Annotated in this window: 51 protein-coding genes (1 of these 51 running past the window's edge); 19 read left to right on the top strand and 32 right to left on the bottom strand. The window is 64.4% G+C overall.

What is annotated here, in order from left to right:
- The 6 genes from dld to AC0CMF_RS16815 all read right to left on the bottom strand — a co-directional run.
- Positions 1–1541, bottom strand: the 5' portion of a protein-coding gene (gene dld, locus AC0CMF_RS16840) for a D-lactate dehydrogenase (protein ID WP_374630358.1). Its footprint begins 145 nt before the window's first position; 1541 of the gene's 1686 nt are visible here — the first part of the coding sequence; its start codon is at positions 1539–1541; its stop codon lies off the left edge, out of view.
- Between the two features lie 70 nt (positions 1542–1611).
- A complete protein-coding gene (locus AC0CMF_RS16835) occupies positions 1612–2889 on the bottom strand; it encodes a TRAP transporter large permease (RefSeq protein WP_374630357.1) in 1278 nt (425 codons plus the stop codon).
- A complete protein-coding gene (locus AC0CMF_RS16830) occupies positions 2886–3377 on the bottom strand; it encodes a TRAP transporter small permease (protein WP_374630356.1) in 492 nt (163 codons plus the stop codon). The genes AC0CMF_RS16835 and AC0CMF_RS16830 overlap by 4 nt, the downstream gene beginning before the upstream one ends.
- The gene (gene dctP / locus AC0CMF_RS16825) at positions 3374–4354 is read right to left on the bottom strand and encodes a TRAP transporter substrate-binding protein DctP (RefSeq protein ID WP_374630355.1); all 981 of its coding nucleotides are present in this window, start codon (positions 4352–4354) and stop codon (positions 3374–3376) included. Before dctP ends, AC0CMF_RS16830 begins: the two co-directional genes overlap by 4 nt.
- A 56-nt stretch (positions 4355–4410) precedes the next feature.
- Complete coding sequence (locus tag AC0CMF_RS16820) at positions 4411–5925, bottom strand: aldehyde dehydrogenase (NADP(+)) (RefSeq protein WP_374630354.1); 1515 nt, start codon at positions 5923–5925, stop codon at positions 4411–4413.
- A gap of 27 nt (positions 5926–5952) precedes the next feature.
- A complete protein-coding gene (locus AC0CMF_RS16815) occupies positions 5953–7089 on the bottom strand; it encodes an iron-containing alcohol dehydrogenase (protein WP_123194980.1) in 1137 nt (378 codons plus the stop codon).
- Between the two features lie 142 nt (positions 7090–7231).
- On the opposite strand from AC0CMF_RS16815, the gene AC0CMF_RS16810 reads away from it, so the two are divergent.
- Positions 7232–8191, top strand: a complete 960-nt coding sequence (locus AC0CMF_RS16810; RefSeq protein WP_244284689.1) for a LysR family transcriptional regulator — start codon at positions 7232–7234, stop codon at positions 8189–8191.
- A gap of 12 nt (positions 8192–8203) precedes the next feature.
- On the opposite strand, the gene AC0CMF_RS16805 is transcribed toward AC0CMF_RS16810, so the two are convergent.
- Complete coding sequence (locus AC0CMF_RS16805) at positions 8204–9160, bottom strand: LysR family transcriptional regulator (RefSeq protein WP_374630353.1); 957 nt, start codon at positions 9158–9160, stop codon at positions 8204–8206.
- 152 nt (positions 9161–9312) lie between these two features.
- Here AC0CMF_RS16805 and AC0CMF_RS16800 point away from each other — a divergent pair, with 152 nt between their 5' ends.
- The 3 genes from AC0CMF_RS16800 to AC0CMF_RS16790 are packed head-to-tail and all read left to right on the top strand — an operon-like array spanning position 9313 to position 11728.
- Positions 9313–10563, top strand: coding sequence for a flavin-containing monooxygenase (locus AC0CMF_RS16800; RefSeq protein WP_058899038.1), 1251 nt, complete (start codon positions 9313–9315; stop codon positions 10561–10563).
- Between the two features lie 38 nt (positions 10564–10601).
- Positions 10602–11015: a RidA family protein gene (locus AC0CMF_RS16795; RefSeq protein WP_050473077.1), complete on the top strand. Its 414-nt coding sequence runs from the start codon at positions 10602–10604 to the stop codon at positions 11013–11015.
- A gap of 35 nt (positions 11016–11050) precedes the next feature.
- The gene (locus AC0CMF_RS16790) at positions 11051–11728 is read left to right on the top strand and encodes a DUF1028 domain-containing protein (protein ID WP_374630352.1); all 678 of its coding nucleotides are present in this window, start codon (positions 11051–11053) and stop codon (positions 11726–11728) included.
- Positions 11729–11819: 91 nt separating this feature from the next.
- On the opposite strand, the gene AC0CMF_RS16785 is transcribed toward AC0CMF_RS16790, so the two are convergent.
- The 9 genes from AC0CMF_RS16785 to mbhE are packed head-to-tail and all read right to left on the bottom strand — an operon-like array spanning position 11820 to position 21211.
- Positions 11820–13175, bottom strand: coding sequence for a sigma-54-dependent transcriptional regulator (locus AC0CMF_RS16785; RefSeq protein WP_374630351.1), 1356 nt, complete (start codon positions 13173–13175; stop codon positions 11820–11822).
- Positions 13172–14620 carry a sensor histidine kinase gene (locus AC0CMF_RS16780; protein WP_374630350.1) on the bottom strand — a complete coding sequence of 483 codons (1449 nt, stop codon included), beginning with the start codon at positions 14618–14620 and terminating at the stop codon, positions 13172–13174. Before AC0CMF_RS16780 ends, AC0CMF_RS16785 begins: the two co-directional genes overlap by 4 nt.
- A 43-nt stretch (positions 14621–14663) precedes the next feature.
- The gene (gene mnhG, locus AC0CMF_RS16775) at positions 14664–15938 is read right to left on the bottom strand and encodes a monovalent cation/H(+) antiporter subunit G (protein ID WP_374630349.1); all 1275 of its coding nucleotides are present in this window, start codon (positions 15936–15938) and stop codon (positions 14664–14666) included.
- Positions 15938–16228, bottom strand: coding sequence for an MrpF/PhaF family protein (locus AC0CMF_RS16770; RefSeq protein ID WP_050473094.1), 291 nt, complete (start codon positions 16226–16228; stop codon positions 15938–15940). Before AC0CMF_RS16770 ends, mnhG begins: the two co-directional genes overlap by 1 nt.
- Entirely contained in the window at positions 16225–16560 is a 336-nt protein-coding gene (locus AC0CMF_RS16765; protein ID WP_058899050.1) for a Na+/H+ antiporter subunit E, read from the bottom strand. The genes AC0CMF_RS16770 and AC0CMF_RS16765 overlap by 4 nt, the downstream gene beginning before the upstream one ends.
- The gene (locus AC0CMF_RS16760; protein ID WP_058899051.1) at positions 16557–18062 is read right to left on the bottom strand and encodes a Na+/H+ antiporter subunit D; all 1506 of its coding nucleotides are present in this window, start codon (positions 18060–18062) and stop codon (positions 16557–16559) included. The genes AC0CMF_RS16765 and AC0CMF_RS16760 overlap by 4 nt, the downstream gene beginning before the upstream one ends.
- The gene (locus tag AC0CMF_RS16755) at positions 18055–18441 is read right to left on the bottom strand and encodes an NADH-quinone oxidoreductase subunit K (protein ID WP_050473097.1); all 387 of its coding nucleotides are present in this window, start codon (positions 18439–18441) and stop codon (positions 18055–18057) included. Before AC0CMF_RS16755 ends, AC0CMF_RS16760 begins: the two co-directional genes overlap by 8 nt.
- A complete protein-coding gene (locus AC0CMF_RS16750) occupies positions 18438–18842 on the bottom strand; it encodes an MnhB domain-containing protein (protein WP_050473098.1) in 405 nt (134 codons plus the stop codon). Before AC0CMF_RS16750 ends, AC0CMF_RS16755 begins: the two co-directional genes overlap by 4 nt.
- 5 nt (positions 18843–18847) lie before the next feature.
- Complete coding sequence (mbhE, locus tag AC0CMF_RS16745; RefSeq protein ID WP_058899053.1) at positions 18848–21211, bottom strand: hydrogen gas-evolving membrane-bound hydrogenase subunit E; 2364 nt, start codon at positions 21209–21211, stop codon at positions 18848–18850.
- Between the two features lie 249 nt (positions 21212–21460).
- Between mbhE and AC0CMF_RS16740 the strand changes: the two genes are divergently transcribed.
- The 10 genes from AC0CMF_RS16740 (at position 21461) to AC0CMF_RS16695 (ending at position 35059) form a co-directional block, all read left to right on the top strand.
- Positions 21461–22045, top strand: coding sequence for an ANTAR domain-containing response regulator (locus AC0CMF_RS16740; protein ID WP_050473100.1), 585 nt, complete (start codon positions 21461–21463; stop codon positions 22043–22045).
- Positions 22046–22089: 44 nt separating this feature from the next.
- Complete coding sequence (locus tag AC0CMF_RS16735) at positions 22090–23352, top strand: CmpA/NrtA family ABC transporter substrate-binding protein (RefSeq protein WP_374630348.1); 1263 nt, start codon at positions 22090–22092, stop codon at positions 23350–23352.
- 351 nt (positions 23353–23703) lie between these two features.
- A complete protein-coding gene (locus AC0CMF_RS16730; RefSeq protein WP_058899055.1) occupies positions 23704–24993 on the top strand; it encodes a CmpA/NrtA family ABC transporter substrate-binding protein in 1290 nt (429 codons plus the stop codon).
- A 70-nt stretch (positions 24994–25063) separates the two neighbouring features.
- Complete coding sequence (gene ntrB / locus AC0CMF_RS16725; protein ID WP_374630347.1) at positions 25064–25960, top strand: nitrate ABC transporter permease; 897 nt, start codon at positions 25064–25066, stop codon at positions 25958–25960.
- 14 nt (positions 25961–25974) lie between these two features.
- The gene (locus AC0CMF_RS16720) at positions 25975–26775 is read left to right on the top strand and encodes an ABC transporter ATP-binding protein (RefSeq protein ID WP_019966568.1); all 801 of its coding nucleotides are present in this window, start codon (positions 25975–25977) and stop codon (positions 26773–26775) included.
- Between the two features lie 5 nt (positions 26776–26780).
- Positions 26781–29246 (top strand): nitrite reductase large subunit NirB, encoded by a 2466-nt coding sequence (gene nirB, locus AC0CMF_RS16715; protein WP_374630346.1) that lies wholly within the window; start codon positions 26781–26783, stop codon positions 29244–29246.
- A 5-nt stretch (positions 29247–29251) separates the two neighbouring features.
- Entirely contained in the window at positions 29252–29614 is a 363-nt protein-coding gene (gene nirD / locus AC0CMF_RS16710) for a nitrite reductase small subunit NirD (protein WP_050473144.1), read from the top strand.
- Complete coding sequence (locus AC0CMF_RS16705; RefSeq protein ID WP_472482225.1) at positions 29607–32315, top strand: nitrate reductase; 2709 nt, start codon at positions 29607–29609, stop codon at positions 32313–32315. Before nirD ends, AC0CMF_RS16705 begins: the two co-directional genes overlap by 8 nt.
- Positions 32290–33807, top strand: coding sequence for a siroheme synthase CysG (gene cysG / locus AC0CMF_RS16700; protein ID WP_374631168.1), 1518 nt, complete (start codon positions 32290–32292; stop codon positions 33805–33807). The genes AC0CMF_RS16705 and cysG overlap by 26 nt, the downstream gene beginning before the upstream one ends.
- Positions 33808–34057: 250 nt before the next feature.
- Positions 34058–35059 carry a hypothetical protein gene (locus AC0CMF_RS16695; RefSeq protein ID WP_374631166.1) on the top strand — a complete coding sequence of 334 codons (1002 nt, stop codon included), beginning with the start codon at positions 34058–34060 and terminating at the stop codon, positions 35057–35059.
- A gap of 10 nt (positions 35060–35069) precedes the next feature.
- On the opposite strand, the gene ubiV is transcribed toward AC0CMF_RS16695, so the two are convergent.
- The 8 genes from ubiV to AC0CMF_RS16655 form a co-directional block, all read right to left on the bottom strand.
- Positions 35070–35978: a ubiquinone anaerobic biosynthesis protein UbiV gene (gene ubiV, locus AC0CMF_RS16690; RefSeq protein ID WP_374631164.1), complete on the bottom strand. Its 909-nt coding sequence runs from the start codon at positions 35976–35978 to the stop codon at positions 35070–35072.
- A gap of 4 nt (positions 35979–35982) precedes the next feature.
- Positions 35983–36960, bottom strand: a complete 978-nt coding sequence (gene ubiU, locus AC0CMF_RS16685; RefSeq protein WP_374631162.1) for a ubiquinone anaerobic biosynthesis protein UbiU — start codon at positions 36958–36960, stop codon at positions 35983–35985.
- Positions 36960–37547, bottom strand: a complete 588-nt coding sequence (ubiT, locus tag AC0CMF_RS16680) for a ubiquinone anaerobic biosynthesis accessory factor UbiT (RefSeq protein WP_374631160.1) — start codon at positions 37545–37547, stop codon at positions 36960–36962. Before ubiT ends, ubiU begins: the two co-directional genes overlap by 1 nt.
- A 122-nt stretch (positions 37548–37669) precedes the next feature.
- On the bottom strand, positions 37670–38320 hold the full coding sequence (locus tag AC0CMF_RS16675; RefSeq protein ID WP_374631158.1) for a LysE family translocator: 651 nt from the start codon (positions 38318–38320) through the stop codon (positions 37670–37672).
- Between the two features lie 194 nt (positions 38321–38514).
- Complete coding sequence (locus AC0CMF_RS16670) at positions 38515–39024, bottom strand: hypothetical protein (protein ID WP_374631156.1); 510 nt, start codon at positions 39022–39024, stop codon at positions 38515–38517.
- A 478-nt stretch (positions 39025–39502) separates the two neighbouring features.
- Complete coding sequence (gene pcaF, locus AC0CMF_RS16665) at positions 39503–40705, bottom strand: 3-oxoadipyl-CoA thiolase (RefSeq protein ID WP_374631172.1); 1203 nt, start codon at positions 40703–40705, stop codon at positions 39503–39505.
- A gap of 2 nt (positions 40706–40707) precedes the next feature.
- Entirely contained in the window at positions 40708–41379 is a 672-nt protein-coding gene (locus AC0CMF_RS16660; RefSeq protein ID WP_094463299.1) for a 3-oxoacid CoA-transferase subunit B, read from the bottom strand.
- Positions 41376–42098, bottom strand: a complete 723-nt coding sequence (locus tag AC0CMF_RS16655; protein ID WP_050475412.1) for a 3-oxoacid CoA-transferase subunit A — start codon at positions 42096–42098, stop codon at positions 41376–41378. Before AC0CMF_RS16655 ends, AC0CMF_RS16660 begins: the two co-directional genes overlap by 4 nt.
- 112 nt (positions 42099–42210) lie before the next feature.
- On the opposite strand from AC0CMF_RS16655, the gene AC0CMF_RS16650 reads away from it, so the two are divergent.
- A complete protein-coding gene (locus tag AC0CMF_RS16650; RefSeq protein WP_058900685.1) occupies positions 42211–42969 on the top strand; it encodes an IclR family transcriptional regulator domain-containing protein in 759 nt (252 codons plus the stop codon).
- 106 nt (positions 42970–43075) lie between these two features.
- On the opposite strand, the gene AC0CMF_RS16645 is transcribed toward AC0CMF_RS16650, so the two are convergent.
- Together AC0CMF_RS16645 and AC0CMF_RS16640 are read right to left on the bottom strand one after the other, a co-directional pair.
- A complete protein-coding gene (locus AC0CMF_RS16645) occupies positions 43076–43915 on the bottom strand; it encodes an alpha/beta fold hydrolase (RefSeq protein WP_374631153.1) in 840 nt (279 codons plus the stop codon).
- Positions 43912–44292 (bottom strand): hypothetical protein, encoded by a 381-nt coding sequence (locus AC0CMF_RS16640; RefSeq protein WP_374631151.1) that lies wholly within the window; start codon positions 44290–44292, stop codon positions 43912–43914. The genes AC0CMF_RS16645 and AC0CMF_RS16640 overlap by 4 nt, the downstream gene beginning before the upstream one ends.
- A 254-nt stretch (positions 44293–44546) precedes the next feature.
- Between AC0CMF_RS16640 and AC0CMF_RS16635 the strand changes: the two genes are divergently transcribed.
- Together AC0CMF_RS16635 and AC0CMF_RS16630 are read left to right on the top strand one after the other, a co-directional pair.
- On the top strand, positions 44547–45422 hold the full coding sequence (locus tag AC0CMF_RS16635) for a dioxygenase family protein (RefSeq protein ID WP_122520756.1): 876 nt from the start codon (positions 44547–44549) through the stop codon (positions 45420–45422).
- A 430-nt stretch (positions 45423–45852) separates the two neighbouring features.
- On the top strand, positions 45853–46740 hold the full coding sequence (locus tag AC0CMF_RS16630; RefSeq protein ID WP_019965627.1) for a LysR substrate-binding domain-containing protein: 888 nt from the start codon (positions 45853–45855) through the stop codon (positions 46738–46740).
- 106 nt (positions 46741–46846) lie between these two features.
- On the opposite strand, the gene AC0CMF_RS16625 is transcribed toward AC0CMF_RS16630, so the two are convergent.
- Positions 46847–48022 (bottom strand): muconate/chloromuconate family cycloisomerase, encoded by a 1176-nt coding sequence (locus AC0CMF_RS16625; RefSeq protein WP_374631149.1) that lies wholly within the window; start codon positions 48020–48022, stop codon positions 46847–46849.
- A 550-nt stretch (positions 48023–48572) separates the two neighbouring features.
- Here AC0CMF_RS16625 and AC0CMF_RS16620 point away from each other — a divergent pair.
- A complete protein-coding gene (locus AC0CMF_RS16620) occupies positions 48573–50147 on the top strand; it encodes a Re/Si-specific NAD(P)(+) transhydrogenase subunit alpha (RefSeq protein ID WP_122520755.1) in 1575 nt (524 codons plus the stop codon).
- An 18-nt stretch (positions 50148–50165) separates the two neighbouring features.
- A complete protein-coding gene (locus tag AC0CMF_RS16615; RefSeq protein ID WP_374631146.1) occupies positions 50166–51599 on the top strand; it encodes an NAD(P)(+) transhydrogenase (Re/Si-specific) subunit beta in 1434 nt (477 codons plus the stop codon).
- A gap of 566 nt (positions 51600–52165) precedes the next feature.
- Here the strand turns inward: AC0CMF_RS16615 and AC0CMF_RS16610 are convergent.
- The 5 genes from AC0CMF_RS16610 to AC0CMF_RS16590 all read right to left on the bottom strand — a co-directional run bounded on the left by AC0CMF_RS16610 (position 52166) and on the right by AC0CMF_RS16590 (position 55511).
- Positions 52166–52471, bottom strand: a complete 306-nt coding sequence (locus AC0CMF_RS16610) for a hypothetical protein (RefSeq protein WP_122520753.1) — start codon at positions 52469–52471, stop codon at positions 52166–52168.
- Positions 52472–53643: 1172 nt separating this feature from the next.
- Positions 53644–54063 carry a hypothetical protein gene (locus AC0CMF_RS16605; RefSeq protein ID WP_374631144.1) on the bottom strand — a complete coding sequence of 140 codons (420 nt, stop codon included), beginning with the start codon at positions 54061–54063 and terminating at the stop codon, positions 53644–53646.
- 165 nt (positions 54064–54228) lie between these two features.
- Positions 54229–54612 carry a DUF2750 domain-containing protein gene (locus AC0CMF_RS16600; RefSeq protein ID WP_050475418.1) on the bottom strand — a complete coding sequence of 128 codons (384 nt, stop codon included), beginning with the start codon at positions 54610–54612 and terminating at the stop codon, positions 54229–54231.
- 330 nt (positions 54613–54942) lie between these two features.
- The gene (locus AC0CMF_RS16595) at positions 54943–55143 is read right to left on the bottom strand and encodes a CPCC family cysteine-rich protein (RefSeq protein ID WP_082206181.1); all 201 of its coding nucleotides are present in this window, start codon (positions 55141–55143) and stop codon (positions 54943–54945) included.
- Between the two features lie 8 nt (positions 55144–55151).
- On the bottom strand, positions 55152–55511 hold the full coding sequence (locus tag AC0CMF_RS16590) for a hypothetical protein (protein ID WP_374631141.1): 360 nt from the start codon (positions 55509–55511) through the stop codon (positions 55152–55154).
- Positions 55512–55637: the final 126 nt, after the last annotated feature.

Below are 55637 nucleotides of genomic sequence, written 5' to 3'. Positions count from 1 at the left end.
CGTGCGTCCAGCAGGGCGCAGATCTCGTGCTCCAGCGCCTCGCAGTCCACGCCCTTCTTCACCAGATACTCCTGATGCATGACGTGGCAGAGGAAGTGCCCGACATAGATCTTCAGTGCCATCTTGTCGGAAATCCCGTCCGGCAGGGTCTCGAACCAGTCGATCGTGTCGCGCGGCAAGGCAACGTCGAGGGCGACGATATCCTCAACCGTGCGGCCATGCACCGCCCGGTAGCGCACCACGGCGCTGCCCACGGTGAAGCGGTTGAGGAAGGCGGCCTTGCCTTCGGCTTCCGTGCATTCGATGAAGTTGCCGGCCGTGCTCGGGAAGATGGAGGCGAGATAGTCCCGCGTTTCGGCGATGCAGGCGTCACCGGCCCGGATCATCAGATGATGCGGATAGGTGTCGCGGCAGTCGATCAGCCGCTTTGGCATCTGCTCGGGCAGGAAGCGGCTGGCGAATTGCAGCAGGTGATCGGACACGGCCTTGCCGAGGCCGAAGCGCTCCGTCAGGCCGTCGAACCAGCTCTTGGCCGCAAAGGCGCGGGGAACATTGACGGTGCCGAAGGTGCGGATGAAGAGGTAGAGATCCTTGCCCCAGACCTGCGCTGCGCGAAAGGCGTCCGCATGCATGTATTCCCCGGCAATGGGCAGGTTCTTGAAGTTTGCCAGAATATGCCGCCGGATGGCCTGCAGCTCGGCCGGGTCGCGGGTGCCGATGTAGAAGACCTTTTCCTCTTCAGCCACCGCGAAGGTATCAAGCCGCACGGCAAAGACGCCGATCTTGCCGGCCGAGCCTGATGCCTCATAGTGGCGGCGCGGGTCGGCGTTGAAGCGGGCCGGGCTGCGGGCCGCAATGTCGCGCACATGGTCCTTGTACTCGATGTCGGACGCCTGCGCTCCTTGCGGGAAGTCCACGTCCGCCTCGGTGAAACTGCCCGCATCCAGCCGGGAGAGGATGTCCAGCGGCTGGCCGCCAAGGCGGATGCCGAGGTGATTGACGAGATGCAGGCGGCCCTCCGCATCCACCTGCGCAAACAGAGCCAGCTGGGTGTAGGCCGGGCCGCGCTGCACCAGAGAGCCGCCGGAATTGTTGCAGATGCCGCCCGTCACCGATGCGCCGATGCAGCTGGAGCCGATGACGGAATGGGGCTCGCGGCCCAGCGGCTTCAGCTGCCGTTCCAGCTGGTCGAGGGTGGCGCCGGGCATGCACAGCACCTGCCGCCCGTGGTCGAGAAGGTCAATACGCCTGTTGCGCAGGGTGGAGACGATGACGATGGGGCGGTCATAGCCATCCCCGAAAGGCGTGGAGCCGCCGGTCAGCCCCGTGTTTGCTGCCTGGAAGATGATGGCAACGTCTGCCGCGACACAGGCTTCCAGCACGCGCCACTGTTCCACCAGCGTGCCGGGCTCGACCGCGGCCAGAACCTCGCCGTCACCATAGCGGTAGCCCCGGCGGAAGCGCCGGGTGCCCTGGGCACCGGTGTGAACATAGCGGCGGCCAACGATATCCTGCAGCTGTTGGATTAGGGAGCCGGTCATGTGGGCAAACTCTTCCAGATGTGAGCAATCCTGCCTGCCCCGTGAGCGGGGCAGGCGTGTTTGGGGGTGTTCAGCGCCCGATCAGGGACGGCAGCGTCATGCTGACCGCAGGGACGAAGGAGATCACCAGCAGGCAGAGCACGACGACACCGACGAACACCATCAGCGGCTTCAGCATCTGCGTCACCGAACATCCGGCGATCTGCGCGGCGGCGAAGAGATTGACCCCGAGCGGCGGCGTGATCATGCCGAGGGCAAGGTTCACCACCATCACGGTGCCGAAGTGGACCGGTGCAATGCCGACACGGGCGGCGGCATCCTGCAGGATGGGGGCGAGAACGATGATGCTTGCGCCCGTCTCGATGAACATGCCGATGACAAAGAGCATCGCGTTGATCGCCAGCATCAGCGACACCGGGCCGTCAAAGGTGTTCGTCAGCCACAGCGCCGCAGCATCGGGCACGCCCTGCCGGTTGAGCAGGTAGCCCATCAGGCTGGCGGTGCCGATGATGAACATGATGACGGCAGAGGTGACGACCGACTTGCGGAAGGCGTTGATCAGGTCCGTCCACGTCATTTCCCGGTGCAGGAACAGGCCCACCACCATGGCATAGATGACGGCGATGACACTGGCCTCGGTCGGCGTGGTGACGCCGCCATAGATGCCGCCCATGATCAGCACGGGCATCAGCAGGGCCCAGATGGCGCGGCGGATTGCGGTGAGGCGCGGCAGGCTGCCTTCGCCGTCGCGCTTGCCCCAGCCCCTGATCCGGCACCAGACGAGCGCCGTCAGCAGCAGGGCACCCGCGATCATCAGGCCGGGCAGGATGCCTGCGAGGAACAGCTGCGGGATCGAGGTCTGGGTGGCAACGCCGTAAAGGATCATCGGGATCGACGGCGGGATGATGACGCCCAGCTCGGCAGAGGTGGCCATGAGGGCCGCGACGAAGCCGACCGGATAGCCATACTGGCGCATGGCCGGAATGAGCACGACACCGACGGCAAATGTGGTGGCGACGCTGGAGCCGGAAATGGCGGAGAACAGCATGCAGGTCAGCACGCAAGTGGCAGCAAGCCCGCCCTGGATCTGGCCGACGAAGGCGCGGGCAAATTCCACAAGACGTCGCGACAGGCCGCCGACTTCCATCAGGTTGCCGGCGAGGATGAAGAAGGGGATTGCGGCCAGCGGAAACTTGTCGAGGGCGATGTAGATCTGCTGCGGCACGACGATGGCAGGCAGCGTGGTGAAGCCGAAGAGCCCGATCATCGAGGCGAGGCCGATGGAGATGGCGATGGGCACCGAAATGGCGAAGAACACCAGCATCGCGGAGACGATTGCACCGGTCATTGCGCGGTCTCCTTGCCGGACTGGAGGAAATGCACGATGGCGCCAAGGGCGGCGAAGAGCGATCCAACCGGAATGGCGGCATAGCCCCAGGCCATGGAAATTTCCAGACCGGCCATTTCCTGCATCTGCACGCGTTGGGCGGTGGCGATGCCGAACCAGAAGAGGGTGGCGAACATGATCAGGCAGGAGACGAGGGTGATAGCCTCGATGCTGCGGCGCAGCCCGCCCGTAGTGGCCTCCCGCGCCAGATCGATGGCAACCAGTGCGCCCTTGCGCAGGGCAACGGAAATGCCGAGCAGCACCATCCACACGAGAGCAAGCCGTGTGAGTGCTTCCGACCAGCTGGCAGGTGTGTGGAACAGGAAACGTCCCATCACCTGCCAGAAGCTGGAGGCCACGGCGATGGCCAGTGCAAGGGAGGCGGCAGCCGCCACCCCCCCTGCAACAAGTCCGTCAGCGCGACGGATCAGTGCCGCCACTGAGCTCATTGAGCTTTCCAGTCCCGGATGCGCTTGAGGAGGTCAGCACCGAACTGGGTCTCAAACCCGGCATTGGCGGAAGCCATGGCCTGACGGTAGGCGTCGCGGTCAGCGACTTCGACGACTTCGATGCCGCGCGTGCGCAGGGTCTCGATACCGGCGGTCTCGTCCTGCTCCACCCTTGCGCGGTTGGCAGCCGATGCAGCCTTGCCACCCTCTTCCACGGCTGCCTTCTGCTCTTCCGTCAGACCGGCGATGAAGTCCGGATTGCAGACGAAGATGCCCGGCGAATAAACGTGGCGGGTCAGGTAGAGGTGCTTCTGCATCATGTCGAGGTTGTTCGACAGGATCACCGGAATCGGATTCTCCTGGCCATCAACCGTACCCTGCTGCAGGGCCGAAGGCAGTTCGGAGAAGGCCATCGGCGTCGGCAGAACACCGGCTGCCTGCCAGGCCTGCATGTGCACCTGGTTTTCCATGGTGCGGATCTTCATGCCGCGCAGATCTTCCGGCGAGTTGACGGCCTTGCTGCCGGTGGTCAGGTTGCGGAAGCCGTTTTCCATCCAGGCAACGCCATAAAGGCCGCGTGCGGGGAACAGCGCCAGAAGCTCCTGTCCGACATCCGAGTCCAGAACGCCGCGGGCATGGTCATAGCTGTCGAACAGGAACGGCACGTCCAGGACGCGCGTCTCGGGCACGAAGTTGCCCAGCGGGCCGGCCGAGCCCATGGCGCATTCCTGCGAGCCGAACTGCACGCTTTCCAGCGCCTCGCGCTCGTTGTCCATGCGCTGGATCACGACATTCAGCGTGCCGCCAGACTTCTCTTCCGCCACCTTCTTGAAGGCGGCAGCGGCGAGGCCGAAATGGCTGTCTGCCGGCGATGAATGGGTGACGGTCAGGGTGGTCTGGGCCGAAGCGGTCAGGATGCCACCGGCCAGAACTATGCCGGCGAGAACGGCTGTTTTCGTGGTATGTGCGAGTTTCATGTGTTTCCTCCTCCAGGTAGAAGGCATGCCCCGGCGGGGCATGCCGTGTTCGGGTGCTAGAGCACGCCTTCCGGCAGCAGGCCTGCCGGGAAATTCTGATAGCTGACCGGGCGCAGGAAGCGCCGGATCGCCATGGTGCCGACGCTGGTGGCGCCGAAGTTGGTCGAGGCCGGGTAGGGGCCGCCATGCACCATGGCATCGACCACCTCCACGCCGGTCGGGAAGCCATTGACGAGCACGCGTCCGGCCTTGCGCTCCAGCACGGGCAGCAGCGTCTTTGCCAGCGGCAGGTCGCCGTCATCCATGTGCAGGGTGGCCGTCAGCTGGCCCTGGAAGCTCAGGGCAATGCGGCGCATCTCTTTCGGCGTTTCCACCCGGACGACGAGGCCAAGCGGGCCGAACACTTCCTCCGACAGCGCATGGTCCGCGAGGAACTGGCTCGCCGTCGTCTCATAGAGGTTCGGGTTGGCGCTGCGCCCTTCCGATGCGGTTTCATGCACCGGCTGCACCGTCTCGCGGTTCTGCAGGCGGGCCTGACCGGACTGATAGGCGCGGGCAATGCCTGCGGTCAGCATCACCTGCGGACCGGTCTTGGCCAGGGCTTCCTTGGCGGCGGCCACGAAGCTGTCCGCATCGTTACCTGCCACCACAATGGCAATGCCCGGATTGGTGCAGAACTGGCCTGCGCCCATCGTCAGCGAGGCGGCCCAGCCTGCGCCAAGGGCGGCGGCGCGGGCCTTCACGGCTTCCGGCAGAACGAACATCGGGTTGACGCTGCCCAGTTCCCCGAAGAAGGGGATGGGTTCCGGGCGGCTGGCGCACAGGTCAAACAGCGCCCGCCCGCCCGCCAGCGAACCGGTGAAGCCGACGGCCTTGATCAGCGGGTGGGTGACGAGGGCGCTGCCCACGTCCCGGTTGCCGCCCTGCACCAGGCTGAAGACGCCCGGATCAATCCCGAGCTTGCTGATGGCGGCATGGATGGCTTCTGCAACAATCTCACTCGTGCCGGGATGGGCGGAGTGGCCCTTCACCACCACCGGGCAACCGGCGGCAAGGGCTGCGGCCGTATCACCGCCCGCTGTGGAGAAGGCGAGGGGGAAGTTGGAGGCGCCGAACACGGCGACCGGTCCCACCGGGCGCTGCATCAGGCGGATTTCCGGGCGCGGTGCGGGCTGGCGGTCCGGCAGGGCCGGGTCGAAGCGGCGGTCGAGATAGTCGCCCTTCTCGATGTGGCTGGCGAAAAGCCGCAGCTGGCCGGTGGTGCGGCCCCGCTCGCCTTCAAGCCGTGCAGCCGGAAGGCCGGTTTCCAGGCAGCCAACCTCGGTGATGGCGGCCCCGCGTGCCTCGATCTCATCGGCAATGGCGCGCAGCAGGGCGGCGCGCTCTGCGGCAGACGAATAGCCGTAGGACCAGAAGGCGTTTTCGGCGGCTTCGGCAGCGCGGTTCACCAGATCCACGGTGCCCACCGAGAAGGCGGCGGGCTCACCGGAAACGGGCTCGTTGTAAAAGCGATCGGGCGTCGCCACCCATTCGCCGGCAATCAGATGATTACCGTGCGGCGTATAAGTCATCTTGTCACTCCCCGGGGAGGCTTGCGCTCAGAGCGCAGCCTGCAGCATGGCGTGGTAGTCTTCGGCGGTGGCGTCACGCGGGTTGGTACGGTGGCTGTGGTCGGCCAGCGCGCCCTTCACCACCTTGTCGAACAGGTCTGCGGTTACGCCCAGTTCCGAAAGGCGGGTGGGCAGGCCGATGGCGCGGGTCATGTCTTCGATGGCAGCGCCAATGTCCGCGTCAGCGGCAAGGCCCATGGCATCGGCAAGGCGGGCGTATTTGTTCTCCTCCACCGAGGTCTTGGCGTCGCGGTTGAAGGCCAGCACCGGCGGCATGAAGATGGCATTCAGCGTGCCGTGATGCAGCTTCGGATTGATGCCGCCCAGCGAGTGGCTGAGGCTGTGCACGCAGCCGAGGCCCTTCTGGAACGCCATGGCGCCCATGGTCGCCACGATGGCCATGTTGGCGCGGGCATCGCGGTTGTTCGGCTCTTCCACGGCAAGGCGGATGTTGGCCCAGCCCCGGCGCAGGCCTTCCAGCGCGATGCCATCGGCCGGCGGGTTGAAGGACGGGGCGAGATAGGTTTCGATGCAGTGGGAGATGGCGTCCATGCCCGTGGCGGCGGTGAGCATGGGCGGCAGGCTGAGCGTCAGCTCCGGATCGACGATGGCGGCTTTCGGGATGAGATAGGGCGACAACAGCCCGACCTTGCGGCCATCTTCCAGAATGATGATGGCGGCGCGGCCGACTTCGCTGCCCGTTCCGGCGGTGGTGGGCACGGCGATGGTCGGGAAGGTGCGGGAGGTGATTTTTTCCAGCCCGCCTTCAACGACGGCATAGGTCTTCAGCGGGCCTTCATGCGCGGCCATGATGGCTACGGCCTTGGCCAGATCCAGCGCCGAGCCGCCACCGATGGCGATGATGCCGTCGCCGCCTGCCTCACGGAAAACGGCGGTGGCCTTGACGGCGGCAGCTTCCGTGGGGTTGCCGGGGGTCTCGTCAAAGACGGCTGCGGGGGTGACGCCGGTTGCCGCTTCGATGCGCTCCAGCATGCCCAGTGCACGCACGCCCTTGTCGGTGACGATGACCGGACGGGTGATCCCGGCCAGCGCCAGCTCCGCCTTCAGCGTTGCGATTTCGCCGTATCCGAACTGGACCCGCGTTACGTAATTGATCAGGCTCATACGTCCCCCTGCTTGGCTATTCCCATTTGGTAACCCAAGGGTGTGGAACATCGTCCCTCCCCCGGGCATTCCTGTTGGGCTGGCAGGATAAAGGCAGCGCCGGAGCTGTAAATACGCTATTCTCGGATACTGATATAACGAAATGGAAACTCAAAAGCCGATGCCGCGCACCCATTCCATGCCGCTGATCCGCCTTTCCATGCGGCAGATGCTGCTGATTTCCGCCATCGATGACAACGGCTCCCTGAAACGGGCGTCCGAACTGATCGGCATGAGCCAGCCGCGCGCCACCAAGGCGCTGCAGGAGGCGGAGGATCTGACGGGGACGAAGCTGTTCAACCGCACCAACCGGGGGCTCATCGCAACGCCCGCCGGGGAATGCATGATCCGCCATGCCAAGACCATGCTGTCGCAGTTGTCGGCCATGGCACAGGAAATCCACAGTGCGTCTGACGGGGAGTGGGGCCGCTTGCGCATCGGCACCATCATGGGCGCCGTGCCCTATGTGACGGAAACCATCAGCGCCTTCCTGCGGCGCTTTCCCCGCACCTCGGTGGAAATTCTGGAAGACACCAGCGTGGAACTGCTGCGCCAGCTGGACCGGGGGCTGCTGGACCTCGTCATCGGCCGCAGTTCCATGAGCACCACGCCGCAGCTGTACAATGTCACGGCCTTCCATGATGAGCTGCTGGCCGTTGTGGCCAACCCGGCTCATCCGCTGATCGGCCGCAAGAAGGTGGGGCTGAAGGATCTCGTGGATGCGCGCTGGATCGTCTACACGGCGTCCATGCCCATGCGGCTGTCGCTGGAGCAGGAGTTCCGGCAGGCGGGGCTGGAAATGCCGCGTGCCTTGCTGGAAACCCGCTCGGCGCTGACCACCATGTCGCTGATGCAGGCGGAGCCGAACACGGTGGCGCTGCTCTCCAGCGATGTTGCGGCGTTTTTCGTGAATTTCGGCATGGCCAGCGTCCTGCCCATGCATCTGCGCTCCAAGAGCGAGCCTTACGAGGTGATCACCCGCAAGTCGGCCGATCTCAACCCTCAGACTCTCCAGTTCATCGAGGATCTGGTCGCCGGCGTGCCCAGTGCTGCAAGGCTGTGAGCGCGGCCATGCTCAGTTCGTCACGCCCGTCCGCCTTGGCATGAGCACCGGGGCATCCATGCCGGGCACGTAGCTGCTGGAAATCAGCTGGCGGCAATGGGCCTCGAAGGCCTGCACCAGCCGGGTGGGCACACGCTGGCCCGCGCTCAGAAGGCCGAGCCGCATCGGTCTGTGATCTCCGGCAAGGCGCAGGCTGACAAGGCGGCGCCCGTCGAGTGCGGCCTTGTTGCGCGGGCGCACATTGGCTAGCGTATAGCCATAGCGGCTGGCGACCATGGTGCGGATGACGTCGAGATGCTGGATCTGCGCAATGATGTTCGGGGTGACACCGGCGGCTGCAAAAAGGGCGAGGAAATAGTCCCGCGACAGGGGCAGATCGAGCAGGATGAACGGCTGGTCCGCCAGTTCCGCCAGCGAGATGGCCGTGAGCTGCGCCAGCGGATCGGTTTCGGCCACCTGCACATGCGGCGGCAGTCCGGCGAGCGGGGTGAACTCAAACCCCTCCGGCACCAGCAGGTCATAGGACAGGGCAATGTCCAGCTCCGCCCGCTCCAGCCGTGCCAGCAGCGTCTGATGATCGCTGACCGTGGGGCGGATGGTGACACCCGGATAGGCGGCCTGAAAGCTCTGGCTGACTTCCGGCAGCACCATCGGCGCGAAGGTGAGCAGGCAGCCGAGCGACAGCGCGCCGCTGACCTGGCCTGTGGCTTCCGAGGCGGCGGTGTAGAGGGTCTGCGCCTGCCCGATCACGGCCTTGGCCTCGACCAGCAGCTTCTGCCCCGCCGGTGTCAGGGATAGCCCTTGCGCATGGCGGCGCAGGAACAGCTGGGCGCCAAGTTCGGTTTCCAGCTGCGAGATGGCGGTGGAGATCGAAGGTGGCGAGACGCGGATACGGGCAGATGCCAGCGCGATGCTGCCAGCCTCCGCCGCCGCGATGAAATACTCAAGCTGGCGCAGCGTGATCCGCATTCCTGTCTCCCCGTCCGCGCTCTGACTGCTTGCTTCGGCTTTTCCTAATCAATGCTGCAAGATTTCATATTTTTCCAGATGTAATCGACCCGCTAGACCTGAGGTGACCGGCGCAGAAGGTCAGCCGGGACAAGCTGCAGAGGGGCGGGCGCATGGCAGTCGAAACGATCCACACGCTGGTGGTTGGGGCAGGGCAGGCAGGTGTGGCCATGAGCGAGCACCTCAGCCGCAACGGCATTGCTCATGTCGTGCTGGAGCGCGGCCGCATTGCCGAACGGTGGCGGTCGGTGCGCTGGGATTCCCTCGTTGCCAATGGCCCTGCCTGGCACGACCGCTTTCCGGGGCTGGAGTTTTCCGGCAGCCCGGATGCCTTCGTGGGCAAGGAAGGTGTGGCGGATTACTTTGTGGCCTATGCAGATATGGTGAAGGCACCCATCCGCTGCGGTGTCGAGGTCAGCCGGGTCGCGCGGCTGGAGGGGCGCCCCGGTTTCCGGGTGGAAACATCCGATGGCGTCATCGAGGCGCTGAATGTGGTGGCCGCCACCGGGCCGTTCCAGAAGCCCAGCATTCCGCCGATCGTGCCCGCAGACGCAGCTGTGGCGCAGATCCATTCCAGCGAATACCGCAATCCCGGCCAACTAGCGGAGGGCGCCGTGCTTGTGGTCGGCTCCGGCTCTTCCGGCGTGCAGATCGCCGAGGAGCTGATGCTGTCGGGCCGCAAGGTCTATCTTTCCGTCGGTCCGCATGACCGTCCACCCCGCTCCTATAGAGGGCGTGATTTCGTCTGGTGGCTGGGGGTGCTGGGCAAATGGGATGCGCAGGCGCAGGCCCCCGGCGCGGAGCATGTGACCATTGCCGTGAGTGGCGCTCATGGCGGCAAGACCATCGATTTCCGCCGTCTCGCCGCTCAGGGCATGGTGCTGACCGGCATGACCGGCACTTACCGCGATGGCACCCTGACCTTCGCCGATGACCTTGCCCGCAACATCGAGCGGGGCGACCGGAACTATCTGGCCGTGCTGGACGAGGCAGATGCCTTCGTGGCCCGCAACGGCCTTGACCTGCCGGAAGAGCCAGAGGCGCGCATTCTGGGGCCGCAGGTGGACTGCGTCAGCACTCCCCTGCGGGAGCTGGATCTGGAGGCAGCGGGCGTCTCCACCATCATCTGGGCCACGGGCTTTGTGTCAGACTACAGCTGGCTTGAGGTTGATGCCTTTGACGAGGCTGGCCGGCCGAAGCATCAGCGCGGCGTCTCGGCGGAAAAGGGCATCTATTTTCTCGGGCTGCCCTGGCTGAGCGGGCGCGGCTCCAGCTTCATCTGGGGCGTCTGGCATGACGCGGGCTATGTGGCGGACCATATCCGCATTCAGGACAACTACCTTGCCTACAGGCCGCAGCCCTGAGCGGGTTTGCGGCATCTGACACACGAGGGGAAACGGCAATGGCACATACGCGCATCCGCAAGTTCAACACGCGGGACACCTATCCGGAGCAGAAGCTCGACAATGACCTCTGTCAGGCGGTGGTGGCACGGGGCACGATGATCTTCCTGCGCGGCCAGTGCCCGCAGGATCTCGACACGGCGAAGAATATCGGCAGCCACGACCCGGTGGAGCAGACCCACAAGGTGATGCAGAACATCCGCCAGCTGGTCGAGGAAGCGGGCGGGCGCATGGAGCATGTCACCAAGCTGGTGGTTTATCTCACCGACGTGCGCCACCGCGAGGCGGTCTACCGGACGATGGGGGAATATATCAAGGGCGTGTTCCCTGTTTGCACCGGCCTTGTCGTCGTGGCGCTGGCCCGGCCCGAGTGGCTGGTCGAGATCGACGCCACCGCCGTCATTCCAGATTGAGCCAGAACGCCTGAAACCTCCGGAAAGGAACATCCATGACCTTCTCCATCGTCGCCCGCTGCGAAAAGACCGGCCAGTTCGGCGTTGCCATCTCGTCCTCCTCGCCCGCCGTTGCCGCCCGCTGCGCCTGGGCGCAGGCCGGAACCGGTGCGGTGGCGACGCAGAATGTCACCAACCCGGCTCTGGGTGCGAAGATGCTGGAGGAACTGGCGAAAGGCGCCAGCGCGGCGGAAGCGGCGGCGGCGGCACGGGACAGCGACGGCTTCCCGGACTACCGCCAGCTTCTGGCGGTGGATGGGGAAGGGCGGACGGCCATCCATTCCGGTCCGAAGGCGCTGGGCATCTGGACTTCGGCCGAAGGGCGCCAATGTGTGGCGGCGGGCAATCTTCTGGCCCATGACGGTGTGCCGGCAGCGATGGTGGCGGCATTCGAGGCCGCATCTGGGGAACTCGGTGACAGGCTGATCGCGGCTTTGAGCGCTGCTGTTGCGGCGGGCGGCGAGGCTGGCCCTGTGCATTCGGCGGGGCTGCTGATTGTGGACAAACAGTCCTGGCCCTTTGCGGAACTGCGGATCGACTGGCTGGACGAAGGCTGCCCGGTGGCCGCCGTTGCACGGGCCTGGGACATCTACAAGCCGCAGGCGGCCGACTACGTCACGCGGGCGCTCAATCCCGTCGCGGCCCCGTCTTATGGTGTGCCGGGCGACGAATAGGCCGGGGCCGTTCAGGCGGTGTGGTCGGGCCGGATGGTGAAGTGCAGGCGGGCTGCATCCGTGCGGGCACGTGTCTTCAGAGAGTAAAGGCTTACCCGCCCTCTTCATCCCGGCTGATGCCGAGGCGGCGCATTTTTTCCCACAAGGTGCTGCGGGAGATGCCGAGGCTGGCGGCGGCGGCGCTGGTGGAGCCCTGAAACCGGGTGAGCGCGGCGGTGATATGGGCCTTTTCAGCCGCATCACGCACATCGGCCAGCGGCGTCCCCGGTTCGGCCGCTGAGACTTGAGGTGCCGCTGTCTCTTCCGCCCTGCTGACGCCTTCGGGAAAGAGATCGGCCTCCGTCAATGCGCTGCCGCTGCCAAGCGCGACGGCCCGTTCCACGCGGTTGATCAGTTCACGGAAGTTGCCCGGCCAGCCATGCAGCCGCGCCGCCTCTTTTGCGGCTTCGCTCAGCGGCGGCGCGCCAAGGCCCATGCGGGCGGCCGCTTCCGCCGCAAGCCGTTCCAGCAGGGCCGGGATCTCGTCCTGCCGCTCGCGCAGGGGCGGCAGCTTGCAGGTGATGACATTGATGCGGAACCACAGGTCTTCGCGGAAGGCGCCGCTCGTGGCCATCGCTTCCAGATCCTTGTTGGTGGCGCAGACGACCCGCGCCTCGAAACGCCGGCTCTGGCTGGCGCCGAGGCGCCGGAATTCGCGCGTTTCCAGCACGCGCAGCAGCTTCACCTGCAAGGCAGGCGGCAGATCGCCGATTTCGTCGAGAAACAGCGTGCCGTCTTCTGCTTCCTCGAAGAAGCCGCGATGGGCTGCGCCTGCGCCGGTGAAAGCCCCGCGCTCGTGGCCGAAGAGCAGGGAATCGGCGAGGTCCGCCGGCAGCGCGCCGCAGTTGACCGGCACGAAGGGCCTGCCCTTGCGTGGTCCGGCCTCATGCACATAGCGGGCGGCCACTTCCTTGCCCGTGCCGGTTTCCCCAAGCAGCAGCACGGGCAGATCGATGGCCGCCGCGCGGCGCAAGGTGCTGCCGGTCTTTTCCATGGCAGGGCTGTCTGAGAAGGGATCTGCGGTGCTGCCTGCCGGACTGCGGCGGCGGCTGGCGATCACCTGCAGCGTGTCGACAAGGGCATCGAGATCGAAGGGCTTGCTGACGTAGTCAAGCGCCCCGTCGCGCACCAGCCGCACGGCCTGGTCGATGTCGCCATAGGCGGTCATGAAGATCACGGGCACCATGCCGGACCGCGCGAAATGCTGCCGCATGACGCTTTCGCCATCCCCGTCCGGCAGTCGGATGTCGGAGAGGATGATGTCCGGCGCATCCCCGTCCAGCGCGGCGCGGGCCTCGCTGGCCGAGCGGGCCCAGCGGACCTTGAAGCCTTCCAGCTCCAGCCGCTGGCGCAGGGAGGCGCCGAGGGTCGCGTCGTCCTCGACCACGAGGATGCGGCTTGCCGTCATTTGGCTGCGCTCCCGTTTTCAGGTTCACTGGTGAGGGTCAGCTGCACGGTGGTGCCTGCGCCTTCCTTGCTGCGGATCGACAGGTCCGCGCCGATCCGCGCCACCAGATTGGACACCACCCAGATGCCGATGCTGCGTTCCACCGGCACATCATCGACCTGGCCGGAGATGATGGCTGCCACCAGTTCCGGCGGCATGCCGGGGCCTTCGTCGCTGACCCTCAGCACAACCGTATGCGCGGCTTCATCCTGCGACAGGCCGACGGTAACGGTGCCGCCGGGCGGGGAGGCGCGCACGGCGTTGAGCATCAGGTTGATGAGGATCTGGCGCAGGGCGTCCGCATCGGTCATCACCTCAGCCGTTTCATCCAGCTCCCAGGCGAGGATGGCTCCGGCGCGCCGGGCCTCCGGTGCAATCAGCAGTTCAAGATCCTGAATGTCGCGGGCGCTGAGGAGCTTTGCGCCCGAGCGCCGGCGGTAAGTGGACAGGGTGACATCGACGACGCGGCCGATGCTGTCGAGGCCGTTCTCCAGAAAGTCGAGGGTCTCCTTGCGCACCTCTTCGCGCTCGCCAAACCGGCGCAGGGTGGAAATGCCGTTCTTCAGCCCGGCGAGGGGGTTGCGCACCTCATGGGCGATGCTGGCGGCCATGCGCGCCAGCAGCCCGTCCCGCTCCTGCTGGGCCATCTGCTCCAGCATGCTCACCCGCTGGGCCTCGGACTGTTCCCGCAGGGCGAGGGCGGCTTCCAACTGGCGCAGTTCATCGCCGCGCCGCCATCTGGCAGCCCCGGCAGCGTCGGTTTCCTGATCGGCAAGGCGTTCGATGAACCGGTCGAGCGGCATGAGGGCCCGGTGCGTCACCGCATAGGTGGCAAGCGCTGCGATGATGGCGACAAGGATGTCGATCCCCAGCGCCACGCTTGTGACCATGCTGGCTGCGTCTTCAAGGGGCGTGGTGTCAAAGGTGGCGGCAAGATAAAGGCGCCGGTCCTCGAGGGGGTAGCTGCGGGCAATCAGCAGCACCGGCCGGTCCGGCACGCTGGTGAGGCTGACACCTTCCGGCCCGAGCGTTTGCGCCTCGCTGAGCGCCTGGTTCAGGAGCTCTGCGTCTGTTTCCGTCAACACCGCCGTGCGGATGGTGCCGGTCCTGTCGGTCCACCGGGCTGCCATGCCCTGTTCAAGCAGTGCGGTGCGGAAGGTGAGGGACGCCGCCAGCTGGGCGCCGACAGTTTCCTCCGCATCCTTTTCCTTGATTTCAGCGGCGATATGTCCGGCCACCGCATCCAGAAACACAAGGGCCTGATCCCTGAGGCCGGTTTCATTGCTGGAGCGCAGCACCATGACGCCAATCTGGGTCGTGCCCACCGCCACGACGAACATGGCGATGGCCACAAACAGGGGCAGGGTTACGGACAGAGGCAGCTTTGATCGCAAAGGTGTCGTCATGTCCAATTGCAATAGCCCAACCACAAGCCGGCGTGCCAGAGCTTTATGCCGGATTGCCGGTCTGCGGCTCCATGATCAGCACGTCGCTTTCCAGTCCCGGTGCGATGCGCTCCCGCCAGGGCGTGCCGTACCAGCTGGTGCGCAGCGGCCGGGGTGTGTGGCCGAGTATGACGGCGCGCACGCCTTCCGCCCCTGCCGGGATGGAGCTGTCGTCACCTTCTGCGGCCAGCTGCACATAGTCACAGCCAAAGCGGCGGGCAACGCCAGCAAGATGCGAGGGGCTGTCCGGCTGGTTGGTGACATGGACAAGCTTCGTCACGTCCCACAAGCCGCTGAGCAGGGCCCATTCGGTCAGGGCGGGCAGGTGCTCTTCGCCGCAATCGCGCACCACGAGCGTGCGGGCGCTTTCCGGCAGTGTTTTGCCGGAGGTGAACAGGACCGGGCCGCGGTGGCTCGACGGCAGCCGCAGCAACCCGTCCGGATCCCAGGTGGTCAGGTCCCGCCGGCCTTCGGCCTGATGGTGGAACCAGCCCTTGCAGGGCAGCACAAGCAGGGTCCGGCCCGGCTCGTCCGCACACAGGAGAAGCTGCTCCGGATCGCCTTCGTCATAGACGAGGACCGGCTCGGACGAGGCCCGGGATGTGCAGGTCTTCAGGGCCCGCAGCGCGGCGCTGGCCTTGTCGCGGATCCGCCGGCGCATCTGCGCGTGATCACTGGATGCGGCAATGGCGTGGGTGTCGATCAGCACATAGGCCGTCAGACCGGCACCATTGCCTTTGGCGATGGCACAGGCCCGGTCGGCCGGCGGCTGCACTTCACCGTCGATCACCGCGAAGCGGACAGCTTCCAGCGCCGGAAACGGCTTCAGGGCACCGCGCGGCTCCACGAGATGGCGGAACGGGGCTTCGGCAGGGCGCTCGTCCGGCTCAAGCACAGCCTCCCCGGCCGGCCAGCCGGTCGGCCATTGGGTGCGCTCGTCCAGCGGCTGGGGTGCCCGGCGCAGCACACCCTCCAGCGCGTCCCCTCCGGCGAGCGCCAGACGGGCACCGGAAACATAGGCGGCCCGACCCAGAAGATGACCGGCGACAGGCACGGTCAGCAGCAGGAACAGCAGGGTCAGCAGGCCCAGCACCACCGCTTCTATGTCTCCATGGGCGATGATGCTGCCGAGGAGCACGAGGCCTGCGCCAAGGGTGCCCGCCTTGGTGGCGGCATGCATGCGCTGGAACGGGTCGGGCAGCTTCATGACCCCGAGGGCCGCGATGCACAGGAAGCCGGTACCGGCCAGTTTCAACAGGACGGAAAGCAGCAGAAGCATCACTTGTCCTCCTTCTTCTTCTCAAGCAGCGCCGACAGCGAGCAGGTGGCCAGGAAGCCGATCAGCGCGATGCCGAAGGCGATGTCCAGAAATTCGCGGCGCCCGGTGCCGATCATGGTCAGCGCGGCGATGGCGACGGCGATGCCGGTCAGCATGTCCAGCGCGACGAAACGGTCGGCATAGCCGGGGCCGGTGACCATGCGGATGGCGGCAAGCGTCAGGGGCACCATCAGGATCGCGATCAGGATGGCGGCGAAGAGGGTCAGGTAGCTGTCCAGAAACTCGATCATCCTTCAATCTCCTTGATGCGCTTTTCGAACGTGCCCTTGATGTTGGCTGCGACCACATCCGGGTCCGGGGCATTGAGGACATGCACATAGAGGGTGCTGAGGTCCTCGCTCACATGCAGCGAAGTGGTGCCCGGTGTCAGGCTGACGCAGTTGGCAAGGGCTGTGACCCCGGCGCGGCTGCGCAGGTTGACCGGCACGGCAACAATGGCCGGGCGCAGTGCCGTGCGGTTGCCCAGAACCTGCCGGGCCACCGTGATGGACGAGGCCACCAGTTCTCTCAGGAACACGAGCCCGAGAATTGCGGACTGGCCGATGCGAATGGCGAGGGTCATGGCGTCACTCCTGCGGTCTTGAGTTCGGTATCGAAGGCGCTAATGAACTCCGACGGATTGCCGAGGCTCTCGCCGGCGAGGTTGGAGAAGGCGATCAGCGGCTCCGGATTGAAACCGATGGCGACGGTGATGACGCCCAGCACCACGATGGGGGCCACCATGGCCAGCGGCACCGGGCGGGCCTTGAGCTTGCGGACCGGCTCCTTCCAGAAGGCCTCGATCCAGATCTTGCTCATGGAGAAGATCGTCAGGAGGCCGACAAAGAGCGCGACGGCTGCAAGCCAGGCGGCATCATTCTGGAAGGAGGCATCCACCACCATGAACTTGGCCCAGAAGCCCGACATCGGCGGGATACCGGCCAGCGACAGGGCGGGGATGGCAAACAGCACCGCGAGCAGCGGCGAGGACTTCATCAGCCCGCCGGACTTGCGCAGGTCGAAGGACCCGGTCGCCCGGTGGATGGCGCCTGCGATGAAGAACAGGTTCGCCTTCACCACGATGTGGTGGATGATGTAGAAGACCGCGCCTGCCAGAGCCAGCGGCGTTGCGATGGCAAGGCCCAGCATGATGTAGCCGATCTGGCTGATGATGTGGAACGACAGGATGCGCCGCACGTCCCACTGCACCGCCGCGCCAAAGACGCCGAACAGCATGGTCCCGGCCGCGAACAGGGCCATCAGCGGCTTCAGTCCGCCGTTGTCCACCTCGAAGAGTAGGGTGAAGACGCGGAACAGCGCATAGACGCCCACCTTCGTCAAAAGGCCCGCAAACACCGCCGAAACGATGATCGAAGCCGTGTGATAGGAGGCCGGCAGCCAGAAGAACATCGGGAAGAAGCCCGCCTTGATGCCGAAGGCCAGCAGGAACATCATCGCCGCCAGGCTGAGTGCCGCCGAGGATTCCGTGCGCGGCAGAACGGTGGCGAGATCCGCCATGTTCAGCGTGCCGGTGGCGCCATAGAGCAGCCCGATCGCCATCAGGAACAGGATGGTCGAGAACAGGTTCAGCACCGCATATTTGATCGCCCCGTCGATCTGCGCACGGGTGCGGTCCAGCGTGATGAGGCCGAGCGTTGCGATCAGCATCACTTCAAACCAGACATAGAGGTTGAAGATGTCGCCGGTCAGAAAGGCGCCGTTGACGCCGGTCATCAGGCCGAGGAACAGCGGGTAGAAGCCCGAACGGATCTGGCGCTGGCGCAGGTCCGCGAGGGCAAAGACCAGCGCACACAGGGCCAGCAGGCTGGAAATCACCACCATGGCCGCGCTGAAGCGGTCCGCGGCAAAGACGATGCCGAAGGGCGGCGCCCAGCCTCCGAAGGCCTTGGTCAGGATCGTGCCGGTCATGACCTCCCGCAGCACCAGCACTGAGGCGGCCAGCGTGAGGGTCATGCCGGTAAGGGCCACGGCGCGCTGCACGGCCGGCCAGACATGGAAGGCGGCGGCCAGCGCGGCGGCTGCCAGCGGCAGGATGACGGGCCAGAGGAGAAGCGTGTCAGCCATTGCGGGTGGCCTCCTTGTCAAAGGGCGAGCCGAGTTCTTCGGCCGCATTCTGCTCGTCGGTGAAGACGGAGCCGAGGGCCGAGTAGGCCTTGAGCACGAGGGCGGCAGCAAAGGCCACCAGCGCAAAGCCGATGACGATGGCGGTCAGGATCAGCGCCTGGGGCAGGGGATTTGCCGATTCTGCGCCAAGCACCTGCGCACCCTTTTCGATGATCGGCGGGGCGGTGAACTGCAGCCCGCCCGCGACGAAGATCAGGAGGTTCACAGCCGCCGACAGCAGCACGACGCCGAAGAGGATGCGCACCACGTGCCGCGACAGCAGCAGATAGATGCCTGCGCCCATCTGGGCGGAAATGGCAAAGGCGTAGATGAGGCTCACTGTTCCACTCCCTCATAGAACCGGAAGACCAGCGACAGCACGCCGCCAATGACGACCATGAAGACGCCGATATCGAAGATCGTGGCGGTGCCCACATGGGCAGAGCCGAGTTCCGCCCACCAGTGGGTCAGGAACGAGCCATCCGAGAACAGGCCCGGCAGGCCGCTGATGAAGGACAGGAACAAGCCGCAGCCCATCAGTGCGATGGGGTGAACCATCAGTGCCCGGCGGGCGGTCTCCACGCTGCCGGCCAGTGCCAGCAGCGCGAAGCCGAGGGCTGCGAACAGTCCGCCGATGAAGCCGCCGCCCGGTTCGTTGTGACCGCGGAACAGCATGTAGACGGACACCACGAGCAGCAGCACGAAGACGAGGCGGGACATGGTTGAGAAGATAATGGACATGGCTGTCACTCCTTCGTGGTGGCTGGTGCGCTTATGGGCGTGCTTGCGGGCTTGCCTGCAGGTTTGCGGGCACCGCGCAGCAGGCCCCAGGCGGCGATGGTTGCGAGGGCGACGACGGCGATCTCACCCAGCGTGTCGATGGCGCGGTAATCCACGAGGATCACGTTGACGACGTTGCGGCCATAGGCCTCCAGGTAGCTGGTTTCGCCGAAATATTCGGACAGGCGCAGATCAACCGGGGTGACGCCGATGGAGGCAAGCGCGACGAACATGATCACGGCAAAGCCGGTGGCGATCAGGCCGTCGCGGCGGCGCTCGTTGACGCTGCGCGAATGACGGCGCCGCGAGGGCAGGCGCAGCAGCACCGCCGTCATCAGGATGACGATCAGCGTTTCAACAGCCGTCTGCGTCAGGGCGAGGTCCGGGGCACCGTTGAGCATGAACACCACGGCAGAGCCGAAGCCGGTGACGCCCGCTGCCACGAGCCCGGCGATCAGCGAGCGCACGAAGACCGTTGCAATGGCGCCTGCTGCCGTGAGCAGCAGCACCAGCACCACGGAGATGCGGATGCGGCCCTCACCGGCCAGGAAGTCCCAGGACGGCGCGGCGAAGAAGGCGAAGGCAAGGCCTGCAATCACCGTTAGCAGCACGATGGTGGTGTAGCGGTGCTGGTCGCCGTTCTGCAGCACGCGGGTCGACAGGCGCGCCGTGTCCAGAAGGCCGTTGAGCGCCTTGTGATAGAAGCGGTCACCCAGCCAGGCATAGAACCGGTCATAGTGGCGCAGCGTGTTGTGGATGCGGGTCCACTGCAGCACGATCACGGCACCGATGGTGATGACCAGCGCCGACAGCATCAGCATCGGCGTCAGGCCGTGCCAGAGCTTGAAGGACACATCCACCGGCTGGCCATAGAGGGCCGAAGCGGCAGGGGCGATGAGCCACTGGGCCACCGGACCGGGCACGAGGCCGATCAGGATGCCGCCGGCGGCCAGCAGCAGCGGCCCCACGAGCAGGCCCGGCGTCTCGCCATGATGCACTTCGCTGACACGCTCGGCCTTGAAGTAGAACGGGCGGATCGACACCACACCGGCTACGCCCACCATGACCGCATTGACGAGAACGGCAGCGGCGACGGGCAGGAAGTTCCAGTCGCTGGCAAGCTGTGCCTCGAACAGGTACTCCTTGGAGATGAAGCCGACGAAGGGCGGCAGGCCGGCCATCGACAGGCTGGCCAGCACGGCTGCAACCGCAGTGACCGGCAGGAAGCGGGCAAGGCCGCCGAGCCTGTTCAGGTTGGCTTCGCCCGTGGCATGGATGGCGGTGCCTGCACAGAAGAACAGCGCCGCCTTGTAAAGCGCGTGGGCGAGGATGAACCCGGCTGTTGCGACGGCCGCCACTTCCCCGGTCAGGCCGATCAGCATCACCAGAATGCCGAGCGAGGCGACGGTGGACTGGGCCAGCACGGCCTTGAAACCTTCGGCGCGCAGGGCCTGCAGGGCGGCGACGATCATGGTCAGCGAGCCGACGATGACGAGCGTCTGGCCGAAGGCGGGCATCCCGGCAAAGACGCCGTCAAACCGAGCCAGCAGGAACACGCCCAGCTTCACCATGGTGGCCGAATGCAGATAGGCGGAGGCCGGCGTCGGCGCGGCCATGGCATTCGGCAGCCAGAAGTGGAAGGGGAACTGCGCGCTCTTGGTGAAGGCGCCGATCATGATCAGCACCGCGATCGTCCCGGCCCAGGGGCTCGCCACGAGTTCGCCGGAACGGGCCAGAACCTCGGTGAAGGAGAAGGTGCCCATGGTCATGCCGATGACGAGAATGCCCGCAAACAGCACCAGGCCGCCGCCGCCGGTGACGACCAGCGACTGCAGGGCAGACTTGCGCGCCGCTTCCTTGTGGCCGTCAAAGCCGATGAGCAGGAAGGAGGCAAGGCTCGTCAGTTCCCAGAAGACGAACATGACGATCAGGTTGTCGGAGAGCACCGTGCCGAGCATCGCGGCCATGAACAGCAGGATGAGGCCGAGGAAGCGGCCAATCTCGGAACTGGGCTTTTCGGCGAAATAGGCGCCGGCATAGATCACCACCAGCGTGCCGATGCCGCTGATCAGCAGGCCGAAGAGCAGCGAGAAGCCGTCCAGGCGGAACGACAGCTCCACGCCCAGCGACGGCACCCAGGCCAGTTGCGCCGTCAGCGCCCCGCCGGATGCCACCTGTCCGGCCTGCATCAGCAGTGAGGCAAAGATGGCCAGGGGGATGAGGCACATCACCCAACCGGTATTGCGCCCCAGAAATGATGCAGCTGGCCGCGCAATCAACGCGCCCGCCAGTGCGGCAACTATGCTCCACTCAAAGCTCACGGCTTGCATCCCTCTTGCTGTTTGCCCTGTATTGGCAAGAGGCGTGCCAGGTCGATTTTCTCTTTATTATCAACGATTATAATGCTTTGTTCTGCTCCCCTGTCCGGATTTCCGAACAAGAGAGCAGTGCCCCGTCCGGAAATCCGGACAGGGGGGAAGGGTGGGGCAAAGGGCCTTTCGGGTCCTCTTGCGCGGCATGCCTATAAAACGGGCAGGGGGTGATATTGCGCTGCGGGAAAGCCCCGGCATAATCGCGCCATGGACGCTGCCCTGACCGTACTCGTGATCGATGAGAATGACATTCGCGCCTCGATCATCGAGCGCGGATTGCGGGAGGCTGGGCATGAGCGGGTGATCCTCCTGTCCAGCATGGACGGGCTGGTGCGCCGCATCGTCGAGATCGACCCGGATGTGATCGTGATCGATCTGGAAAACCCCAACCGTGACCAGCTGGAGCATCTGTTTCAGGTGTCGCGCGCGGCCCAGCGGCCGATTGCCATGTTCGTCGACCGCTCGGAAAGCGGCATGGTCGCGGCGGCGGTGGAGGCTGGCGTGTCCGCCTATGTGGTCGATGGGCTGCGGCAGGAGCGGGTGAAGCCGATCCTCGACATGGCCATTGCCCGGTTCAACGCCTTCACCCGGCTGCAGCAGGAACTGGCCGAGGCGCGCAACGCGCTGGAAGAGCGCAAGGTGGTGGAGCGGGCCAAGGGCATTTTGATGAAATCCCGTGGGCTTAGCGAGGAAGAAGCCTTCACGCTGCTGCGGCAGACGGCGATGAACGAGAAGAAGAAGATTGCGGACATCGCCCAGAGCGTGGTGACCGCAGCCGGGCTGCTGCTGTGAGCGGCAGGCCCGCGCGGGGGGACGCGCAGAAGGAGCAGGACAGGATGAACGCACACCCGGCACATGCCCCCGATCTTCCCCTGCCCGGCAAGGGGCCGGGACGGGAGCCGCGCGTGCTCAGGGCCGGCTTCATTCCGCTCGTTGACGCCTCGATCCTGCTGGCCGCTGCCGAGGCGGGCTTTGCCGAACGCGAGGGCCTGCGGCTGGAACTGGTGCGCGATGTCTCCTGGGCCAATGTGCGCGACCGGCTCGCCTTCCGCCAGTTCGACATCGCCCACATGCTCTCGCCCATGCCGGTGGCAGCGCAACTCGGGCTTGGCTCCAACCCGTCGCCTGCGGTCACGCCCTTCTTTCTGGGGCAGGGCGGCAATGCCATCACGCTGGCGCTGCGGCTGTTCGAGGAAATGGCCGCACTTTCCGAAGGGGTGGAGCGGGCTGATGCGCTGGGCTGCGCCAGGGCTTTGGCGCTGGTGGTGCGGGCGCGGCGGGAAGGCGGCATGGCGCCGCTGACGCTGGGCGTCACCTATCCGTTTTCCTCCCATAACTATGAGTTCCGCTACTGGCTGGCGGCCGGCGGCATTGATCCGGATGCGGATGTGCGGCTGGTGGTCGTGCCGCCGCCCATGACCTCCGATGCGCTGGAAGCAGGCGCCATTGACGGTTTCTGCGTCGGTGCGCCGTGGAACATGATTGCCTGCGAACGCGGTGTCGGGCGCATCGTTGCGGTCAAGCAGGACATCTGGCCGCTGGCGCCGGAAAAGGTGCTGGCCATGCGCCCCGAATGGGCCGATGCCAATCAGGACACGGTGATGCGGCTGATCGTGGCGCTCGACCGGGCGGCGCGCTGGTGTCAGGCGCCGGAAAACCATGATGACCTGGCCGCGATCCTTGCCGATCCGCGCTATCTGGGCGCGCCAAAGGACATTCTGCGCCGCGTTCTGGCGGGCGAATTCAGCCTTGATGCCCATGGCCGCACCCGCCGGATCGACAGTTACTTCCGCTTTCACGGGCAGAGCTCGAATGTGCCGAACCGCACGCTGGCGCTGTGGATCTACAGCCAGATGATCCGATGGGGGCAGGCCGGGTTTTCACAGGCGCTGGCGGAGAAGGCCGCAGGTTCCTGCCGCCCGGATCTCTACCGCATGGCCCTTGGAGCAGATGCGGATGCGGATCTGGAGGATGCCGCTCTGACGGCAGCCGCCTTCATGGATGGCGCACGCTTCGATCCCCAGGACATCATGGCCCATGTGGAGGGCTTCCCGGTGCGCCGCAGACCCGGTGAGCCGGTGCCGCTGTCTGAAGTGTGAGTGGATTCAATTTGTGCAGATAAGTTGCTGCACTGCATGATGGTGCATAAAAAGGTGGCGGTTCTGATAAGCGCCTGCCGGAGGTTCAAAGCCTGGCTTCTCAAAAAGCCCTTGTAAATCAATATTCTACCGCAGCGGCACGCATCTGGCACGGCGCTTGCTTTTAAGATTGCAGTCCGGTCAACGGCGACCGGAACCATCGAACGCACATATCAGCGTTCACGAGAGACATCGACGTCGCTTGGTTTGCAGCCGGGAACCTCCCTTCCCGCGCGCAGTCACCGGGCGGCGTTTTTTGTTTTGGGCTCCAGGAAAAACAGAAGGGCCCGGGCAAAGAAGGGGACAGACACGATGAGCATCACCACAGCCGGCCTCAGCCGCCGCACCTTGTTGAAGTCCACCGCCGCCGCCGCCCTTGCCGGGGCTGTGAAGTCGGCCTTTCCCTCCGGCGCCTTTGCACAAGGGGCTGGGCCAGAGACAACCCGCGCCGTTCTCGGCTTCATCGCGCTCACCGATTCCGCGCCGCTGATCGTGGCCAAGGAGAAGGGGCTCTTCGCCAAATACGGCATGCCGGATGTGGAAGTGGTGAAGCAGGCCTCCTGGGGCACCACGCGTGACAATCTGGTGCTGGGCTCGCAAGGCAACGGCATTGATGGCGCGCATATCCTGACGCCGATGCCCTACCTCATCTCCGCCGGCAAGGTGACGCAGAACAACGTGCCGCTGCCCATGGTCATTCTCGCCCGCCTCAATCTGGATGCGCAGGGCATTTCGGTGGGCTCGGCCTACAAGGACCTGCAGGTCGGGCTTGATTCCGGTGTGCTGCGCGAGGCCTTTGCCGCGCGCAAGGCAGCAGGCAATCCGGCCAAGGCAGCCATGACCTTCCCCGGTGGCACCCATGACCTGTGGATCCGCTACTGGCTGGCCGCCGGCGGCATCGATCCGGACACGGACGTCGAGACCATCGTCGTGCCGCCGCCGCAGATGGTGGCCAACATGAAGGTCGGCACCATGGACTGCTTCTGCGTCGGCGAGCCCTGGAACGAGCAGCTGGTCAATCAGGGCATCGGCTTCACCGCCGTCAACACGGCGGAGCTGTGGAACAAGCACCCCGAGAAGTCGCTGGGCATGCGTGCCGACTGGGTGGAGAAGAACCCGCGCGCCGCGCAGGCCCTGCTGATGGCCACCATGGAAGCGGCCCAGTGGTGCGATGACATGGCCAACAAGGAAGAACTGGCCGAAATCGTCGGCAAGCGCGCATGGTTCAACGTTCCGGCCAAGGACATCGTTGACCGCCTGAAGGGCGAATATGACTACGGCAACGGCAAGGTCGTCGAGGACAGCCCGCATTTCATGAAGTTCTGGCGCGACCACGCCTCCTATCCGTTCCAGAGCCACGATGCCTGGTTCCTCACCGAAGACATCCGCTGGGGCAAGTTCGAGCCGGAGACGGACATCAAGGCGCTGATTGCGCAGGTGAACCGCGAGGACCTGTGGCGCGAGGCGGCCAAGACGCTGGGCGTCACCGATATCCCGGCCTCCACCTCGCGCGGGGTGGAAACCTTCTTCGACGGCAAGGTCTTCGACCCGGAAAACCCCGAAGCCTACCTGAAGAGCCTTGCGATTACGCGGATCGCCTGAAGGCAGCATGAGATGCCCCGGAGCGGGGACGCACCGCTCCGGGACTGACGAAGACCCGAGGGAGAACCCGATGCCCCAGACCCAGCTGAAGATGAAGGACGCCGCGATACGCAAGGCAACGGCCAGCGTCATCGCCTTTACCCGCCCCATGAAGACAAGCAGCCATTTCACCCGCGCCCAGGCGCTTGCCCGCAGTGCGTCTGAAACGCTGCTGCCGCCCGTGATCACCCTCGCCGTGCTTCTGGCCATCTGGCAGGTGCTGTGCTCCTCGCCGACCTCCAGCCTGCCGGCCCCTTCCAGGGTGCTGTCGGAAAGCTGGGAGATCATTGCCCATCCGTTCTATGAAGGGCAGGGCATCGATCAGGGCATGTTCTGGCAGATCCTTGCCAGCCTGCAGCGCGTGGCTGTCGGCTATGCCTTCTCCGTTGTGGTGGGCATCGGCCTTGGCGTGCTCGTCGGCTCCAGCCAGTGGGCGATGCGGGGTCTCGATCCGATCTTCCAGGTGCTGCGCACCGTGCCGCCGCTGGCCTGGCTGCCCCTGTCGCTGGCCGCCTTTCAGGATGGAAGCCCCTCAGCCATCTTCGTCATCTTCATCACCGCCGTCTGGCCGATCATCATCAATACGGCGGTCGGCATCCGCAACATTCCGCAGGACTATCAGAACGTTGCCAGGGTGCTGCGGCTGAACGGCTTCGAGTATTTCGCCAAGATCATGCTGCCGGCTGCCGCGCCCTACATCTTCACGGGCCTGCGCATCGGCATCGGCCTGTCCTGGCTCGCCATCGTGGCGGCGGAAATGCTCATCGGCGGCGTCGGCATCGGCTTCTTCATCTGGGACGCATGGAACTCGTCGCTGATCAGCGACATCATCGTCGCCCTCGTCTATGTCGGGGTCGTCGGCTTCTTCCTTGACCGTCTCATCGCCTTTGCAGGCCGCCTCGTCACCCGCGGCACCGCGACCGCCTGAACAGGAGAACCGGCATGGCACAGTCCTATCTTTCCCTGCAGCTTGTCTCCAAGACCTACGAGCGTGCGGGCCTCAAGTCCGAGGTGCTGCGTGAGGTTTCCCTCAATGCGGACAAGGGCGAGTTCATCTCCATCATCGGCCACTCCGGCTGCGGCAAGTCCACGGTGCTCAACATCATCGCCGGGCTGACCCCGGCGACGACGGGTGTGGTGTTTCTGGAAGGGCAGGTGGTGGATGCCCCCGGCCCGGAGCGGGCGGTCGTCTTCCAGAACCACAGCCTTCTGCCCTGGCTGACCGTCTACGAGAATGTCGATCTCGCCGTCTCCAAGGTGTTCCGCGGCCGCAAGAGCAAGGCCGAGCGGCACGACTGGGTGATGCACAATCTCGATCTGGTGCAGATGGCCCATGCCGGCAGCAAGCGTCCTGCGGAAATTTCCGGCGGCATGAAGCAGCGCGTCGGCATCGCCCGGGCGCTGTCCATGGAACCCAAGGTGCTGCTGCTGGACGAACCCTTCGGCGCGCTGGATGCGCTGACCCGCGCCCATCTGCAGGATGCGGTGATGGAGATCCACGCAAGGCTCGGCAACACCATGATCATGATCACCCATGACGTGGACGAGGCCGTACTGCTGTCGGACCGCATCGTGATGATGACCAACGGCCCGGCCGCCTGCATCGGCGAGGTGCTGGAGGTGCCGATCGAGCGTCCGCGCAACCGCATCGAGCTGGCCTCCGACCGCACCTATCTGAAGTGCCGCGAGGCTGTCCTGAAATTCCTCTACGAGCGTCACCGCTTCGTGGAAGCGGCGGAGTGAGCCCCATGCGCCAGAAACTCGTTATCGCCGGCAATGGCATGGCCCCAGGGCGGATGCTGGAGCATCTGCTGGAGCAGGCACCGGACCTTTACGACATCACCATCTTCAATGCCGAACCGCGCGTGAACTACGACCGCATCATGCTGTCGCCGGTTCTCTCGGGCGAAAAGGCCTTTGAGGACATCATCATCCATGGCGATGGCTGGTACATCCGCAACGGCATCACCCTCTACAAGGGCCACCGCATCACCGCCATCGACCGTGAGGCAAAGACGGTCACCTCCGATCAGGGTGAGATTGCAGCCTACGACAAGCTGGTGATCGCCACCGGCTCGGTGCCCTTCATCCTGCCCGTGCCGGGCAAGGACCTGAGAGGCGTCATCACCTACCGCGATCTGGATGACGTGGACGCCATGCTGCTGGCCGCGCAGGCCCGCGAGACGGCGGTGGTCATCGGCGGCGGTCTGCTGGGGCTGGAAGCGGCTGCCGGGCTGAAGGCGCGCGGCATGGATGTGACCGTGCTGCACGTGATGCCGACGCTGATGGAGCGTCAACTCGATCCGGCGGCTGGCTATCTGCTGCAGCGCTCGCTGGAAGAGCGCGGCATCAAGGTGATAACCCGCGCCAACACGCAGGCGCTGCTGGCCGATGACACCGGCAAGGTCCGTGCGGTCGCGCTGCAGGATGGCACGGAAGTGCCCGCGACGCTCGTCGTCATGGCGGCGGGCATCCGCCCCAACGCAGGCCTTGCCCGCGAGGCAGGGCTTGAGGTGAACCGGGGCATCCTCGTCGATGACCACATGCGCACCAGTGATCCGGATATCTTCTCTCTCGGCGAATGCGCGGAAGTGGGCGGGCAGGTCTATGGTCTTGTCGCGCCGCTTTATGAGATGGCACGGGTGCTGGCGGGCGAACTGGCAAAGCCGGTGACGGGCGCCGACGTGAAGGGCTTCGTCCATCAGGACACGCCCACCAAGCTCAAGGTGACCGGCATTGACCTGTTCTCGCTGGGGGACTTTGCCGAAAGCGAGGACCGGGAGGAAATCGTCCTGCGCGATGCCAGCGCGGGCGTCTACAAGCGGCTGATCCTCAAGGACAACCGCATCATCGGCTCGGTCCTCTTCGGCGAGACCGGCGATGCCGCGTGGTTTGCGGATCTGAAGAAGAAGGGCACGGATATCTCGGATCTGCGCGAAACGCTGATCTTCGGGCAGGCCTTCCAGGGAGGGGGCGCACTGGACCCTACGGCGGCCGTTGCGGCGTTGGCGGATGATGCGGAAATCTGCGGCTGCAACGGCGTGTGCAAGGGAACCATCGTCTCGGCTATCACGGCCAAGGGCCTGACCAGCCTTGAGGAGGTCCGCGCCCACACCAAGGCCTCCGCCTCCTGCGGCAATTGCACGGGGCTGGTGGAAAAGGTGATGCAGCTGACGCTGGGCGACAGGTTCGAGGCGCAGGCGGTGAAGCCCATGTGCGGCTGCACCACGCACAGCCACGACGAGGTGCGCCGCCTGATCAAGGCGAAGAAGCTGAAGTCCATTCCGGCGGTGATGCAGGAGCTGAACTGGTCCACCTCCGGCGGCTGCGCCAAGTGCCGGCCGGCGCTCAACTACTACCTGATGGCCGACTGGCCGGGCGAATACGAGGATGACAGCCAGTCGCGCTTCATCAACGAGCGCGTCCACGCCAACATCCAGAAGGACGGCACCTATTCCGTCGTGCCGCGCATGTGGGGCGGCATGACCTCGGCCTCGGAACTGAGAGCCATCGCCGATGTGGTGGACAAGTTCGCCATTCCCGCCGTCAAGGTCACGGGCGGCCAGCGCATCGACATGCTGGGGGTGAAGAAGGAAGACTTGCCCGCCGTCTGGGAGGATCTCGGCAAGGCCGGGTTCGTCTCCGGCCACGCCTATGCCAAGGGCCTGCGCACGGTAAAGACCTGTGTCGGCTCGGATTGGTGCCGCTTCGGCACGCAGGATTCGACCGGTCTGGGTGTGCGGCTGGAAAAGTTCCTCTGGGGCTCCTGGACGCCGGCCAAGGTGAAGCTCGCCGTCTCCGGCTGTCCGCGCAACTGCGCCGAGGCCACCTGCAAGGACGTCGGCGTGATCTGTGTCGACAGCGGCTACGAGATCCATTTCGCAGGCGCGGCCGGGCTCGACATCAAGGGCACGGATGTTCTGGGCCTTGTCCATACCGAGGATGAGGCGCTGGAGCACATCACGGCGCTGATCCAGATGTACCGCGAGCAGGGCCATTATCTGGAGCGCATCTACAAGTGGGCCAAGCGCATCGGCCACGACGAGGTGCGCCGCCAGATCATGGAAGATGGCGACCGCCGCCGCGCCTATTTCGAGCGCTTCGTCTATTCGCAGAAATTCGCGCAGACCGACCCGTGGTCCGAGCGTGTCTCGGGCAAGGACAAGCATGAATTCCGGCCCATGGCCGTGCTGGGACTGGAGGCGGCGGAATGAACGCGATGACACCAGACTGGATCGAGATCGGCAGCCTGTCCGACATTCCCCGCTCGGGCGCCCGTGTCGTCAAGACACCGGCGGGCTGCATTGCCCTGTTCCGCACCGAGGCGGATGAAGTCTATGCGCTGGACGACCGCTGCCCCCACAAGGGCGGGCCGTTGAGCGAGGGCATCGTGCATGGGCGGCATGTCACCTGTCCGCTGCACAACTGGGTGTTTGACCTTGCAACGGGTCTGGCACAGGGGGCGGATGAGGGGGCGGTTGCCACCACGCCTGCCCGTGTCGAAGGCGGGAGGGTGTTCCTCACCCGCGCCGCACTGACCCTGCATGGCCGGACCGCGCAAGGGGAGAAGCTGGATGGCTGAAACCACCCGCACCGCCTGCCCCTATTGCGGTGTCGGCTGCGGCGTGCTGGCCACCCGGCATGACGATGGCTCCGTCACCGTGAAGGGCGATCCGGAGCACCCTTCCAACTTCGGGCGGCTCTGCTCCAAGGGCTCGGCGCTGGCGGACACGCTGGCGCTGGAGGGCCGGCTGCTCCATCCGGAAATCGGCGGACGCCGCGCCTCCTGGGATATGGCGCTTGATCTCGTCGCCCGCCGGTTCAGCGAGGCCATCCGCGAGCATGGGCCGGACAGCGTTGCCATCTACGGTTCCGGCCAGCTGTTGACGGAAGATTATTATGCCGCCAACAAGCTGATGAAGGGCTTCATCGGTTCGGCCAATATCGACACCAACTCCCGCCTGTGCATGGCTTCCTCCGTCGCCGGCCACCGGCGGGCCTTCGGCTCGGATACCGTGCCGGGCAGCTATGAGGATCTGGAAGAGGCAGACCTTGTGGTGCTGGTGGGCTCAAATCTCGCCTGGTGCCATCCGGTGCTGTTCCAGCGGCTGGAGGCGGCCAAGGCGGCGCGGCCTTCCATCCGGGTCGTCACCATCGACCCGCGCCGCACGGCCACCAGCGAACTGGCGGACCTGCATCTCTCCATCCGCCCGGATGGCGACACGGCGCTCTTTGCCGGGCTGCTCGCCTATCTCGACGAGGGCGGGCGCATCGACCGGGCTTATGTGCGCCAGCATGTGAATGGACTGGATGAAGCGCTGGCCATCGCCCGCCAGTGGCCGGTGAGCGCCGTGGCTGCGGCAACGGGGCTTTCTCCGGCCGAAATCGGCGCCTTCTTCGAGCTTTTCGCCCGCACGCCGAAAGTGGTGACTGTCTACAGCCAGGGCGTCAACCAGTCCGTCTCCGGCACGGACAAGGTCAATGCCATCGTCAATGTGCATCTTGCCACGGGCCGTATCGGCAAGCCCGGCATGGGGCCGTTTTCCGTCACCGGCCAGCCCAATGCCATGGGTGGGCGCGAGGTGGGCGGCCTTGCCAACATGCTTGCCGCCCATATGGACCTCGACAATCCGGCGCACCGGGACATCGTGCAGGGCTTCTGGAACGCGCCAAAGCTGGCGGCGAGGCCCGGCCTGAAGGCGGTGGAACTGTTCGATGCCATGCACGAGGGCCGCATTAAGGCGGTCTGGATCATGGCCACCAATCCGGTGGACAGCCTGCCGGATGCCGACCGGGTGCGCGAGGCGCTGGGCCGCTGCCCCTTCGTCGTGGTCTCCGATGTGCTGCGTGATACGGACACCACCCGCCACGCCCATGTGCTGCTGCCTGCCGCCGCCTGGGGCGAGAAGGACGGCACGGTGACGAATTCCGAACGGCGCATCTCCCGCCAGCGTGCCTTCCTGCCGCTGCCGGGCGAAGTTCTGCCGGACTGGGCGATCATCTCCGCCGTGGCGCGGCGCATGGGGCATGGGCAGGCTTTCGGCTACACCAGCCCGGCTGACATCTTCGCCGAACATGCCGCTCTTTCCGGCGTTGCCAACAACGGCAGCCGCGATTTCGATATCAGCGCGCATGCCGGTATCGGCCAGCCGGATTATGACGCGCTGGAGCCTTTCCTCTGGCCTGCGCCCGCAGACGGGAAAGGCCTGGAAGATGGCCGCTTCTTTGCGCAAGGTGGCTACTTCACCCCGGACCGCAAGGCGCGGATGGTGCCGGTGGCGCCTGCCGCAACCGGACCGGAAGAGGATGGCCTGCTGACGCTCAACACCGGCCGCATCCGCGACCAGTGGCACACCATGACGCGCACTGGCCGGGCAGCGCGGCTGTTGACCCATATCGCCGAGCCCTTCGCCGAAATTCACCCCGAAGACGCCGCAGCGCAGGGCATCGCGGCGGCGGATCTGGTGGAGATTTCCAATGCGCGGGGCAGCGTTCTCGTGCGGGCCGTGGTGACGGACCGGGTGCGCCGGGGCGAGGTTTTCGTGCCGATGCACTGGACCGGGCAATTCTCCGCCCGCGCCCGCATCGATGTTCTGGCCGGGCGCCAGCGCGATCCGTTCTCCGGCCAGCCGGGGCTGAAGCGCAATGCGGTGCGTCTCTCTTCGGTTGCTGCCCGCTGGCATGGCTTTGCCGTGCTCTCCCGCGCACCTGAGCATTTGCCCTTCGCCTATTGGGCGCTTGCGCCGCTGACCGATGTGGGAACCAGCGAGGCGGTGAAGATCGAGTTTGCCACGCTGGAGGACGACACGCCGGAAGAGATCGCGGCAAGCCTCCTGCGCCGCTGCACCCTTGGCGGGGCTGGCAAGCCGGAGCAGATGTCCTTCCATGCAGCCTCTGACGGGCTTTACCGTTGCATGGTCTGGCAGGACGGTGTGCTGGCTGGTGCCGTATTCCTCGCCCGCACGCCGGTTGCCGTTTCCCGCAGCTGGGCTAGCAGCCTGCCCGGCACGCGGGACGATGGCCCAGCCACCCGCTGGCGCCTGCTCGCCGGGCGCCCGGCAGCGGATGTGCCGGACAAGGGGCCGGTGGTCTGCACCTGTTTTCAGATTGGGGCCAATGAAATCCGCCGCGCCGCTGCTGAGGGCTCTGGCACGGTGGCTGCCATTGGTGACTGCCTGGGCGCGGGCAGCAACTGCGGCTCCTGCCGCCCGGAAATCGCCCGCCTGCTGGCGGAGTGCAAACCTCATGAGGAGGCGCATGACCATGCTGCACGTTCAGCCTGAAACCTCTGGCCTTTCGCCTCGTTCCGCCCGCCCGCAGCGTCCTACCCGGATGGAGCCTCTGGCCGTGCTGCCGGTGTTCCTGCCGCTCACGGGCCGCAAGGCGGTGCTGGCCGGGGGCGGGGAGCCTGCCGCCTGGAAAGCCGAGCTGCTGCTGGCCGCAGGGGTGGAATTGCACCTCTTCACGGATAGCCCTTGCGAGGATCTGGTGGCGCTGCTGGCGGATCCGGCGCTGAGCCCGCGCATCCATCATGCTTGCCGGATCTGGCAGCCGGAAGATCTCACCGGCGCTGCCCTTGCCATTGCTGATGCGGAAGATGACGAGGATGCTGCAGCCTTCTTCGCGGCGGCCCGTGCGGCGGGTGTGCCGGTGAATGTCATCGACCGGCCGGCCTTCTGCCAGTTCCAGTTCGGCGGCATCGTTAACCGCTCGCCGCTGGTCGTCGGCATCTCCACCGATGGCGCGGCCCCCGTTCTGGGCCAGACGGTGCGCCAGAAGATCGAAACCCTGCTGCCGCCCGGCCTCTCCCGCTGGGCGCAGCTTGCTGCCCGTATTCGCGCGGCGGTGAGTGAACGGCTGGAAAGCGTGGCCTTGCGGCGCCGCTTCTGGCGGCAGTTCAGCGAAGCCGCCTTTGCGCGCGGGGCGCCGGAACTTGAGGAGGATTTCGGCGCCCTCATCGATCATCTGGCGGAGGAGGCCCCTGCCACCGGTGAGGTGGTGCTGGTGGGGGCAGGCCCCGGCGATGCCGCCCATCTGACGCTTGGCGCCATGCGGGCCTTGCAGTCGGCGGATGTGATCCTGTTTGACGATCTTGTCAGCGCCGAAGTGCTGGAGCTTGCCCGCCGCGAGGCGAAACGCATGCTCGTCGGCAAGCGCGGCGGGCGGGAAAGCTGCGCGCAGGAAGACATCAATGACATGATGGTTTCGCTCGCCCGGCAGGGGCGCAAGGTGGTGCGGCTGAAGTCCGGTGATCCGATGGTCTTCGGCCGGGCGGGGGAGGAAATTGCCCGCCTCGAAGCCGAAGGCATCCCCGTTTCCGTGGTGCCGGGCATCACGGCGGCCTCTGCCATGGCGGCGCGGCTGAAGGTGTCACTCACCCACCGTGACCATGCCCAGAGCCTGCGCCTGATGACCGCCCATTCCCGTCACGGCGGCCTGCCGGACACGCTGGACCTGTCAGGCCGCGCCACCTCTGCCTCCACCACGGTGTTCTACATGGGCCGCCGCATGGCCGACAGTCTGCGCCAGCGGCTCCTGTCGGAAGGCGTCTCCCCTGACTTGCCCGTTGTGGCCCACGGCTCCGTCAGCCGCCCGGAGGAGAAAATCTGGACCGGCCGCCTCGCAGACCTCACCAGCACCGCCATGGCCGCCTTCGGCGAGGCTCCGGTGCTGATCGGCATAGGACAAGTCTTTGCGGCCGCGAAGGCGGGGGAGGAGGAGGCCGGGTTGCCGGTGGTGGCGGCTCAGGTTCAGGCCCGCAAGGTTCGCGCATGAAAGAGCGTGCACAACTGGATGTGCTGCTGCGCTGCGGTTTTGCCATTCTGCATTGTGGCGGTTGATCCCTTCGTATAAATGACGGGCCTCTGGCACTCTGCAGATCTGATCTGGATTGTTTGTGTCACTGCAGGGACCAGTGTCCGTCATCAGGCGCCGTGTTCGCCTGACGGGTTTTGAGTGGGCAGATTCTGGAGTTCCCGACGTGAGCCGCTTTGTTTCAGATGATCGTCCTGGCACGCAGGTCAGGATGATCGTTTACATCCTCCTTGCCTATGCTGTTTACGTCCTGTTTTCCCGTATCCCATTGCCCGGCCTGCCGCCTTTTGTGCGGGACCGGGTGCTGATGGGGGATAACGACGTGCAGCGCATGTCGCTGACCGTTCTCGGTGTCATCTCGATTATGACGGTTCTCATCTATGCAGAGATTCTGAAAGTCCTCTTTCCCTCCTTCATGGCCGCTGGCGAAAAGTCGCGGTTCTACGGCCCGGTCATCGGCATTCTGGTGATCGGGATGACGCTGCTGCAGGGGGACGGCATTCTTCAGGCGTTCATGGCCATGGGGTACCAGGACGGCAGGCAGGTGATGATCATGGTGGGCCTCGCCAGTTTTGCCGGCGTCTCGATGCTCCTGTTCTGGTTTGAAGGGAGGATCCGGCTGCCGGGGCTGGACAGCGGCATCTGGGTTCTGCTGGCCATTCCCGCCTTTGCAACCCTGTTCAGCTGGCTGCCTCAGGCCCTCGCCTTCTCGCGGCACGGGCTGCCCCTCGGCACATATACTGTGGTCGCAGCCTATGTGGTGGCCGTGATTGTGCTCGCGGCCGGTGCCTGCTTGCTGCTGTCCGCCGGTTCGAGGCGGCCCGATGCCCTCAGGATGCTGCTCTGGCCGCCGGTTCTCGCCAATGGTCTTCTGGTATATCTGGGGCCGTTGGTGATGGTGTTCCTGCCTGAGACGCACCAGTACGCCCCTGCGGCGTGGACGCTTATTGAGGTGGCCCTACTGGTGCCGCTCATGGCAGCCTTCGTCTTTGGCTATTGCCGCATTTACGGCAAGGGCGCGGGTGCAGAGGGCAAGCCCGCGCTCCACCCTGCCATGCTTGCCGTTCCGGTTTTCGCGGTGCAGGTCTTCATTTTCGCCGGTTCCAAGCTCCTCAATGTGTTTGCCGAGCTGCCGGTGATGGTCGAAGGTTACATGCTGACGGTCTGTGCCGCCGTCATGTTCTGCCTGCTGCAATTGCTCCGCCGGGCCTGAGATTTTTGACTCAAACCCGTGCGTGAAGGGGATTGCCGGACCATGAAACACCGGCGGCCCCTTCCAGAAAACCGTCGCAGAAAGCGCCGCCCGGCGCATGGGGGAGGGCCTTGGCGCTCATCTCCTCTGCGCCGATGCGGCCTTGCACCAGATCATCGAACAGGCTGATCACCTCGAAGAAGCCTTGCGTCTGCGGCGAGAGCCTGAGGCCGCTGACGCCGGCGCTCTTCAGGCGCGGCAGGGTGTGGGCCATGTTGGCGCATTGGGCCGAGAGCGTCTGCACGCCGTTGATGGCCAGAAACTCCTGCCCGTCCAGTGTGTCCACCGCCAGCCCGTCCGGATCATCGGCGCAGACGAACTGGCACTGGTCCTTGGCCCGGTCGTGGTAGCGGGCGTGATAGCAGCGGCCGGAAATCGCCAGCGGCAGGCGGCCCCAGCCCCAGACCTCCACCGGCACGGGGCCCGCTGCCGCAGCCAGCCGCTCCACCGATGCCATGGGCAGTTCCGGCGGCAGGCAGAAACGCACGGCGCCGCGCGCCTTCAGGAAGGCCACCGTCCCCTCGTTATAGACGTTGATCAGCGGTCCTGCCGAAAAGGCGGCGCCTTGCGGCAGGTGGGCGAGGGCGGTGATGTCATTCACCTCCACCTCAAGGCCCATGTCCGCCAGTTCTGCCGTCTGCTTGCGCTCGCGCTTCAGGGTGACCAGCGCAAGGCTTGTCACCGACACCTCCTTGCCGCCCGCCTGCAGCCGTTCGATGGCTTCGGGCAGGCGCGTCTGATAGAAGGGCAGGCGCTTGGAACAGACCAGCTCACCGATGACGGCGCGCTTCACGCCCGGTGTTTCGGCCAGTCTTGCATAGAAATCGCTCCACGCCGCAGCGTCCCAGAAGCCCATCACCGGGCCAACCGTCAGCTCCATCCTGTCATCTCCAGATCTTGTTATAGGCCCCGGCGGTGGAGCTCTGGCCCTCGGTCAGCTGCGCCAGCATGCCGGCCGGCACCGGGCGGCCTGCTTCCAGCGCCTCCACGGCGGCGCGGAAGTTGCGCACCACTTGCGACACATAGGCCCGCGACCGCTGGCGGCCCTCGATCTTCAGCGCCGAAACCCCGGCCCGCGCCAGCGCGGGCAGCAGTTCGGAGGCATCAAGGCTTGCCGGGTCCTCGAAGACGTAACCCGTGCGTTCGCCCACCTTGAAACAGCCCTTGCACAGGGTGGGATAGGGGGCAGCTTCCCCCTTGGCCGAGCGGTGGATGGTGTAGCCGCCCAGCCGTGCCGCCAGATCCTGGCCCTCTTCGGCATATTCCACATGGCTTGCGGGCGAGCACACGCCGTTCATGTTGGGCGAGCGGCCGGTGATATAGGACGACAGGGAGCAGCGCCCCTCCGCCATGACGCAGAGCCCGCCGAAGATGAACACCTCCGTCTCGACGCTGATCTCCCGGTTGATGGCGGCGATTTCTTCCACGCTCAGCACACGCGGCAGCACCACGCGTTTCACATCGAAGGTTTCTGCATAGAAGTTGATGACATCGGGGTTTGCCGCAGCCGCCTGCACCGACAGATGCCGCCGCAGGCCCGGATGCCGCTCCGCCGCATAGGCGATGAGGCCGAGATCGGCCAGGATCACCGCATCGGCGCCCGCCTGTTCCGCATCGGCGACGGCGCGGTGCCACAGGTCCTCGTTTCCGGCGCGGGGGAAGGTGTTGATTGCGACCAGCACCTTTACCCCGCGTGCATGGGCATAGGCCACACCTGCCGCCAGTTCCTCGCGGGAGAAATTGAGGCCGGGGAAGTTGCGAGCGTTGGTGTCATCGGCAAAGCCGCAATAGATGGCATGGGCACCGGCATCGGTGGCAGCTCTCAGGGCTGCAGGCGTTCCGGCAGGGCAGACGAGTTCCATCACCGGAAAGCCTCCATGGGTGCCGGGCGGCTCAGCGGCACGCCGGTCATGGATTGCAGCAGGGCAATCACCCGGTTGGCAGCACCGGCGAGCGGGCCGGTAAGGCGGGCGATTTCCGCCCCCAGATCCAGCTCCGCGTCATCAATGGAATTGCGCAACGCAAGGGCTGCCGAGGTGTCGCCCTCGATGGTGAGGTCGCGGGAGAAGAACAGAGCATCCCCATCCCACACCCCATGCACCAGCCCGACAAGTGCCGCCAGCTTTCCGGTGATGCGCGCATCGGCGGCAGGCGGAGTGGCATGCAGGGTGATGGTCAGCGGCTCCTGCGACAGGTCCATCAGGAAGGTCAGCGGCACGTCGCTGGCCGTCAGCGCGAAGCGGCTGTGGCGGTAGGCGCCGAGCCGGGTCATCAGGCCGGGATGGCGCGCCACGATCTGCCGCGCCGCGCCCGTCAGCACGAATGCCGCAGGCGCAGCGGGGGCAAGGCGCAGGCCGAGGGCCAGAAACGGCGGCATTCCGGGAATGGACGGGGGCTGGCCAGCGCCAGAGCGGCTGTCAGGGCTGGTATTGGGGCCGGAAGGGATCATGCGGGGCTCCGTCTGTCGCGTTGCCCCGCACCATAGGCAGCGCAACCGGCGCTGTAGTTGATGCGCATCAACTCCAGCGGCCTATCCCGCCTGTTCCTGATCCCGTTCCTCGTCTTTGGCGTTCAACTGCGCCGTTCAAGAGCCAGCTTGAGGCCGAAGGCGACCAAGACGGAGCCGGTGAGCCCGTCGATGCCGCGCGTGAAGGACGGGCGGCGCAGCAGTCCGGCAATGGGCCGGGTCGCCAGAATGATGAGGGCAAACCAGAGCACGCCCATCAGCCCATGGATGGCGGCAAGTCCCGTGCTGAAGGCGGTGACGGGCACATCCGCCGGAATGAACTGGGGCAGGAAGCTGACATAGAAGACGCCGACCTTGGGGTTCAGCAGATTGGTCATCAGCCCGCGCCAGAACCAGCCCCGGCTGGCGCTCTGGCCTGCGGCAACTTCAGCGGCGGCCTTTTCCAGCTGCGCCGGATCGGCAGGGCGCAGGGCGCTACGGAGCATCTTGAAGCCCAGCCAGATCAGATAGGCCGCCCCGGCAAACTGCATCACCCGGTAGGCCGCCTCGGAAACAGCCAGCAGCGCCCCCAGTCCCACAGAGGCGGCGAAGCCCCAGGTGATGACGCCGGCGGAAATGCCAAGCCCCGCAGCAAAGGCCTGCTTCGGGCCTTCTACTGTCGCCGTGCGCAGCACCAGAGCCGTGTCCAGCCCCGGTGTCAGAGTAACGAGGGCCGCTGCAATCGAAAAGGCGATGATGGTTGAAACCGGGTCCATGAATGTCTCCGCATGCCGGAAGGGCAGGCCGTCATATTGCAGCTTTGGCAGAGGCGGCCAAGTGAGAAAACTTCAGTTTTCGCAAACTGCAGGGTCTCTCGATCGTCATCCCGGACGCGCTCCGCGCGATCCGGGACCGGTGAGCCGAGGTGCAAGTTGGCTGCCCGCAGGTGCTGGAATAGATAGGCCTTGGCTCACCGGTCCCGGATCTCCGCTTCGCTGCGTCCGGGATGACGATTTAGAGGCTCACTTAAGAGCGCCTCGGCGCGAGGGGAAAGCGGGCAGCCGCGATCTCTCAGCAGGGCGATGGCCTCCCGCGTCAGCGCCTTGTTGGCGGTGTTGCCGGTGAAGGTGGTGGAGGAGTTGGTAAACTCGATGCAGATGTTCTGCGTACCGATGCTGTGCCGGTAGTCCACCCGGGAGATATTGCCGTAGGGCTCGGTGCGGGTGCGGATGACCTTGCATTCCACATGGTCAGGGTGAAACACCAGCCTGGGATTGATGGAATTGGTCGAGCGCGCCAGCCATGGCACATATTTGCGCCCCGAGAATCCGGCCACCAGCGGAATGATGGTGCTGCCGTTCTCCTGCGTGATCCTTGCAGCCTTGGCCCGGTCGAGGCGGCTTTTGATCATCAGATAGAAGACGCCGAAGAACATCGCGAAACAGGTGACGAACAGCGCGATGAAGAGGGCAAGTTCCATGCGGCGGTCCTTTCACCGTGGGGGCGTGTTTACATCAGTCGAAAGGAAGAGGATCGGGCTTTCGTTTTGCCGCTGCGTCCCTCTCCCCATTTGAGGGGGAGATGTCTGCGTCAGCAGACGGAGGGGGAGAGCAGCACCTCAGCACAGTACCATCTCTCTCATAAACGGATAGTCAGTTACCCCGTCTGCCCCCTCAATGGGCTATCGGATTCACATCAGGTTCGGACACCGCCCGCGGCGATGCGCCTGATTTGTGGCAGGGCCTCTCCGCTCCCCTCCCCCTTGTGGGGAGGGGTAAGGGGTGGGGGGCTCTGAGCCTGCAGGGGTTTGAAAAAATTGGATTTTTCCTGAAAATGCACCAAGAGGAGTAGTAGTCCGGTAGCAATGGATACTCTGCCAGCCGGAAAGGCTTCCCCCCACCCCTAACCCCTCCCCACGAGGGGGAGGGGGGCTGAAACGCTGTGCCCGCGTTCTCAGATCAGACGCGTTCGATGGCCACGGCGATGCCCTGGCCGACGCCGATGCACATGGTGGCCAGTGCCAGCGAACCGCCGGTCTTGGCCAGCTGCAGAGCGGCTGTGCCGGTGATGCGGGCGCCGGACATGCCGAGCGGATGGCCGAGGGCGATGGCGCCGCCGTTCGGGTTGACGCGGGCATCATCATCGGCGATGCCGAGGTCGCGCAGCGTGGCAAGGCCCTGCGAGGCGAAGGCCTCGTTCAGTTCGATCACCGACAGCTTGTCCTGGGTTAGGCCGAGGCGGGCCAGCAGCTTCTTGGAAGCCGGGGCCGGTCCGATGCCCATGATGCGCGGCGGCACGCCGGCAGTGGCACCGCCCAGAATCCGGGCAATCGGGGTCAGGCCGTAGCGCTTGGCCGCTTCTGCCGAGGCGATGATGAGCGCGGCGGCACCATCGTTGACGCCGGAAGCATTGCCTGCCGTCACCGAACCGCCGGCGCGGAACGGCGCCCTGAGGGCGGACAGCGCCTCGATCGTCGTCTCGCGCGGATGCTCGTCCTTGTCCACCACCTTCGGCTCGCCCTTGCGCTGCGGGATCATGACGGGCGTGATTTCCTCGGCAAGGCGGCCGTTGGCCTGGGCTGCGGCGGCCTTCTGCTGGCTGCGCAGGGCGAAGGCATCCTGATCGGCACGGGAGATGTTGTAGTCTTCGGCGACGTTCTCCGCCGTCTCCGGCATGGAGTCGATGCCATATTGCGCCTTCATCAGAGGGTTGACGAAGCGCCAGCCGATGGTGGTGTCATAGACCGCATTCTCGCGGGCGAAGGCGGCATCGGCCTTGGGCATGACGAAGGGCGCGCGCGACATGCTTTCCACGCCGCCGGCGATGATCAGCTCCGCTTCCCCGGCCTTGATGGCGCGGGCGGCGGCGATCACCGCATCCATGCCCGAACCGCAAAGCCGGTTCATGGTGGTGCCCGGCACTTCGACCGGCAGGCCCGCCAGCAGCAGGCTCATGCGTGCCACGTTGCGGTTGTCCTCGCCCGCCTGGTTGGCACAGCCGAAGATCACCTCGTCCACCGCACCCCAGTCGACGCTGCGGTTGCGGTCCATCAGCGCCTTCAGCGGAATGGCACCCAGATCGTCGGCCCGGACGCTTGCCAGAGCACCGGCATAACGGCCGATGGGCGTGCGGATGTAGTCACAGATATATGCGTCGGTCATCATCAAAGCTCCGGAACGATCAGGTCTGCCACGGGGCCATCCAGATGCAGCTTTGCACCGGTCTGGGCCTGCAGCGCTTCGAGCGTCAAGGCTGGCAGTTTTTCGCGCAGGACGAAATGCCCCTTTTCGATATCTATGACGGCGAGCGATGTATAGACACGGGTGACGCAGCCAACGCCGGTGAGCGGCAGTGAGCAGCGCTCCACCAGCTTCGGCTTACCATCCTTGGTGACGTGATCGGTGATGACGGCAACGCGCTTGGCGCCATGCACCAGATCCATCGCCCCGCCAACGGCCGGCACGCCCTTCGGGCCCGTGGACCAGTTGGCAAGGTCGCCGTTTTCCGCCACTTCATAGGCGCCGAGGATGGCCACATCCAGATGGCCGCCGCGCACCATGGCGAAGCTGTCGGCGTGGTGGAAGAAGGCTGCGCCGGGCTTCAGCGTCACCGCCTTCTTGCCCGCGTTGATCAGGTCCCAGTCCTCTTCGCCTTCCGCCGGAGCCTCGCCGAAGCCGAGGATGCCGTTTTCGGTGTGGAAGATGGCCTCGCGGCCCGGCGGCTGGAACTTGGCCACCATTTCGGGAAAGCCGATGCCGAGGTTCACATAGGCGCCATCGGTGATGTCCTGTGCCGCGCGCCAGGCAATCTGGGCGTTGGAGAGCTTGCTGGTCATGGGTGATGGGCTCCTGCGCGGTTGAGGACTTCCTCCTGCTGCGGGGAGGGCACCTCCACGATCATGTCGACGAAAATGCCGGGGGTGATAACCGCCTCCGGATCGATGCTGCCCGCCTCGACGGCCTGGCTCACCTGCGCAATCGTGCAGGTGGCGGCCATGGCCATGACCGGCCCGAAGTTGCGCGCGGCCATCCGGTAGGTGAGATTGCCGTAAGGATCCCCGGTCTCGGCCTTGATCAGCGCGAAGTCTGCCTTCAGCCAGCGCTCCTGCACATAGTGGCGGCCGTCAAACTCGGCCACCGGCTTGCCGTTGGCCAGATCCGTGCCATAGGCGGTCGGGGTGTAGAAGGCGGGGATGCCTGCGCCGCCCGCACGGATGCGCTCGGCCAGCGTGCCCTGCGGCACCAGCTCCAGCTCGATCTTGCCGGCCTGATACAGCTCGGTGAAGACCCGCGGATCGGAGGAGCGCGGGAAGGAGCAGACCATCTTGGCCACCATGCCCTGCTCGATGAGCGCGGCTATGCCCACATGGCCGTTTCCGGCGTTGTTGTTGATGACCGTCAGGTTCTTCGGGCTGCCGGTGGCGAGGTAGCGGTCGATGAGGGCGTGAATGAGCTCAATCGGCGCACCAGCGCCGCCGAAGCCGCCGATCATCACCGACGCGCCGTCTGGAATGCCGGCGACGGCTTCCGCAAGCGTGGCAATTCTCTTGTCCATGAATTTCCTCCCAGGGAGACTTCCGGGCAGGAAGCTACGCCGCCTTGCATTTCGAGGAAACGGATTTGTGCGGATGTTGACTTTTGTTCAATTTGCGTAATTTCATGTGCGGATGTTGAACAAGACCGACTTCATCGCCTCCCTCGCCAAGGGGCTCAGCGTTCTGGAAGCCTTCCGGGCCGACCGCTCGCGCCTGTCCATCTCCGATGTGGCCGAAGCCACGGGGCTGGACCGGGCCACGGCCCGCCGCTGCCTTCTGACCCTGCACGAGACGGGCTACGCCGATTATGACGGCAAGTTTTTCACCCTGACGCCCAAGGTGCTGCGCCTTGGCATGGGCGCGCTTGCCGCCCTGCCTCTGGCGCAGGTGGTGCAGCCCTGGCTGGATCAGCTCTCCGAACAGATCGGCCAGTCTGCCTCCGTCGCCATCCGGGATGAATTGGAAATCGTCTATCTCGCCCGGGCCGCGCAGCGCCGGGTGATGTCCATTGGCCTGATGCCGGGCTCCCGCCTGCCGGTGCATTGCACCTCCATGGGCCGTGTGCTGCTGGCGGCGATGCCGGAAGCGGAGGCCGCTGCCCTGATCGAGCGCTGCGACCTGACCCCGCGCACCCCGCGCAGCCTGACGGCACCGCAGGAGATCATGGCCCGTGTCGCCGAGGCGCGGCGGCTGGGCTATGCCATCATTGATCAGGAGGTGGAACTGGGTCTGCGCTCCATCGCCGTGCCGGTCTATTCCTCGCGCGGGCTGGTGGTGGCGGCGCTCAACGTGGGGCTTGCGGCCGTGCAGGCCAGCGCGGAGGAACTTCCGGGCCTTTATCTGCAGCCCCTTCTGAAGGTTCAGGAGGGGCTGCGCCGCGTCATTCGCTGACGTTCACACCAATGCTCGATGAGCTTGGCTCATCGAGCATTGGTTAAGCCCGTGCGGCGCTTGAGCTTTTTCAAGGCGTGATGCGTCAGCATCGAAAGCCTTGGTATTATTTCTGCATCCGCGCCAGTGCATCGGCGAAATAGGGCCGGAAGGCCTCCGGATGTTCGGACATGGGGAAGTGTCCCAGCTCCGGCATGATGGTCAGCGTCGCGCCGGGAATGGCATCGGCGGTGCGCTTGGCATCTTCCGGCGTGCAGGTCATGTCATAGGCACCGGCCATCACATGCACGGGCGCCCTGGCTGTGTCGATCCTGCCCAGAAGCGGGATCAGGCTGTCATCGCGGGTGTAGAAGGACAGATCCCCCCGGAACACGCCCGGCCCCGACTGGCGGAACATCCAGAGCGTCCAGTTGCGCTCCTTTGCAGGTGCGTAGGGGGAAATGTTGGTGGAGACGAGCGCCGCTCCCATCTCGCCGCCATGGGCGTCGGGCCGGTCGAACCAGTCGATGTCATACCATGCGGGCTGGAAGTCCGAGGCCTCGATGGCGATGAAGCCTGCAAAAACACCCGGATGCCTCGCCGCGATCTGCAAGGCGATGCGTCCGCCCATGGAGCAGCCGGCGAGAATGGGCCGCTCCAGCTTCAGCGCGGCGCAGACAGCCAGAACCGTCTCGATATAGGCTTCCGTCGTCAGCAGGTATTCTTCCCGTTCGAAGCCTTCCGGCGGCAGGGACTTGCCGTGCCAGGGCATGTCGAAGGCGTGGAAGCAGTTCTCCGCCGTCAGCTCGGCGTCATTGAGCACATGGCGCCACTGGCGGGTGTCGGCGCCGGCCGTGTGCAGGCACAGGACCGGTCGGCCTTCGCCGGCCGTTTCCACATAGATGCGCTGGGCCCGGCCTTCGATGGTGAGGTTGAGATAGCGGCCCGTGATGGGTTCAAAGCTCATGCTGCAATCCCCTTGCGCGGCAGGGCGAGGACTTCCTTGATGAAGCGGAGGTTCTTGACGAGGCTCAGCATGTCGCCGTCGATGCGGCCGCGGCCTGTCTTCACCAGCGCGAAAATGTCGTGAAAGCCGGGCTTGGGATGCGCTTGCCAGAACTCGTCCAGCGCCTCCCGGTCCGTGCGGAAGGCAAAGCGCCAGGGTGTCTTGCGGCTGGGGCCGGGCTCCACCTTCACCAGCTGGCCGTCGCGGAAGGTGAGGTAGATCTCCTCGCCGTCAATCTCGATGAGAGCCGTTTCGCAGAACAGCCGTCCCAGCCGCAACAGATCCGGCCTTGCGGCGATCGCCTGCGCCAGTCCTTCAAATACCGTGATCATGCTCATGTCCGCGTTCCGCCCTCCTGCGCTGCTGGAGGCAGAGGCTCGCCGCTGCCGGGCTGTGCGGCAATGATCCTGCCGGTATGTGCTGATACCGGGCAGCAGCTGCCCAAGCTTAAGGCTTGCCGGGCGGCGTCTCAGTCCTGAGTATCGGCCCATACCCGCGCCGTCATTGGCGCAGCCCGGACCGGGGCGGATAGTTCTGCCACGGGAGGCGCGGCGCAACACCTTCTGCACCCGCCGCCGCGAGGGAGGTTCGCATGAGCAGTGTCACGATTGAGAATGTCACCGGTGTGGTGATCGAGTCCCTGGGCAAGCATGGCCCGATTACAGACCGCAACAGGGAGATCATGACCTCCCTCGTCCGTCACCTGCATGACTTTTGCCGGGACGTGAAGTTGCAGCATCACGAATTCATCGCCGCCTGCCAGTATCTGGCCCGTGCCGGTCAGGTCTGCGACGACAAGCGCCAGGAGTTCATCCTGCTGGGCGATATTCTCGGTGTGGAAGTGCTCTGCGACATGCTGACCAATTCGGTCGAGGGTGCGGAAAGCGAGTCCACCGTGCTCGGGCCCTTCTACCGCGAGCATCCGCCGGTCCTGCCCAAGGGCGCAACCACCGCACAGACCCACTTCGACGGTGAGGAGACCGTCTATGTGGAAGGTTACGTGCGCGATGCGGAAGGCAAGCCGGTGGCAGGTGTCACCATCGACATCTGGGAAGACGCGCCCAACGGCCTTTATGAAAACCACGACCCGGCCCAACCGGACTTCAACCTGCGCGGCCGCTTCGAGACCGACGAGAACGGCCACTACGCCATGCGCGCTCTGCGTCCGGTGCCCTATCCGATCCCTGACAACGAGACGGCCGGCGAACTGCTGCGCATGATGGGGCACCACCCCAACCGCCCGGGCCACCTGCACATGCTGCTGGCCAAGGATGGCTACCGCACGCTTGTCACGCAGATCTACGATTCCGAGTCCCGCTGGCTGGACGAGGACTCCGTCTTCGCCGTCAAGGACAGCCTGATCGGCACCTTCGAGCCGGGCCGCGCCGAACACGGCACCGACCTCTACCTGCGCTTCGACTTCGTATTGAAGGACGCCGCCGCCGAACAGCAGATCGCTGCCGAATAACCGGCAGGAACTGAGTGAAAACAAGGGCCGCCCCGTTATTCGCGGGGCGGTCTTTTGCGTGGTTCCGGACGTGGCGTCAGGTGTCTCTCTCCGCGCCGCCCCGGCCTCGTGCCGGGGCCTGTAAGGGAGGCAAGGCCTGTCGATACTCAGGCTGAATTTGCGTTCCTTGCCGGATGCTGGAAGTTGCCGCCCTGCGCCCCTGACGGGTCCCGGCACGGAGGCCGGGACAGCGTGGGGTGAGAGGCTGGTGTGGAACCCAACAGGGGATGCCAATTGGCAAACCGCTTCCTCTGGGGCGCATTGGAGTTGAGGCACGCGGTTTGGGGAGCGTTCCGCTTGCTGCTGCTTGTGCATCGCAGCATGTAAATTACTTCACAATTCACGTTTTCTGCATCATGCTCTTTCACGTGCAGAGGGGAGGCTGCCGGACATGAACATCAAGCAGCTGGAGTATTTCATCGCGCTGGCGGAGGAGCTGCATTTCGGCCGGGCGGCGGAGCGGCTCGGCATGGCACAGCCGCCGCTGTCACGCCAGATCAAGCAGATCGAGGAAGACCTTGGCGCGCTGCTGTTCAACCGGGGGCGCAATGCCATCACGCTGACGCAGGCCGGCGAGCGGCTTTATGCGCGCGGCACGGCGCTCCTGTCCGAGTTTGCCGACATCAAGCTGGAGATCCGCCGCATTGGCCAGGGGGCGGAAGGGCGGCTGCGCATCGGCTTTGTCGGCTCTGCCACCTATGGCCTTCTGCCTGCGGTTCTCAAGAGTTTCCGTGTGGCCTGCCCGCAGGTCAGCCTCAGCCTCTACCCGATGAACAACGGCGACCTGCACCGCGCTCTCGTGCGCCGGGAGATCGACATTGCCATCGCCCGCCCGGCCATCGAGGATGCGGAGGTCATCAGCCGCAAGCTGGTGGATGAAGAACTGGTGGCGGCCGTGCCCGAAGCGCTGGATCTTGCGCCCCGGCCCATCCGCTTGCCGCAATTGCAGGAAGAGACCTTCATCCTCTATCCGGAAACCCCGCGGCCTTCCTTCGCCGATTTCGTGCTGAAAGCCTGCCGCGATGCGGGGACGGAGGTGACGCGCCGCGTCTTCACCATGGATCTGCAGACCGCGCTGGCGCTTGTCTCCGTGGGGGAGGGGGTGACCATCGTGCCGAAATCCGTCGGCGCGGTGCAGCGCAACGGCATCCGCTTTCATGCACTCGAAGGCTTCGCGGCCCGCACGCCCATCTCCGTCAATCACCGGCTGGATGAACAGGGCATCCACGTGCACAATTTCGTCGTCACCGCCCAGAAGGTGGCGCGCAAGCTGATCTGACACCAATGCTCGATGAGCCTGACGTGTCGAGCGTTGGTTAAGCCCGTGCGGCGCTTGAGCAATTTCAAGGCGTGATGCGTCAGCATCGAAAGCCCTGATCTGAGTATCACTGGCCCGCGATGGCGGTCTGAATGCGCGTGCGGTCGCGGCGGTAGAAGGCAACCTTGTCCGCGTCCAGCGCCACGCCGATGCCGGGGCCCTGCGGAATGGCAACGGTGAAATCCTGATAGTGCAGCGGCTCGGCCAGAATATCTTCGGTCAGCAGCAGCGGCCCGAAGAACTCCGTGCCCCACTGCAGCACGGGAACGGTGGCGAAAAGTTGCAGGGCTGCCGCCGTGCCGAGCCCGCTTTCCAGCATGGTGCCGCCGTAAAGCCCGATCCCGGCCGCGCTGGCGATGGAGATGACGTCCCGCGCCGGGGCCAGCCCGCCGGACTGGCACACCTTCACCGCATAAACATCCGCCGCCGGACCGGCCATCGCCACGCGCATGGCATCGCCCGGCCCCTGCAGCGCCTCATCGGCCATGACGGCGATCTCGTAGCCATCTGTCAGCTTGCGCAGGGCGGAAAGTTCATCCCGGCCCACCGGCTGTTCCACCAGAATGCAGCCGGCATCCTGCAGGCCCTTGAGGCCCCAGCGGGCATCCTGCAGGCTCCAGGCCTGATTGACATCCACCCGCACGGTGCCGCGTCCGCCGACCGCCCTGGCGATGGCGGCCACATGGGCAATGTCATCGCGCACGGCGCGCTTGCCGATCTTCAGCTTGAAATCCCGGTGCCGCCGCTCGTCCAGCATCCGCTCCGCCTCGGCAATGTCCGTGGCGCTGTTGCCGGAGGCGAGCGTCCAGGCGACGGGCAGGCGCTCATGAATGGCGCCGCCAAACAGGGCCGAGACCGGCACGCCCAGCCGCCGGGCAAGGCCATCCCACAGCGCGGTCTCGACGCCCGCACGGGCGATCGGATTGCCGCGCACGGTCTTGTCCATCAGCGCCCGCAACGCCGCGATGCGGTTGCCGTCTTCGCCCGTCAGGGCAGGGGTGATGTAGCTGTCGATGGCCAGCTTGATGCTTTCCACGCTCTCCGGCCCGTAGGACAGCCCGCCGATGGACGCGCCCTCGCCAAGGCCTTCCGATCCATCGGAAAAGCGGATGCGCACCAGCACCACCGACTGCGACTGCATGGTCGTCATGGACAGCACATGCCCGCGGATCGTCGGCACGTCGATGATGATGGTCTCGATCATCTCGATCCGGGCGGGATGGGAAAGGGCTGCTGCGGTCATGATGGGCCTGTGGTCGTTGTGCATGGGCCAGAGCATCAGTCCCCGGTGGGGCGCTGTCCAATACCTCACGGGTTTGACGCGATACCGGCCTTGCTGCCGGGGCTGTCTCCGCCTTGTCCGTGACCGGGACGCTGCACTGCGGAAGAAATCCGGCATACTAGCATATGAGATTCGGCTATCCGGCGGCCTGACGCCGCACCGCAGCCGGGCCCTTTGGGCTTATTGTTGAGTTTCCTGCAATTTAATTTAGCTTCCAAAGTAATTTCATTGCTGAGTATCGCCCGAATTGCGCTCTCATACTGCGCGGGGTGCTGCGAAAATCGCCAAGCTTTCCAGCCTTTCCGGCCTGTTCGGACAAGATTGCGCAAGATTGTTGCGCGGAATTCATTGTTGAGAAAAAATCTTGATAAACAGGGCGCGTATTTTCTTGCGCAGTGCGCTAGTGTGTTTCATCAAGCTCCCGTGGTTCATGGAATCCGTCCTCAGCGGAAGGGTGATGAAGCCTCGGGGCTGGGGGACGGAAAAGCCATTTTCTATATCGAGGTACGGGATGAAGATTGGATCACCGCGCGAGATCATTGACGGGGAAGCGCGCGTCGCGATGACCCCGGACAGTGCCGCGCAACTGCAGAAGCTCGGCTACAGCTGTGTCATCGAAAGCGGCGCGGGCAAAGCCGCCGGTTTTTCTGACGAAGCCTACCGCAAGGCCGGTGTGGACGTCGCAGCCTCGGCTGCAGACCTTTTCGCCGCTGCGGACATCATCGCCAAGGTGCGCCCGCCGCTGGACAGCGAAGTGGCGCTGCTCGGCGAAGGCAAGACGCTGATTTCCTTCTTCTATCCGGCGCAGAACAAGGAGCTGCTGGAAAAGGCGAAGGCCACCGGCGCCAATGTGATCGCCATGGACATGGTGCCGCGCATCTCGCGCGCCCAGAAGATGGACGCCCTGTCCTCCATGGCCAACATCGCCGGCTACCGCGCCGTGATCGAGGCCGGCAACAACTTCGGCCGCTTCTTCACCGGCCAGGTGACGGCTGCAGGCAAGATTCCGCCCGCCAAGGTGCTGATCATCGGCGCGGGCGTTGCCGGTCTTGCCGCCATCGGCACCGCCACCTCGCTGGGTGCGGTCACCTATGCCTTCGACGTTCGCCCTGAAGTGGCCGAGCAGATCGAATCCATGGGCGCCGAGTTCGTCTATCTCGACTTCGCCGATCAGGTGCAGGACGGCGCGGCCACCGGTGGCTATGCGGCTCCCTCCTCGCCGGAATTCCGCGAGAAGCAGCTGGAGAAATTCCGCGAGCTGGCGCCGGACATGGACATCGTCATCACGACGGCGCTCATCCCGGGCCGCGATGCGCCCAAGCTGTGGCTGGCCGACATGGTTGCGGCCATGAAGCCGGGCTCGGTCATCATCGACCTTGCTGCCGAGCGTGGCGGCAACTGCGACCTGACCGTCGCCGACCAGCGCGTCGTCTCGGACAATGGCGTCATCGTCATCGGCTACACGGACTTCCCGAGCCGCATGGCCGCCCAGTCCTCGACGCTTTATGCCACCAACATCCGTCACATGATGACCGACCTGACCCCCGCCAAGGACGGGCAGGTTGTGCACAACATGGAAGATGACGTGATCCGCGGTGCGACCGTCACCTTCAAGGGCGACATCACCTTCCCGCCTCCGCCGCCGAAAGTGCAGGCCATCGCCGCACAGAAGCCGAAGGAAAAGGCCAGGGAACTGACGCCGGAAGAAAAGCGGGCGCAGGAAGCGGCCGCCTTCAAGGCGCAGACGCGCAATCAGGTGGCGCTGCTCGCTGGCAGCGGCGCGCTCATCCTGCTGGCCGGTCTTTTCGCCCCAGCAAGTTTCATGAGCCACTTCATCGTCTTCGTGCTTGCCTGTTTCGTCGGCTTCCAGGTCATCTGGAATGTCTCGCACTCGCTGCACACACCGCTGATGGCCATCACCAATGCCATCTCCTCGATCATCATTCTGGGCGCCCTGATGCAGGTCGGCTCCGGCAGCTTCCTCGTGATCCTGCTGGGTGCGCTGTCGGTGTTCATGGCCGGTATCAACATCTTCGGCGGGTTCCTGGTGACCCGGCGCATGCTTGCCATGTTCCAGAAGTCGTAAGAGGGCGGGAGAGACACGATGGAATATGGTTTCACCACAGCCGCTTACGTTGTTGCGGCAGTACTTTTCATTCTCTCGCTCGGCGGCCTCTCGGGGCAGGAAAGCGCCAAGCGCGCCGTCTGGTACGGCATCGCCGGCATGGGTCTTGCGGTTGCCGCAACGCTTGTGGGGCCGGGTTCGGGCCTGTGGCTCCTCTCCGTGCTGCTGATCGCGGCGGGCGGTGCCATCGGCTGGGTGGTCGCGCAGCGCGTCCAGATGACCGAGATGCCGCAGCTCGTGGCGGCCATGCACTCGCTGGTCGGCCTTGCGGCGGTCTTCATCGGCTACAACGCCCACATCGAGCTGGTGCGCGTGCTGGCCATGGACGAGGCCGCCCGCGCCTCGCTTGAAGGCTTTGCCGCCGTGCTGGCCCACAAGAACGGTGTCGAGCAGGTCATCCTGCGGATCGAGGTGTTCCTCGGCGTCTTCATCGGCGCGGTCACCTTCACCGGTTCCGTCATTGCCTTCGGCAAGCTGGCGGGCAAGGTGGACAGCAAGGCAACGAAGCTGCCGGGCGGCCATGCGCTGAACGCCAGCGCTGCGGCCCTCTCGCTGATCCTGCTGTTCATGTATGTGAACGGCGCGGGCATCTGGACGCTGATCCTGATGACGCTGCTGGCCTTCTTCATCGGCTACCACCTGATCATGGGCATCGGCGGCGCCGACATGCCGGTGGTCGTGTCGATGCTGAACAGCTACTCGGGCTGGGCGGCGGCTGCCATCGGCTTCTCGCTGTCGAACGATCTGCTGATCGTCGTCGGCGCGCTGGTGGGCTCCTCGGGCGCGATCCTGTCCTACATCATGTGCAAGGCGATGAACCGCTCCTTCGTGTCGGTCATCCTGGGCGGCTTCGGCGGCACCACGGGTCCGGCCATGGAAATCGCGGGCGAGCAGATCGCCATCGATGCGGAAGGCGTGGCCTCGGCCCTCAACGATGCGGACAGCGTCATCATCGTCCCGGGCTACGGCATGGCCGTGGCGCAGGCCCAGCAGGCCGTGTCGGAACTGACCCGCAAGCTGCGGGCCGCCGGCAAGGAAGTGCGCTTCGCCATCCACCCGGTGGCAGGCCGTCTTCCGGGCCACATGAACGTGCTCCTCGCCGAAGCCAAGGTGCCCTACGATATCGTGCTGGAGATGGACGAGATCAACGAGGACTTCCCGAACACCGACGTGGTGATCGTCATTGGCTCCAATGACATCGTCAATCCGGCCGCTCAGGAAGACCCGAACTCCCCCATCGCCGGCATGCCCGTTCTGGAAGTGTGGAAGGCCAAGCAGGTCTTCGTCTCCAAGCGCGGCCAGGGAACAGGCTATTCGGGTATCGAGAACCCGCTGTTCTACAAGGAGAACACGCGCATGTTCTACGGCGACGCCAAGAAATCCGTCAGCGAACTGCTGCCGATGGTCAAGTAAGATCCCTCAACCGGACACCCAGGGCGGAGCGGGCAACCTCTCCGCCCTTTGTTTCTGATTGCGAGAGTGGGGGCGATAAACGGCGAATAGCGTTCCGCTCGGCATCCGCCACCTCGACCGAGCCAGCCCCACCCACCGCGCCCTCCATAGGCGCGAGACCCGTCACGGCCTGCTTGCCTCGTCACGGGCGAAGCTTCACGCTGTAACCGCCATCCGGCGTCAGGGGATTGGGGCCGGGCATATATCTACAAATGCCCCGGCGATATCCGACCTTATGATATCTCGCCCCTTGGCTGGGATGAAGGTACGGGCGAGGATCGCGATATAAATTATGGAAGATTAAAGCCGGTTTCGAAGAGCGTTCAGGCAAGCGTGACTGCAGCCTTTCAGGGACGTGTTTGGAAAAGGACCCATGGTATCGCTGTCACAGTCAGGAGGAGAGCCTCTAACAAAGACACTAGACCAGAAAAGGCATTCAAGCCCCTATAAACCCGAGCCATTTGGATCCGCTTTGATTGTCGGAAATGTTAAGTGAATGCAATTCTTACCTGACTGCTTCAAGAGAATTACGGAACCCCAAGAACTTCTTGCAAAACACTAATTATTTCCGCCCTGAACTTCTCGAACGCAGCCGCGTCGCCCCCTCTTTCAATCACTCTCTCAACCTGCCAGTTAAGAAAGATTGGTAGGTACCAGATCAGAGAAACCAATCTCCTGGGGAGAAAATCAAGCCCAGATGCTTCCAGATCGTTAAATAAATCAAGAATATTATTTGCCTTTACTTCATCGTAATTGCCATTGCGGATTTGCTCGAAAAATCCGCCCTCATCCCATTCAAGCTCCATCTGTGAAATGAATTCGCGATAGTCCATCACTGAATCCTCTCTATTTTTGTCGGAAAATTATATTATTTACTCAATATTTATTTCTCCTGCGAGTTTAGTTTCTCATTCAAACGTCTTGTGTGGGGCCGTTGGGAGCGTCAACCGCCGCGTAGTTACTTTATTCGAGGCAATGCGAACTATACCCTCTTGGCCATAATTTCCAAGGCGATGTTGAGATCTCCGGCGAGGCTCGCCCTTACGACATATCGATCCTCGGCCGGGAAGGCGGCACGGGCGAGGATAGTGATCTAAAGTATTGACGATTGGAGCCGGCTCCGGAGCATGCGGTCAGGTATGTCCTGGCTTCAGGCCGTCGGGGGCAACGTCACTATCTTTGCAGTTTCCACATCCCTAGCTGCACCTCTCTTTGAGGTGTGCCGCTGACAAACGAGTCATTTCTTCCGGGAACTTTGAAGGGGATAGGATTATTGCGGCATACGCATACTTGTTGGTCTTGATGCCGGGTTGTGTGGGGCGAACCCGTCGGGGGAGATGAAGCGGGCGAAGATGGGTTCCCCGGTCAAGCCTGAGACAGGCTCCGCAGCAGGCACCCGCGATAGATGACCTATTTTCGGGGTGTCGCACCCGGGCAAGGCGCTGCTGTGCGCTGGTCACAACAGCACGTTGGTCAGCGGAGCGGGTAGGCGGGGGAGGCTAGGCCAGGCCAGACCCTATATCGACAACCCGCAAGCGCTTGACGATCCCTGGGGCGGGCAAATATCTGCAAAAGCCCCGGCGAGACCTGCCCTTACGAAGAAATATCGCTTCTTGGTCTGGATGGCGGGAAGGAGGCACGGGCGAGGATCGTGATGTAAAGTATGGAAGGACGGGCGAAGCCGCATGACGTTAGACCCTGAATAAGAATGTTTAATGCAACCAAAATCAAAGTTAGCGTGCAATCACTCTCGAAATCTGAGGAAAGGACAGTTCCGAACTAATAAATAGTTAATGTTGGCGGCCCGTATCGTCAATACGGCCATGCTCTGTAGGAAATATTCAAAGTAATTTCGGATTAATGTTTTATTAAAGTTTCATCCATGCAGAAAATGCATGCAATTGCGAAGTCAATAAAGCTTGAGCGCTTCGATAACTTCCAGCCTCTTGAACACATATCCCAGAGCAGCAAATCATGAGCTGACAATTCAATAAAACTAAGTACATCAAGCAATTGAGGTGTAATTTTCACCGAGAATACACCCGCTCGTAATGTTGCAGGGCTTGTTTGCGTAATCAAATAATGGGAATTGCATACTTAAACAGGATTGTCCAAAGTGCGAAGTTGGAAGACTAGCGCGGAAAATCACGTCTAAATCACCTTTAACTATTATTTGAGCACTAAATGTAGCTTTACCCTTATAGTTCTCATATTCGCATTTTTGAAATTGCACAGCGGTTCTTAATCGTTCGAATTGCATGTCGGCAAAGTAAAGATTAGGATTGCCTGCTCTATATTCGATGGGATGCCCCTGATCAGCTCCATGAAGCCCGAGTTTCCACTTAGCTACAGCAGAAGTAAACTGATCTATCAACTCAAAATCACTAGACGTGAGCTTACAGCGCGTGCTTTGTGACTCGCGCATCAATCGCAATGCAGGCCAGTTCGCACGACGACATGCCCGTCGAGGTAGACCAGCTCGTCAATGAGCTGCTCAAGAAGGACATCGAATTGATCGAGGCGGCGAGGTCGCAGACCCGGAAGTAACAACGCCCGCGTAAGGCGGACGCCGGTTCGATGTTCACCCCAATCAGTAGTTCTTCAGTTCGGCCTCAAGAGCGGATCTCAGCTCATCTACCGAAGGCGTGACCCCTTTGCTCGCTGGCGTGAAGAAAACACCTGGTAAGACACCATCCAGCTTCAGCTTGGGTAACAGTACTTCCGTAAAATCACCCAGGCTGATCGAGCGCGGTTCGTAACCGGTCCACTCGTTGGCTGCACATACCTGCGCATATTCCTTGGCAGGCCACAGCGGGAATACGGTCGTCCCATTATCTGCCGCCGCAAGAGCCCATCCGTCCTGGTACAGACCCCAGACTTCTTGCCAGTCGGCGATGACTTTGATGAAGTGGTCGAAGCGCTCGATGCCCGGTAATGCAAGCACCGCCTCCATTTGTTTTGGGCTCACCTTCATGGTCTGTACTCCTTCAGGCAGAGGCTGCTCGGCATTAGCTCGACCGAAGTCGTCGTACTTGTGTTGCAGACGATGAAGATCTCGATCGTGCAAATTCGAGTGCCTGTAGTCATATTGTAGTCATAACCCTCCGCGGCCTCTCGGCATTGCTCGCAGGGGAGATCCTTATCGAATGGATTGCGAATCGTCGACCGTTGTCCGCGGTCGATGGAATTCAACTCTTGCCTGATCAAACCGCGATCAGCGGAACCCAGCTTGTCGTCGTTGGCGAGCTCTCGCATCCGAGCTTGTTTGTCCGCCGCCCGACATCCGCGGCTCCTTTTGCCGCAACTACTTCGTCTTTTCTTGCCACATCTTCTCCGCAAAGCTGAGGCTCTCGTGGTTAGCTCCGCTAACACACTCGGGATCGGCGGACTGATCCGGGTCGTCCTCCCAGCCGCACACGCCGCAGATCTCGTAATGTCCCAGCTTACCCAGCGTATGGGAGCCGCAGCAGGGACATGGATACAACTTTTCGGAAGATGCACTCATTGCTTGTTTCAATAGTTGATGCCGTCTGTCGGTCCAAGCATTGTCTTCGATGCGCCGTCTGCTCCCCGTACTGCGAAAATATTGGTGGCTCGGTCGTAAACCAACGTCCCAGCACCACGCGCCTTTGTCAAAGCGTCAGCAAGCAGATTCGTTACTAACGAATGAATTTCTTCAACATATTGTTTGGAGTTACACAACTCCGGAAGCTCAGCTTCGTGCTTGTTCCAGTGCCCGAGGGCATTCTCGTTTGCGCCCAGATAGGCAGTTCTCTGGCCGGCGCTGATCTTATTCACCTGCGCCCCGCCTGCTCCTGCATTCGGCCCGGTGGCGGTGATGCCGGTGAGCCACGTCCGGCTGGCCGCTGACATGATAGGTGACCGAAGTCACCAGCCCCGGCACGGCAATCACACGGCCGAGGCCGTCATACTCCTAGTGTCCTGAGACGGTAATTACCTGACAGTTGGCTCACCCTCCGGGGTGTGGCCATGCCGCGT

This window comes from Pannonibacter sp. CBAS1226, assembly GCF_055685825.1.
This window is presented reverse-complemented; position numbering and strand designations above follow the sequence as displayed.

What these genes read in the sequence shown, in the direction of transcription:
- AC0CMF_RS16610 (WP_122520753.1), bottom strand. Translation starts at nt 52,471, where the DNA reads ATGGACTATCGCGAATTCATTTCACAGATGGAGCTTGAATGGGATGAG.
- nirD (WP_050473144.1), top strand. Translation starts at nt 29,252, where the DNA reads ATGACACCAGACTGGATCGAGATCGGCAGCCTGTCCGACATTCCCCGC.
- AC0CMF_RS16780 (WP_374630350.1), bottom strand. Translation starts at nt 14,620, where the DNA reads ATGACGACACCTTTGCGATCAAAGCTGCCTCTGTCCGTAACCCTGCCC.
- ntrB (WP_374630347.1), top strand. Translation starts at nt 25,064, where the DNA reads ATGCCCCAGACCCAGCTGAAGATGAAGGACGCCGCGATACGCAAGGCA.
- AC0CMF_RS16670 (WP_374631156.1), bottom strand. Translation starts at nt 39,024, where the DNA reads ATGGAACTTGCCCTCTTCATCGCGCTGTTCGTCACCTGTTTCGCGATG.
- AC0CMF_RS16605 (WP_374631144.1), bottom strand. Translation starts at nt 54,063, where the DNA reads ATGCGCGAGTCACAAAGCACGCGCTGTAAGCTCACGTCTAGTGATTTT.
- AC0CMF_RS16595 (WP_082206181.1), bottom strand. Translation starts at nt 55,143, where the DNA reads ATGAGTGCATCTTCCGAAAAGTTGTATCCATGTCCCTGCTGCGGCTCC.
- AC0CMF_RS16640 (WP_374631151.1), bottom strand. Translation starts at nt 44,292, where the DNA reads ATGAGCATGATCACGGTATTTGAAGGACTGGCGCAGGCGATCGCCGCA.
- AC0CMF_RS16645 (WP_374631153.1), bottom strand. Translation starts at nt 43,915, where the DNA reads ATGAGCTTTGAACCCATCACGGGCCGCTATCTCAACCTCACCATCGAA.
- AC0CMF_RS16835 (WP_374630357.1), bottom strand. Translation starts at nt 2,889, where the DNA reads ATGACCGGTGCAATCGTCTCCGCGATGCTGGTGTTCTTCGCCATTTCG.
- AC0CMF_RS16790 (WP_374630352.1), top strand. Translation starts at nt 11,051, where the DNA reads ATGACCTTCTCCATCGTCGCCCGCTGCGAAAAGACCGGCCAGTTCGGC.
- AC0CMF_RS16735 (WP_374630348.1), top strand. Translation starts at nt 22,090, where the DNA reads ATGAACGCACACCCGGCACATGCCCCCGATCTTCCCCTGCCCGGCAAG.
- AC0CMF_RS16695 (WP_374631166.1), top strand. Translation starts at nt 34,058, where the DNA reads ATGATCGTTTACATCCTCCTTGCCTATGCTGTTTACGTCCTGTTTTCC.
- AC0CMF_RS16750 (WP_050473098.1), bottom strand. Translation starts at nt 18,842, where the DNA reads ATGTCCATTATCTTCTCAACCATGTCCCGCCTCGTCTTCGTGCTGCTG.
- ubiT (WP_374631160.1), bottom strand. Translation starts at nt 37,547, where the DNA reads ATGATCCCTTCCGGCCCCAATACCAGCCCTGACAGCCGCTCTGGCGCT.
- AC0CMF_RS16650 (WP_058900685.1), top strand. Translation starts at nt 42,211, where the DNA reads ATGTTGAACAAGACCGACTTCATCGCCTCCCTCGCCAAGGGGCTCAGC.
- AC0CMF_RS16675 (WP_374631158.1), bottom strand. Translation starts at nt 38,320, where the DNA reads ATGGACCCGGTTTCAACCATCATCGCCTTTTCGATTGCAGCGGCCCTC.
- AC0CMF_RS16760 (WP_058899051.1), bottom strand. Translation starts at nt 18,062, where the DNA reads ATGGCTGACACGCTTCTCCTCTGGCCCGTCATCCTGCCGCTGGCAGCC.
- AC0CMF_RS16660 (WP_094463299.1), bottom strand. Translation starts at nt 41,379, where the DNA reads ATGACCAGCAAGCTCTCCAACGCCCAGATTGCCTGGCGCGCGGCACAG.
- AC0CMF_RS16830 (WP_374630356.1), bottom strand. Translation starts at nt 3,377, where the DNA reads ATGAGCTCAGTGGCGGCACTGATCCGTCGCGCTGACGGACTTGTTGCA.
- AC0CMF_RS16810 (WP_244284689.1), top strand. Translation starts at nt 7,232, where the DNA reads ATGGAAACTCAAAAGCCGATGCCGCGCACCCATTCCATGCCGCTGATC.
- AC0CMF_RS16720 (WP_019966568.1), top strand. Translation starts at nt 25,975, where the DNA reads ATGGCACAGTCCTATCTTTCCCTGCAGCTTGTCTCCAAGACCTACGAG.
- AC0CMF_RS16770 (WP_050473094.1), bottom strand. Translation starts at nt 16,228, where the DNA reads ATGATCGAGTTTCTGGACAGCTACCTGACCCTCTTCGCCGCCATCCTG.
- mnhG (WP_374630349.1), bottom strand. Translation starts at nt 15,938, where the DNA reads ATGCTTCTGCTGCTTTCCGTCCTGTTGAAACTGGCCGGTACCGGCTTC.
- AC0CMF_RS16590 (WP_374631141.1), bottom strand. Translation starts at nt 55,511, where the DNA reads ATGTCAGCGGCCAGCCGGACGTGGCTCACCGGCATCACCGCCACCGGG.
- AC0CMF_RS16630 (WP_019965627.1), top strand. Translation starts at nt 45,853, where the DNA reads ATGAACATCAAGCAGCTGGAGTATTTCATCGCGCTGGCGGAGGAGCTG.
- AC0CMF_RS16620 (WP_122520755.1), top strand. Translation starts at nt 48,573, where the DNA reads ATGAAGATTGGATCACCGCGCGAGATCATTGACGGGGAAGCGCGCGTC.
- AC0CMF_RS16765 (WP_058899050.1), bottom strand. Translation starts at nt 16,560, where the DNA reads ATGACCCTCGCCATTCGCATCGGCCAGTCCGCAATTCTCGGGCTCGTG.
- AC0CMF_RS16815 (WP_123194980.1), bottom strand. Translation starts at nt 7,089, where the DNA reads ATGAGCCTGATCAATTACGTAACGCGGGTCCAGTTCGGATACGGCGAA.
- dctP (WP_374630355.1), bottom strand. Translation starts at nt 4,354, where the DNA reads ATGAAACTCGCACATACCACGAAAACAGCCGTTCTCGCCGGCATAGTT.
- AC0CMF_RS16655 (WP_050475412.1), bottom strand. Translation starts at nt 42,098, where the DNA reads ATGGACAAGAGAATTGCCACGCTTGCGGAAGCCGTCGCCGGCATTCCA.
- nirB (WP_374630346.1), top strand. Translation starts at nt 26,781, where the DNA reads ATGCGCCAGAAACTCGTTATCGCCGGCAATGGCATGGCCCCAGGGCGG.
- AC0CMF_RS16625 (WP_374631149.1), bottom strand. Translation starts at nt 48,022, where the DNA reads ATGACCGCAGCAGCCCTTTCCCATCCCGCCCGGATCGAGATGATCGAG.
- AC0CMF_RS16800 (WP_058899038.1), top strand. Translation starts at nt 9,313, where the DNA reads ATGGCAGTCGAAACGATCCACACGCTGGTGGTTGGGGCAGGGCAGGCA.
- AC0CMF_RS16615 (WP_374631146.1), top strand. Translation starts at nt 50,166, where the DNA reads ATGGAATATGGTTTCACCACAGCCGCTTACGTTGTTGCGGCAGTACTT.
- AC0CMF_RS16740 (WP_050473100.1), top strand. Translation starts at nt 21,461, where the DNA reads ATGGACGCTGCCCTGACCGTACTCGTGATCGATGAGAATGACATTCGC.
- AC0CMF_RS16635 (WP_122520756.1), top strand. Translation starts at nt 44,547, where the DNA reads ATGAGCAGTGTCACGATTGAGAATGTCACCGGTGTGGTGATCGAGTCC.
- AC0CMF_RS16785 (WP_374630351.1), bottom strand. Translation starts at nt 13,175, where the DNA reads ATGACGGCAAGCCGCATCCTCGTGGTCGAGGACGACGCGACCCTCGGC.
- AC0CMF_RS16705 (WP_472482225.1), top strand. Translation starts at nt 29,607, where the DNA reads ATGGCTGAAACCACCCGCACCGCCTGCCCCTATTGCGGTGTCGGCTGC.
- AC0CMF_RS16795 (WP_050473077.1), top strand. Translation starts at nt 10,602, where the DNA reads ATGGCACATACGCGCATCCGCAAGTTCAACACGCGGGACACCTATCCG.
- pcaF (WP_374631172.1), bottom strand. Translation starts at nt 40,705, where the DNA reads ATGACCGACGCATATATCTGTGACTACATCCGCACGCCCATCGGCCGT.
- AC0CMF_RS16730 (WP_058899055.1), top strand. Translation starts at nt 23,704, where the DNA reads ATGAGCATCACCACAGCCGGCCTCAGCCGCCGCACCTTGTTGAAGTCC.
- AC0CMF_RS16820 (WP_374630354.1), bottom strand. Translation starts at nt 5,925, where the DNA reads ATGACTTATACGCCGCACGGTAATCATCTGATTGCCGGCGAATGGGTG.
- mbhE (WP_058899053.1), bottom strand. Translation starts at nt 21,211, where the DNA reads ATGCAAGCCGTGAGCTTTGAGTGGAGCATAGTTGCCGCACTGGCGGGC.
- cysG (WP_374631168.1), top strand. Translation starts at nt 32,290, where the DNA reads ATGACCATGCTGCACGTTCAGCCTGAAACCTCTGGCCTTTCGCCTCGT.
- ubiV (WP_374631164.1), bottom strand. Translation starts at nt 35,978, where the DNA reads ATGGAGCTGACGGTTGGCCCGGTGATGGGCTTCTGGGACGCTGCGGCG.
- AC0CMF_RS16805 (WP_374630353.1), bottom strand. Translation starts at nt 9,160, where the DNA reads ATGCGGATCACGCTGCGCCAGCTTGAGTATTTCATCGCGGCGGCGGAG.
- ubiU (WP_374631162.1), bottom strand. Translation starts at nt 36,960, where the DNA reads ATGGAACTCGTCTGCCCTGCCGGAACGCCTGCAGCCCTGAGAGCTGCC.
- AC0CMF_RS16600 (WP_050475418.1), bottom strand. Translation starts at nt 54,612, where the DNA reads ATGAAGGTGAGCCCAAAACAAATGGAGGCGGTGCTTGCATTACCGGGC.